Raw genomic sequence first — 41,018 nt, 5'->3', positions numbered from 1 at the left:
TTCCATACATAACCATCCAGCAATTCAGCCCTGATTGAACGGCTTGGACAGCTAGTTACATCAGGACCATATTTCTTTGGGTTTACGTTTGGACAACGATAAGATTTATATTTTTCGCGTATTCCCGTACTATTATTAGGTCTACCGGAGTAGGTGGTTGCTTCCCACTTCCTTCCACAATGACCGCATCTCATTAAAGACTTAAGTANCGATAAGATTTATATTTTTCGCGTATTCCCGTACTATTATTAGGTCTACCGGAGTATGTGGTTGCTTCCCACTTCCTTCCACAATGACCGCATCTCATTAAAGACTTAAGTAGATATTCGTGTTTCACATTACCGGACATTTTCTTGTTTTTAGTTCGCTGCTCTTGTGCCTGTGAAAATAAGGGATCCTCTATAATTGACGGTACCGTAACAAGTAACCAGTCTTTTTCATCACGGTATGTGTATGTTTTCTTAGGTGCTCCTTTCTTTGTACGTTCACCCTTTACTTTTTGTGTTTTTCTCCTGTTGTAATATAACTTCCCTATATAAACCTCTGACTTCAAAATATTTTGGATAGAACTCGCACTCCAGTTTTTACTTTCAGCCCGCTTAGGCTCTGCTCCTAGCTCAACTAATTTCGTACCAATCTCTCTTAAAGTTAAATGATCATATACATACCATTGATAAATTAACTTCACGAATACAGCTTCTTGATCATTAATTTCTAAGTGTCCTTCGATCCAATTATATCCATAGGGTGGTACCCTCATTGGCATAACTTTATTATCTTTTTCTACTGCAATCAGACGCCCTCGAACAGTTCTCTTTTTTATCAGTGACAATTCATATTGAGCGATTACGCTGATCAGATTGAAAAATAGTTGTCCTTCCGGAGTGTTCTTGTATTCCGTATCTACAAAAACCAAATTTACATTTCTTGATTCAAATTCTCGACAAACAAAAAGTTTATCTGTTAGATCGCGAGATAACCGGTCAGGATGTGTAATAATAATGCAATTAACCAAACCGGAAGCAACATCTTGCCTAAGTTGATTCATTGCAGGTCGTTCAATATCTTCACCACTAAACCCTTCCTCTTTATATATCTTAAGTTCATTTTCGATGACATGTATTTCCTTAGCTTTCTTAATGCAAAGTTCAACTTGGCCGTCCAAGCTAGTTCCTTCCATTGCTTGCATGCCCGTGGAAACGCGTGCATATACGGCCGTAAGCATAATTATTAGCTCCTTTCTTTTATGAAAAGTGTTTTAAATGTTTCTATTCCTATAGGCATGTTTTAGTCTTTCTATATGATCAAAATAGATCTGTAAATTCTCTTCGGGCACATCCAATTTTGTAATACATAGACACGATAAGTAACATCCCGTGCTTAATGGAAGAAAGACCTCAGTTGGGTTGTTCGAGTCAAGATACACCAAAACATCAATATTCCCCGTCTCAAGTACTTTGTGAAACCATTGCTCTCTTATTGCTTTAGAACAACTGTAAATTGAATCATTTACGATAATACCCTCCGTACAGATAATGCCTGAAACAGTTTTGATCGACAATTTAGACACACCACCCATACAGGAACATTTGTTCTCATTTATATATAGCGTGTCCTTATTTCAAAAAAATAAACCGGCTGATGATATCAGTCGGTTTTTAATATTATTTTCTTCAGTATATAGTCAATCACTCTCCACTTAGCTTCCAGAGTTTCGTCAGATATAACGGCAGATTTAGTATCAACACATTCAAGCTGGGTTAAAGGCACGTAAATGAATAAATCTGCATTTTCCATCAAACCACCTCAGTTATAGATATTCTGTATGGGGCTTGACCTAGTCCATGTTTAATCTTAGAAATAAACAAGCTAATACATGTCATCAATCGTTAGATTCATTAGACTCATTCCTACCGGATTCGTTCTCTTCATCAGTTACTGATCTTTTATCTTCTTCTGTTATCCATTGTTCGATAATTTCTAATGCTATGCGCCGTTGTTTTGATAAATCACAATCTGTTTTCTTTACCAATAAAAAAACCTCCCGATATCTTATATCAGAAGGTTTTCCTAACATTATTACTTATCCTTTCGTTCACTTAATAAAGTGATCGATCAAATTTCTCAAATTCAACAGGTGGACATATTGGTCGTAACGATTCACAATGTCTCCAAATGATAGTTTGATTTATTTGACTCGGAATGACTGTTCGCTTATATCCATGTAATATCTCTTTTCCGTAAAACAGTGCTCTAAATCGTCTACATGCAGTAGTCGTAGCATAGGTATTACTCAACTCAACAATTACTGTTCCAAATAATATCTCTACTCTTAAATAAAGCCTCTCCAGTTCATGTTCATTAATCACAACGGCCCTAATATCATGTACATCAGGCTTAAGACTATTTATAAAAGGAATCAAGTCCTTTCCACTAATTTCATCAGTTTCTAGTAATCCAAAATGCTCAACACTCCAAGATAGATCAGGCTTGTCTCTAGTTAACCATTGCAATGGTACACGTGCTAGTAAGGCGATAAATGCAAAAAACTCAATTGGAATATTAATATCAGGAAATATTTTTCGAACAAGTTCATTTCTTGATACGTATCCCTTTTGATTGTTCATCTTTTGCTCATTTTTACCAATAGAATCAACCCGTGTGAAATACCTCATTTTATCGTTATTGAAACCATATAAAGTTCTTAAACTGTTCTGACTAAATCCGATCATTTCTTCCCTCATTATTACTATTCGCCTGGTTTTTACATCTAATGCAAGTAGGAAAAGCGAAAGTTCTTCCACCTGAGACCTTAAAAAAAGCAATTCTGGCCATTCATATGTGAACTTACCATGAAGTCCTCTTTTATATCTCAGAAGATCTTCTGATGTTAATTTTTTTTCTCCATTTTCATATTGCTTTTGAAATTGCTCAATTCTCCTTAATCTAATAAGGATATCTTGATAAGTAATTCTGTTTGCTTTCTTTTTCTTAGGTTTACGGGAACTAGTCAAAAGGATCACCCGTATTTAACCTTAATATAGTTATAAGATAGAGACCCCTAATCACTTAATAAAGTGAAGATCCCTGATTTATTGAAATAAAAAGTAAATTTCACCTTGTTTCATCATGTCTTGTACACTTTATTAAGTGAACAAGAGTTTGAACTATATTCTTCGGTTATCATGATAGTGGCACAGTGAGCTGATGCTGCTGAAGTCAAAAAAGGTAAATATCGAGACTGAGAAGAAACAAAACTAAAATCCGATATCGAGACTCGAAATATCTCCATAGCATCTACACCTCCTTTTTCGCCGTTTTAACCATGATAATGATGAAACTATCTCTTTAGAAATTGGGATTTTTACATCTATATTACACCAAACGCTTTAGCGGATTAAAATTTTTGTCATCTTACAAAAATAATATGACAAAATTACTAAATTTTAACAGAATAAAAAAGACCAGAATTTAATTACATTCAAGGTCCAACTCAAATTTAATAAATATTAATTTGTGCAGAAAAACGCACAGTTCATCCCGTTAGGAAGAGTAATTTTAAATCATTAGAAAGCTCTCCTGAGCCGCCTGGCGGAGAGAATAGGAATACGAATATGGTATAACTCAACTCTACCAAAAATATCTAGTGTTTACAACAATACTATGAATATATTAATAGTTTTTGAGAATAATAATATTGAGGTGAACTTAAATTATGATTGAATTGGCCAAGGCTCTACCAGGATCTACCTATAGTAGAAGAAAATTATCATTTAGTTTAGTTATTGATCACATCAACCGATTAGAAACTAATCAAAAACATAAAGATGACTTAATCCTACAGCTTACTAATTCGCTCTTTATTCCAATCCCTCCCCAAAAAAAATTAAATTGCTTAAAAACCAGAACTGTTGAACGACTATCACCCGATAAGAAGTACTGTAAAGCCATACTTGAATTCAGTAATTTTTATCGAACTAAATACACGGAAAGTACTATAGATGTTAAGCAAAGATCTCTTAGAAAATTCATCAATTTTCTATCTACTCAAACAAATATTTACTTCACTTCTTTTGAACTATCGGAATTTTCGGATCTCTCTAATCAAAACCTACTAACATACGAAAGATTTCTTGTAAGAGAAATGGAGTCACATTCCATTCAGAAATGTACAGTTTATAAATATCTAAGAACTATGCAATTATTTATTGACCTCTTAAGAGCAAAAAATATTTCTAAACTTAGGTATATCATCCCCCCTGAGCTTCGAGATAACGGCAAATGTTCCAATATTAAAGCGTCTGTTGAGGAAATAGCAGCAATATTAGAAGCATTAGATAATTTAAGTGTATTTAAAGAAAGAGATCTTACAGTAGTTCTTCTTACAATGGAACTCGGATGTCGACCAATTGAACTTGTAAATATCACATTAAACGACTTAGAACTCGTTGAATCAAAGATTGTATTCTTCTGTCAGAAATCGGGCCAAAGAACCTTGAACATAAGTAAACATCTTACTAAATTACTAAAAAAGTACCTTCTAGTTCGTGCAACTTTTAATCTGAACCACGACTATTTGTTCACCAATCAATATGGAGAGCCCTTAAGTAGAAGTGGTGTTGCCTCCATTATGGGACGAGCTAATTTAAGAGCTTTCGGAGAAAGAAGAATCAACCCCAAAGCTCTCAGACACACGTATGCAACCAATGCTTTGGATAATTTAAATGATTTTGATGAAGTTTCCAAAGCGCTGGGACATCTCCATTGGTCCTCAACTGAATACTATGTTCATAAAAGTATAAGCAGGCTTCTTAACATGTCACTACCTTATAATCCAGCAAATCAAATTAAAAAGGAGGTGTAACCATGGATCAGTTTAGCTTTGATATAAAACCTGAATTGGACCCTGAGTATGTTTGTGAACAATTTGGAATAGACCCAAAAGATTTTTTTGCTTTTTTGCAAGGGAAAAAGAAACTAGAAAGCGACAAAACGATACTTTTTGTCATTGAGGAATTCAAAGATTATATTATAAATGATAAAAAGAAATCACCAAATACTAAAACTTATTACTTAGCGTTCTTAAATCAATTACAGCGGTTTTTTAGGGATGGATTCACAGAAAGAAAACTCATCAATTTAGATATCGAAATCTTTTACGAATTCCTTGAAACATGCACTCCTAAAAAAGGTGATACTATTGCAAGTGGTACGATAGATACGTACCAGGCAATCATAAAAAGTATGCTTGAATTTGCCTATGTTCGTAAGTATGTAAATGAAGATTTGCGAGGACGATTTAAAAATATCGGTGACGAGCTAAAGCCACGGTATATACCTGATGGATTAGTAACATCACTATTAACAGAATCCAAGAAAACTTCCTGGCCATTTTTAAATTACACGATCATATATTTCATGCTAATGACTGGTTGTAGGATTAGTGAGCTAATTAAACTGCGTGTTGGAGATTTCAATCTTAATGAAAATGTGATTTTTATAAGAAAAAGCAAAAATGGTCGCGAACGATACGTGCCTATGTATCCAGAATTAAAGGAAGCAGTGCTAGACTTTTTCTCTAGAACTGGTTTGCATAAATGGGATATTCTTAACAAAGAAGCTCTCTTTAGTAAGAGATGTTACGATGGTAGAACACCTTTAAGCAAGAGAAACGTTCAATATATGTTGGATAAAATATATACCACCCTAGGCATGAAAGGTTTATATACTGTACATGGTTTGAGACACACCTTCGCAGTTAATTGTATTAAGCAAGGAATGCCTGTCGATATCTTGCAACAAGTACTAGGGCATAAATCTATTGAAACCACAAGGATATATATTCAATTACTACCTAAAGATCTTAAAGATGAGGTTACCCGGAAATATCCTTTTCCATTTGAAAAGTTGTTGAAAGACATGATCGGAATTGGGAGAATACAGCAATGAATTTTATGGAATTAATTAAAGTTTACCTGAACACATCAACTTTGGCCCATCAAACTCTTAAAAACTATCATAAACGTCTAGAAGAATTTTGTATCTTTCTGTCACAACAACTTCAGTGCAAAGTAGATGATGTTGATTTAGACAAGATTTACAAAATATATAATTCAAAAGATGAAATAGTTTCGCACCGTCCCATTGATGCAAAATTAATAGACTTTTATCTTGTACAAATGGTCCCTCATGGTTACAACAAGTTATTAGTTACTTCAAACGCACTTAAAAGCTTCTTTAGATTCTTCTCAAAAAATTACAATTATTTCGATATAGTTTCAAAACAACAATTTAATATAAATGATTTTAAAAAAGTGAAAAAGCCAATTAGGATTCTTTCCCGTCATGAAGTATTACGATTTTTACAAAGCTTAATTAAGTATAGTAAGAATTTGGAACGTGATACTCTATTATTTACTCTTTTACTTTCGACCGGGTGCAGAATTTCCGAGATTTCAAATTTACGGTTAAAGAATATTTTTATAGAAGATGAATTGATTTTATTAGAAAAGACAAAATCAAAAAAACAAAGAGTTGTTGCGCTAAGAGACGGATACGGAGATATATTAAAAGCCTACTATGCCGAGAACAATTTAAATAATGATGATTTCTTATTTAATATCAACGGTAATGCGATTACACGATCCTATGTTACATCTCTTTTGGACGAATATTTACTGAAGGCAAATCTTCCACATGTCGGAATCCATAGCCTCCGCCACTCCTTTGCGACATTTATTTATGAAGCAGGAAGTGAAAGTACGACCATCCAACAATTACTGGGACATGAATCACTTCTAACCACCCTTATTTATATTCACCCCTATTACACCAGAAACCATAATATAAAAATTAAAGAGAATGATGATGTTTATAAAATAATTGCACCTATCTTGAAAAAGTATATTTGAATGTACCTACCATAAGCAACAAGTCCAGGATAACCGCCTGAATTTAGACCAATCGAGGAGTTTCTGAGACGACAGGTTGGTCACGAGAATGTTCGCAGCAGGGTAGAAACAAAGAAACGAACATTAACAAAACCAAAGACGTTCTGGAAGTGGAACGGTAAGCAAGCAAAAAAAGGCCGCTCATATAGAATGGCCCGTACTAGTATTACTATACTTGCTTCCGCTGTTCAATTTAGTTCAAACAAATGCCAGTCAATTCAGTTCCGAGAGAACGCGGAAGCAACAATACGGCATCAGGGAAATCGCTTTCTGTCTAGACACGAACATAGTGCTACCCACTAATATGGCATCCATTCCCCCAACTGGAAAAAAGGCTGCCTTTTCCTTTAAGGATATGCGATCCCTGGTAATGAAACATTTGTATAACTCCCGCGTTACAAGAACTTTATTGACAATTTGTAAATATTTCTCGCGATTAGGAAAAAGTCCGGCAAGCCTTAACTCCATCCCAATGTATTTGATACCTCCTCATACTCTTGCATGTATTTCGATTTTTGAAGTTGCTCTTTTAATTCATTTTCTAGGAAATCAGTTATTATTCCGTTTTCCATAACGAAAAAGTCAAGGTAATTGTTTTTCAAAAAACTAGCTATATGTCTTTGGAAGCCTAGATTTTGTAATTCTATTATTGTAAGATCTGTCGTTCCATATTCTAAATAATTATCCCAATTTGGAATATCAATAGTTTCTTCGTCCTTTTGATATTTAATGTTTAACAAATCAACATAATTTTTCACATAAATTTTTATTTTAAAGCGAAGCAAATTTTCAATATCCGATACTACGTTGTTTACTATATGATTTATATGGGCCCTATTCTCTTTTTCAAACAGTACAAAGTCTCTATTATTAATAGAGATTTGCTTACTGTTCTCGTCGAAATAATTGATTGTCTTCTTAATAATAACGTTCAGTGGTTGGGAGTTAATCCATGAACTCATCAAAACTGCATAGTACCCTAAGACAGCTTTACTTCTAACTAAAGGATTTCTCCCTCCAGATTCTTCTTTTTCCCAATTGTACAAATCACAAAGGGTATTAAGTAAATCTAAGCACTCTTGATATCCTGTTCTTTCAGGGATATTCATTAAGCTCATTGAAGATGAGAGAATTTTGTTTTGGTAAACTAACTTAATTGTAGAACTTTGAGAAAGAATTTTCTCTGGAACTTTATTGAATTTTTCTAAGTAATTAATTATTTCCTTCGCTTGATTATTACGATCAATGAACTTGCTTCTGAGAATTGAATCAGTTTTACTTAAAGCATGATAGGCTAGAATATTACCGTAAGAATCTAACATTCTTTTTTCATTTTCTGTTACATGTTTTCTAGTAAACGGCTCATTTCTAATTGAGTTTCCAATGTTAATATAAAACTTCCCTTGATTAGTCATAAGAACAGAAGATACATCGCCTACAGACTTGTCCTTAATAACTTGGAGATCCTTATCCGGATTCTCCCAACGATTTCTTTTATCAATAATACGTAAACAGATAATGTTACCACTTAAATCTTCTGTTAGTCTCCCTGCCCTACCAGCTAAATTCCAAAAATCAATCTTTGATAATTTAGTTAGTCCAATAGCATTGCTTAAAATAAAAATATTTTTTGCTGGAAGATTTACTCCTTCCAAAAGAGTAGAAGTGCAAAAGATGTTTTTTATTATCTTTTTTTGAAAAAGCAGTTCAATCTTTTCTCTAATCCGTTGAGGTAGCCCACCAAAATGATAAGCAACACCTTTCTTTAGACAGTCCACAAGGTAATATTCTTCATGCATAGTATCTTGTACAAGATTAATTAACTGTCCAAGTTCATTATCAGACCTGTATGATAAAGTTTTAGCATACTCTAAAGCATACTGAATAGTATCATCTTTAGTATTGCAATAGATAATATTCGGACTGTTTTCCCCCAATATATTGATAGCATTTTTTAAATTGGTATGGGAATCAGAAGCGTAACCACTGTACTCTAATACTTGTTCATCACCATACTCTGAAAAATAAACTGCACGCTTCTCAATACAATCAATAAAAAAACGATTCTGTGCAACCGAGTTTTCTTTTATACTTAAGGTTTCTTCCACACTATTTCCGACTAACTGTAGAAAGATTTCAGTATTCGGTACATTAGGAGATGAGAAATAAAGATTTATACTTTTCCGTTTAGCAATCATTAAAGCATGATAAAATAATGGCGCACGCGTGTCGGTTTCAGATAACAGTTTGTGAGCCTCATCTACTAACAAATAGTTTATTACTGGATTGGCTTCTGATAGATATGATATGAGTCTCTCCGGAGTCAATACGAAAATAAATCTGGTATCACTCTGCTTATATAATAATGGTACTACAGGTTTAGTTAATATTTTGTATTTTTTGTTGTTTATTACGTTTTTTAATTTCATAGAAACTTGATTTATCAATGCCCTTGTAGGAACCAGTAGAGCAATGTTATCAGACCCATTCTTTTTTTCGATCAAGTATTTAATAAATGATTCAAAAATAAAAGACTTTCCAAATGAGGTTGGACCAGAAAAACTAAAGTGGTTACTATCTTTCATCTTTTCAAATAATTTATATTGAGTATCCGTGAAAATATTAGAAGAACCCGGCGCGGCTTGATACGTTTCTTTTACTATTCGATCTATTACTATTTCATCCGAGTGAACCTTTGTTTCACCTAATACAATTTCAATTGATGGAAAATTGCCCAACTTTACCAATACGTTATAAGCCTGTAACTTAAACATTTGATCATCATTATAAAATGCATGAAGCAAACTGATTATCTTATATGCAGTGTTTCTTGCTTCGTATTTCTCAGAACGACAAAGAATATCAGCAAATCGAAGCAAGTCTAAATACTCTTTTCCAGTAAGATTAAGTACCTCTGTGTTTTTACCTATGAAATGATTAGCATATTGCTTTTCTAACTTCACTATTAAGGTCGACACATAAGGATCTTTAAGCGCTTTATCCACTAGTCTATTTAGAAATGTCATTTTATCAAACTCTCCAGTATTTTCATTCTCGATAGATCGATATCTAAGAAGGGCATTGTATACACATAAAAATTATATCCAAATAGCTCATGTTGATCTATATAGTTTTCAATATTAGTGATTTTTTTAGCTACAAGCTCATTAATATGTTCGTCTATCATAGTTCTAAATTTGTCATTTGGTAATCTACGTTGTTTGTCATCAAGATTAATTTCAAAACCGACAAAAATTCCGAAAGCATCATCAACTTCAAATGATCTATCATTAGTAGGATAAATAAGTTGTTCAATAAACAATTCTTCTTCAGTAGTCCAGGTTTCTCTGAAAACACTTGTAGATAGCAGGGATTTCTCATAGCTGATTCCGCTTTTCTCTTCCCCCTTTTGATTCTCTTCTTTCAAAAAATCATTAATTGACTGAAAAGCATCCCGAAGTCCAGTTGTTAAATCATCGTATAATTTAGACTCACCAAAGATTAATTGATAATCTCCACTTGGCAACTTTAAGAAGTGTATGCCATCTGATCCGTTCACATACATGTTTGTGGAGGTCTTAAGTTCTAATTTCGATAAAATCTTGGGAGCATTTAAGTGGCCTTCCAAAAAACAAAATAGTAGGAATTCTCCCAGCTCCCCCTTGTTTTCCTTATAGTTCCGAAATTTTTCTCGGGCTTTTTGAGATAATGTCATTGGAGAGCCTTGATACTTCTCCTTTGTTTTTCTGGAAATAGAAAAATCAGCGACAGATTCAATTAGACTTTCTACCATGCTAGAATAATCAAATTGATTTGCATTAATAGGGCAAGTAAAAAGTTCTAAATTATTCTGCTGCTTGTTAATTTTATAGGATTTACTGTGTTTCAAAACATCTAACATTTTTTTTGAAAACGGACTAGTATCAAGCACGGCAAAGTCTCCCCAATAAATTTTATATTGATTAAAAACACAAAAAATCTACGTTGATTTTTCATCATCCCATCAATTTGATTCAACAATTATTTGATTAATCCAAGAAAAGTTTAGTTGGTAGGATTGTGAGTACTATTCTGAATCAAGATATTCGACATTTCCCGTAAATATCCTTCCATGCTTCCACATAGAAATAGCTAATAGGAACCATCACATATCGGTCTTCAGAACTAAAAGAATAAATTGAATTCTTATGAAAGGAGAACCTTGAGTATGAGTAATGTTATGAGGGTAATCTTCATAATACAGCCAATATGATCTATATCGGTATGTCGTTGGCCATACACCTCAACCCGTCAGCTTATCCGGGATCTCTACGATTTTAAAGATCAAGGGATTCGTTTGAAAGATTTGGAACAAGCCTGCCAAACCAACACCTCTATGAAATATGGATTCTCAACCTATAAAACAATGAATGGAGGGGATATATGGGCCCACAATCTCCCGTTCAACAAAGAACAAATCCTAGCAGAAAATAAAGTAAATCTTATGGGATTTGACAAAACACATGGTTTTATTCTTGAAAATGGAGGCAGCCTCGCCAATCATGCCAAACAAAGCGGTGGTCTTTATTTTTTCAAAAATAACAACCGATATTACCACTTTTCGAGTGATACGCTATGGCCTTCTGTCGTATGACTTTTAAAGAGGCAGTAGCGTACATATTGGAAATAGAGTTACCGGAAAAAACGGCTGTTATTTCTCCCAAAGAACATAGTCAGCTAATCTTGCCTAACAAGGCCTCTCATTATGACGAGTTGCTTGGTATTTAATTCAAATACGTGGCATTGCTCCTGAAATCATGTCTACTCTCATACACAAAAAGAAACTATATCAGCAGGATAAAATTGGAAAGTGCGTCTTTGTTGGATACGGCCATGACGGTGTTGCTAAGTACTGTTCTATGTGCGGTACAACTCCAAGCAAACCTTTTAATCAATACCGAGAACATTATGATAAAAGCTATCCATTTCATCTGACCGGTTATTCGAGCAACAATCGAGTGTATGTATCTAAAAGTCCTATTGATGTGATGAGTCGAGCAACCCTTTCCTTATTACGCGGTCAAGAATGGAAATCCGACCATTATCTTTCGCTTGGTCTGTCCGGATCATGCACTTGAACGTTACCTCCAGCATCACCCGCTTGATGAACTTGTCAATGATGCTCATGATTCCTACAGCAACGGTAGCCCCGCTCCCAATTGGGGACAGGTGGCTGCCCTGAAATACGCGAAAAAATATGCTCAGTTAGAGTATACTGTAACCATTGAAATTCCCAAATTCAAAGATACCAACGAGGATCTGCTTGCATTTCGAAGTAACGGTGTTGCTTGCAGCTACGAAATAAGATCATGTACTGGAAAATTAACTGGAGTTGCTTGATCCCCAATCCAGCCGGCCAGTTACTGCGCCATCCTTTTTCCATATTGGGTAAACTCTGTTATGATCTTTGTCGTATTATGGTATTATAAGTGTAATGAATTTTTTATCTGAGTGGCTTGAAAGGCGGTGCAGCGATTTGAATAATAAGTATCTAGATCCTCCTGGGGACTTATATACCTGTAATGCAAGCGGATTGCATAAAGTGAATTTCAAGGCGGATCTTTTGCTCATTACACGAGCTGGCTTTGAGATCAAAAACGCTGAAATTATTCGAGACCTTTCCCCTTCACCCGATTTATTTCAAACCTATCTGCAAGAATGGAAAGATAAACTGGATTATGAAGAATGGTGGCCTCTTTATGAGAAAAGGTTCTTAAAAGAGCTAGAATGGGATACCAGAGTGAAGGCTCTACGGGAAGTATATAAGAGGTTAATTGTTGGCAGAAATGTAATTCTTATTTGCTTCTGTAAGGACCACCGGTATTGTCATCGTAAGCTGGTAGGAGACTTTTTCTCCAAATATGGTGTCGAGGCCAAAGAACTAAATCCTGTTGAGGTTGAACAAGTCAAACTATTTTAGGGGGCTTCATTATGACAGTGGAAATATGTACAATTGGCTTTGCAAAGAAACCACTGCGCAAATTTATTGATTTGCTCCAACTTGAAAATGTAAAACATTTGATTGATACAAGACTCAACAACACCTCTCAGTTAGCTGGCTTTGCAAAAAAGGAAGATTTGGACTACATTTCGCACTTGGTGGGAATAAAATACAGCCACTTCCTTACCCTTGCTCCAGAAGCACAGATGTTAGAAGATTTCAAAAAAAAGCGTATTTCATGGGAAGAATATGAAAAGAGGTACCTTGATTTATTGCATAAACGAAAAGTAGAAAAGGATCTAGATCAGATTATGCAGGATGGTAAACCATGTTTTCTTTGCAGCGAAGATAAACCACATCATTGTCACCGCCGATTGTTGGCTGAATATCTGCAACAGTTTAACGGAGAAATTCAGACAATCCATTTAGTATAAATGATACAGGAGGTTTCCAAATTATGCGGTTTACTCTTTTGGCTGTTACAAAGAGCTTTGGCGGATTTTGCATTGCTGGAATGAATGAGGACGGTGACTGGATTCGGCCTATTTCGCAGGCTTCCAATGGCCGTTTTTGGACAAGAGCGGAATTGTCAATTGGAGGAAGATTCGCCCAATCCGGTGACGTATGGGACATTCAAGGTAGCCCCCCGCATCGGTTCGAATATCCAAACCACACTGAGGATTTTCTCCTCACAGGTTGGAGATTTGTCGAATCTCTGGGTCACACTGCGTTTTTAAGGTTTCTAGCAGAACGTTGCGAAGGAGAAACAGACCTGGAAGACGTATTTCAAGCAAACGGGAGAAGTCTTTGTTTGATAAGTGTCGATAGTTTCGAAGACTATACAACAAATATTGACAATAAGCACCGTGCCCGGATGATCTTTTCATCCGATGAATTGGATGTCGAAAATCCACATACCAATAATGGAAACATCGTTGTGAAGGATTGCAAATGGGAGGGATACTTGCTTCGAGGCGAACGTGTTCCAACCGTATATAGACAAATCTATGTTTGTATTGGGCTGGCCACGGCAAATAACTTTAATGGCATTGAGTACCCACAGGTTGTTGGTCTTCACACGAATCCCCATCTCGAAATCTTGATTCATTATCCAGACTAATAACGTATAGTTACACGGTGTGAACGATCTATTTTTCTTCTCTTATAGAGTTATCGTAAGTTACCAGCAGTAATTTAACTTCTGATAATTTGGACTCATGATATAATGTGCTACGAGCAATGACTGATTAACTTCAATAAAGCGCCACAGTTTCTAATGAAACTGTGGCGCTTTTGCATTCCTGGGGGCAAAAACATGACTAACCTCTCTTTATTTCATGGGATTAGACTTCTGTTTTCCCATTCTCCAAGAGGCTCGCCTCTTGGCAGTGGTGTAAAGGAGTTAGCCTGACTAGCCAGCAAAGACCTGATCATGTCAGCCGCCTCCTATCATTCCACCATAGCTATCATTACGCATTTAACCGATATCAATCGTTACACTACTTTCCGGGAAATTGAAAAAGAAGGCTCGACAGCTTGCAGTGGAATAAATGAAGATTAAGCTCACTGATGTGGAGCGCCTGCGCGGAGGAGGTACCGATGTCGGATCTATAAGCAGCGTTTATTCCACCCCAATAAGCCCAAAACCGCTATCAGAAATTACTGTCATATTGGTTACATTGCCACACCTCCTGGTGCGGTTCGGCATGATGCGAAGAATCACGGTCTGTTCGAAAAACTGAGGCCCGGCGAACCGCAGATATTTGATTCCTAGCAAGAAGTGGCGCGAACCTCCCGAGCTATTTCGCAACAAAGAAAAAAATGTACCGTGGCATTATTTCCTTCCATAGAGAAACTGCAAAGGAGTTGGGGCTATCAAACTTCACGGCATGGCAGCAGTATATTGAGCAGTGGTTTCCATCACCAACTATCACTTTTTGTGTTATTACCTTCTATCTAGTGAGCTGCCATTAGCACCCCATAAAAAGTGAAGCTCCACGACAATCCAAAGTAATTACAGTTCTCTCCTTAGCTGTTTCAGAAACCAAGGTTTTTCGAAAAAAAACCTTATAAATCAAGTATGCCGAGGACGGGGGGGCAAACCCGTACGGTACTGACGTATCGCAGGATTTTAAGTCCCGTGCGACTAAAATGACATCACTTCGTGTTCACAACGTGTTGACGATATGCGCCACCAGCCGCAGATTATGTTCAATCAGCAAATTGCGAGAGATAGGATCACCTTCGGCCATTCGCCCCAGGTGCTTCGTTTCCTCCGCTTCTGTCAATGGCTGGGGAAAAGCATTGTTCTTCACGTACGACACGAGCAGAGTCAATTGTTTAATAAATAACGCAATGGCAGTAATTAATCCAGACAAAGATGACACCTCCTGCTGAATAACAATGCAACAACCTTTTACTTTTACCGTTCCGGGTCTTTTCATTGTATGTGGGCGGGTGCCTATCTGTGCATGTACGGAAAAAACATTCATGATCCTTCCGTTTAACTTGAGCTTTGCCCAAATGGAAAAGGCACTCCGGAAAAACCGGAGTGCCTTTTCTATAAACGTGAAATATACTTTTACATTAGCCTTCTAGAATAGTTGACTCACTGTTTGATTTGTTAGCTTTATCTCTCAAATTCAATCGATTTCCAATGACCTTGAGGACTTCCATGAGAATCACAGCTGTTAATGCAAGTCCTGCTGCAATTGCCCATTCACTCATTCCGAATGAAGCAGGAATTGAGAAGATTCCGCGTACAGCTGGTAGAACGGTAAATCCATATAGCACTAAGCAAAATGCTACAGCGTAAATAACGTACTTATTGCTGAAAAATCCAGCGCCTATTGCCGTTTTCACATTAGAACGAGCAGCAAAGGTTTGAAGCGTCCGAGCCAATATCAAGGTTGTAAAAGCCATAGCAACTCCCATTTCTGAAGAGATCTGCATACCCACATATTGTGATATAATGACGGCCGCCCCAATCAAGACGCCTCTAACAATGATTGACCTTAATGTGTCTCCCGAGAAAATACCTTCTTTAATATCACGCGGTTTATTTTTCATAACATCAGGCTCAGCTTTTTCCATACCGAGTGCGATCGCTGGAAGCGAGTCATTAATAAGATTAATTAATAATAGCTGCAATGCTGTGAAAGGATTAGGGAAATTGAAAAGAACAGCGAACAGGATGGCGATGATCGCCCCTAGATTACCTGCAAACAAATAACCAATCGCTTTCTTAATATTGTTGAATACAGTTCTACCGACACCAACTGCACTGACAATCGACACGAAATTATCATCGGCAAGAATCATAGCTGAGGCGTCTTTGGCAACGTCTGTTCCACTACCCATCGCAATACCAATGTCAGCCTGTTTCAATGCAGGAGCATCATTTACCCCATCACCAGTCATCGCTGTAATATGACCTTTTTTCTGCCAAGCACGGACGATTCTAATTTTATTCTCTGGGGATACTCGTGCATAGACTGAGATATTCTCCAGCTGTTGATCAAGCTCCTCATCGGTTAATTCATCAAGTTCTTGTCCTGTCAGAGCAATATCATTTGCTTCTACCAAGCCGATCTCCTTACCAATGGCTTGAGCGGTAGTTTTGTGATCACCCGTAATCATAACGGTACGAATTCCGGCACTCTTGGCACTTTTAATGGAATCATATACAGCTTCTCTTGGCGGATCTATCATAGCGGTCAGTCCAACTAATACAAGTCCATTCTCATCTTCCAAATCGATCGACTGCTGATCAGTCGAGAGACGTTTGTAACCATACGCTAGAACCCGAAGCGCATCATTAGAGAATTTTTCATTCGTTTCGCTAAAACGGCGCAAAATCTCGTCAGTGATTGGCTCCTCTTTTCCATCCAAGAACACATAATCACAGCGACTGAACATCACATCAGGACCGCCTTTGGTCAGCATCAACTTTGTATCCCCGATCATATGAACGGTAGACATCAATTTTCGATCAGAATCAAACGGTAATTCTGCTTCACGCGCATATGAATTTCGAATTTCACGGTAATCTTTATGATTTTTATTACTAAAAGCAAGTAAAGCAACTTCAGTTGGGTCACCGATTTCTTGTCCATCATCCGTAATATGCGAATCGTTACAGAGTACGGCGATATGCATCAACATTTGCTGCGCTTCGTTCCAATCAATCGGGTTGTCCGAAAATGGTGCATTTGAGCTGCCTGGCAGGAAGTGTTTCGTTACTGTCATTTTATTCTGAGTTAACGTACCCGTTTTATCCGTGCAAATGACACTAGTCGAGCCGAGTGTTTCCACAGCCGGCAATTTACGGATTATCGCATTCTGTTTCGCCATTTTTGTGGTACCTACCGCGAGAACAATCGTAACAATAGAAGACAAAGCTTCAGGAATAGCAGCGACGGCAACCGCTACAGCAAACATAAATGCATTCAGAATACCTTCACCTAGATTTGTACTCTCCGCACCAAACCAAATGCGAGCTGCTTCCACGGCAAAAATAACAATACAAAGGATGAGAATACCAATGCTGAGCTTTTTACTGAAATCATCCAATTTACGTTGCAATGGTGTCTGTTTTGCTTCAGCAGAAGCAAGCATATCTGCAATTTTTCCGATTTCTGTATGATTTGCCGTTCCAGTAACAACAAATGTACCGCGCCCATAAACCACGAGCGAACCGCTATACACCATGTTATGTCGATCTCCAAGAGGTGATTCTCCAGCTATAGCTGCTATATCTTTGTCGGCGGCTTCCGATTCACCCGTCAACATACCTTCATTTACCTTTAACGATCTTGTCTCTAGCAGCCTTCCATCAGCAGGAACGTAATCACCTGCATCTAGGAGAACAATATCACCAGGAACAAGTTCTCGCGCTGAAATCGTCATATTTTCATTATTTCGAATAACCTTTGCGGAAGGAGCAGACATTTTACGTAATGCATCTATGGAACTTTCCGCTTTACGTGTCTGTACAACACTGATCACCGAATTCATGAGAAGGACCGCAAAAATGATTAACGATTCAACAACTTCGCCCAAGATCAGTTGAACTAGAACTACAACCATTAGTATAATAACCATAGAATCTTTAAATGTTGCTAAGAAAAGCTGCCAAGTGGGCACTTTCTCTTTGCTTTCAAGCTCATTGTAACCATTTTTCACAAGTCGCTCTTGTGCTTCAGCAGTGGGCAATCCTTCCTCTGTAACCTTCAACTTCTGCAATACTTCTTCAGTGCTTGAACGGTAATACTCCACTAAAAAATCCCCTTTCCTTAACTCTGTTTATTCTGTGTTGATAGGTTTACGAAAGAAGCGTCAAGTATTTATGTGTGAGTTATTAAAAGCAATCTTTTTGCACAACCTTTAATTTCCACACAAAAAAGCGAGACCTTTGCCATAGTTAATGGCAAAGGTCTCGCTGAACAATTTCTTGTTAATAAAGCCGAAGTATTAATTCTAGTAATTAATAACATGTATTGACGACTTTATTTTGAAGTAATAGTCTACTTCAACGCTACTCCCCTTTGAAACAATAATTAATGATATCATTTTAAATTATTTGATGCAAATCAATAAACACTCAAATTAACTCGTTATTTATTTGAATCTTCCATATTGCTTAGCATAAGAAACGATTCGTTTGTATGTTGTTTTATCCTTCATGTTCTTTAAGGGATAGAATTGAGGTCTCGTATTCACTTCCAAAATCCACGGTTTTCCCTTAGAATCCAAGGCAACATCCAGTCCTAATTCCTTGAATCCTTTTTTATGTTGATCGAAGTTTTTCCCTACGGATACACCCATCCCCTTCAATCTTGTTTCCATTAGTTCGATTTCGGCTGTACTGTAACCTGCACCTGACATTGTTTGATGAAAATAACCGATTTTACCGCCTTGATTATAGTTTGTAGCTACTTTACCTGTCTTTCCTATTTTCATGAAAATAGCACTGCTAACCCATGTGCCTTTGTTCGTCTTCTGAACCATGACACGAATATCGAAGGGTTTCCCTTTCGTTCTAGCCAGATCAATTCCTTTCTGTAGCAAAAAAGATCTTTTGTTTGAAAAGCGATTCAACTTATCATACAAACTATCTATAGTAGAATAAGTAGATTTGACTGTATTGTATTGAATTTGGTAGTTCTTCTCCATTCTTTTGATTCGAATAATATTAAATCCGCCCGAGCCGCCCGTTGGCTTGAAATACACAGTAGAATAAGAAGAAAGCATCGTGATCAAATTATCTCTATTAAAAAGCATAGTTCTAGGAACATATTTTCTTAAATCCGAATGCTTTAACAGCCAGCTGTTTTTTTCCCATTTACTTTTGATTGATGTGCTCCTGTAATTCAATATAAAGACCTCCTATCCTTTGCTTAGCGTATGAATGAGGAGGATAGCTTGGCACCGCTCTTGCCTATAAACAAGAGCAAAAAAAGAAAGGCACCGATGTTCGGCTGCCTTTGTCTTTTCTACCAATAAAATGCAACGTCGCAAGAACATATAAAGATAAATAAGTCATTTTTCTATAAAATTACACTGTTACTGGGCGCCGTCTTCTTAACTGCTCCATCACCGTAATATAGATGATTACAAGCAGTATACCTACGATTAGCCAGAGCTTAGGAGCATTGCCGCTTCCCTCCGCGGTATCCAAACCGTGGCCATTCACCACGACTTCACCAACACCATTTACAATATTGATCATCTGGTCTCCGCCGTCCTTAACCCAATCCTCGGTGCTAACAATAAATCCGACCGTAGAGAATTGGCCTAGCAGCTTGATTTCCGCTGTCTTCACGCCATTCTCATCCACGCTAGTGAAAGGGTAGCGTGCTCCCTCCGCATCTCCCCCCCAAACCCACAAACTCCAATTCGTCGTATCCCCTTCTAGCGGATTATAGTGGATAATTACTTGGGTCGTCTCCGCTTCCTCGGCATGAACCTCCGCCATCGGCAAAATCAAGCAAATCACGGTCAACACCAATCCGATTAGCACTGATCTCATACTAAGCCCTCCTTTTGTAGTTCCAAATCGCTTTGCAAGCTAGCGAACACCTTTCTTTGCCTTGCTTCCAAACCTTCTAATTCGTCCAACACCAACTGGAGCCTCGTTTGCATCTCCGCATGTGGGAGTGTATTTATTCTGGCAACGGCACCTTCCAATTGATCAAATATGCCACCAAGAAGCTGTATCGACTCTTCATTATTCTCAATTAACTTTTTCAGAGAGGGGAGCTCCAAGAGAGAACTTACGTCCATCAAGAAATCCCTGAGAAAGATATAGGTGTACTTCCATTTTCTTATCCAAAAAATGCTGAACATGTACAGCTTCTCATAATCATTTTCTTCTAATAAAGCATCCTCAAGCAGTTTGCGGAATGGCCGAAAAGCCGCCACTCCGGTGTAGATTAAGCTTTCTTCGGTCACATGTTTGAACGGTTCAGAAGAAGTATAATAATGAATGTACTTCTCCAGCAGTTCTAGTGCCAGGAGATGTAGCGGAATCGGTCGGAATCGATCGAAACTTACGTCGATGACCATTCTTTGTGCATCCGCGTATTTGAGCGGATAACGCTTCAAGAATTCCAAGCTACCAATACCTGCGAACGAACGCAGCATCTCATCTTCAGAAATCGTTCCATAAAAATTATAAGTGCTATCGTATACTGTATAGCCGCGCCCCGTATGATCAACCAGCAAGAACATATGTGAGTGATGGATTCCCGCTTCATCATGAGGCAAAATCGCTTGTTCCCTCTCTAGCAACATACCCGAGAATTGACCCTCTTCCATCAAATAATCATGGGAATAGTTTAAGTAATATGTCGTGCCAACTCCGATCACCAAGTGACCTTCACGCATCCGTTCCTCACACCATGCCATCCCTTCCTCGACCGAATTGAAGCTTATCGGCTTACCTTTTACTCCAAGCCTTTCGAGCAGATCAAACCCAGGTATTTCGCGAATATCGTCAATCAGTAGTCGATCTTCCATTCGCCCGGACAATGGAACGCTGAATACGGTAAGACCCAATCCTCCGCCAACTGGCAGGAAGCCTCTTGGAATCGGATAACCCACCTCATAACGCAATTTTGTGTACATAGCGCCCATCACGCATGGGTAATAGTACGGCATCTCTTCAACGTTGTCATCAAATTGGAGATTATACTTCCTGGAAGCCACAGCCGAAGCCTCTATCGCACATTCGGATTCTGTTTGATCAGCTTTAGTGATCCCATCCGCCGCTTCGTCCTTGACTCGCAATCCTCCGGATTGAATAATTTCGCGGATCGTTCTGTAGTACAGCATGTCACTCAAACTGATTGCGAACTGATAATCGTTAGCCTTCGCTACAACCTGTACCGCTTTTAGCGAATCTCCACCCACATTATAGAAGTCATCCGTAACACCAACTCGCTCTAGCCCAAGCACTTCTTCCCAAATTCGAGCTAGACTCTCCTCTTGCGAATTAGCCGGTGCTTCATATGAACTGTTCGAGATAATATGTTCCTGCGGACTAGGTAGCGCGCTGCGATTGATCTTCCCGTTTGGCGTAATTGGCATCACCAGCAATGGAACGAAATATGACGGAATCATATAGTCTGGAAGCAGGCTGGTCAGATATTCCTTCAATTCTCCATGGAGCAATTCCACGCTCGAAGTATAATAAACACATAAAGATTTGCTTCCGTGCGAATCCATCCAATCGGTAACCAAAACTTCAACCACATGTGGATGCTTCAACAACTGCGCTTGAATATCCCCAAGCTCGATTCGGTATCCTCGAATTTTGACTTGATGATCACTACGTCCAAGAAATTCAATTACTCCGTCAGGCAACCACCTGGCTAAATCACCAGTTCTGTACATCCTTGCATCAGCAACCTCCAGCTCACGATATGGATCACGAATGAATCGTTCCTCCGTAAGTTGTGGATTGGTATACCCCGATGCAAGACATTCACCCCCAATATACAGATCTCCGGGAACAAACGGCGGACATGGCTCAAGCTCTTCGTCCAAAATATAGTATCTTGCGTTCTGGATCGGTGTCCCGTACGGAATGCTGACCCATTGCTCCTCCACCTTCTGTATCGGATAGTAATTCGACCAGATTGTCGCTTCCGTTGCTCCTCCGAGAGCCACAACTTGCACGTTTGGAAAATGCTTCTTTAGAACATCAGGCAATGTCAGCGGAATCCAGTCACCGCTTAGGAATACAAGACGCAGGCTTGGATTCGGTATAGTATGGGTACTATCGATTTCCATCAACGTCGCTAGCTGTTGCAAGGCTGCCGGCGCGGAATCCCAGAACGTAATCGGCTCCTCCCGAAGAATCTTTAGCAGAAGCTCGCGATCGGACAACTCCTCCTCTGATGCAATCCGAATGGATCCCCCAGAAGCGAGTGTGCCAAAAATATCATAGACGGATAGATCGAAGCAAAGTGAGGTGACAAATAGCAATCGATCCTTGATCCCGACAGCAAATGTCCGATTCACCCATTCGATGAGATTGATAACCGGACGATGGCGGACGACCACGCCCTTAGGCGTTCCAGTTGTACCAGACGTAAAGATTACATAGGCCACATGCTCCGAGGTTAATCCCGTATGTGGATTCAACTCCGAATATCGATCCAAATGAGACAGCGTCCAACTTCTTTTCCTACTACGTCTGATTACATCTTCTTCGGAAAAGCTCTCGTCATCCTTCCCCTGGCTATCATCCATCCCCTTTCGGACGACAACATCGTAACGGAATGCTAGCTCATTCTCAAAGCCTTCCTGCCTGTACAAGACCTCTGTATGCTCAATGTCTGGAATGCGATATTGCAAATCAGTGAAGAAAGCCTCGTCGCAGTACAATTCTTGGTCGGAGAGCGCTCTTACATTGGGCGCCATCCCGTGTTGCATCCTGTATTGTACGAGACTATCTCGAAATATCTCTTTCTGCCGCAAATCCATGACGTCAGCGATAATTAGTGCCCCGCCCGGCTTGAGACAACGTATAGCTTCCCGGACAACCTGCTCGAAATAAAGGTATCCGGGGAAAAACTGTACTGTACTCGCCATGAGGATTAAATCAAAGCTGTTTGCACCCATCCCTTCTAATTGAAGCGCATAACCTTCCAACCATTCCGTATGCGCAAGTCGCAGTTCGGTCGATTTAGTGCGATTCATCTCCAACATCCGTTTGGATGGATCGAGTCCAACAAACCGGTTCACCAGAGGAGCGATACTGAAGGAGATCAAGCCAGACCCACAACCGATCTCGAGCACGCTTGACTGAGCAGAGATATAAGGTCTGGCAAGATCTACGACCCGGTCACGATATTCGTCCACCTCCGCTTCTGAGAAGGGTAAACCGCTGTAACTGCTAATAAATCCGCCCGCCGTAACACGATCGACCGCCTTATCGGCAACCTGATCCCACAAAGCCCCGGCCATTCGGACATCCCCCTCTTCCGTAGGCGGTTGAGCAGTCGTTTCGTTCAGGTAGATGATGTCCTGCAGGGTCTCTATTTTCCATATCAGCTCTTGAAAAGGCGACATGACCGCAGTCTTTGTGACGATGCACCGAATGGGAAGACTCCGTAGAATCGTTTCGACCCTCGATTTCGGAAATCCCGGTTCGATGGGTACATAAGCGGCTCCTGCTTTTAAAATACCTAAAACACCAATGATCATCTGTACGGACCGATCCAGTATGACCGCAACATACGAGCCTGGACCAATGTCTTGATTTATGAGCAGCCCAGCAAGCCGGTTGGCCCTTTCGTTCAGATCGCCATATGTCATCTCCATGCCTTCTGAGCAAACCGCCACATGGCTTGGAGTAAGTAACACTTGCCTTTCGAATAATTCAGGAATCGTCAACTCGCTAGAATAGGTTGTATCCGTATCATTGAAAACCTTAATCAAATGCTGACCTTCCTCTTTCCCAAGGAGCAAGGCATCGCATATCGACATGTCAGGAGATTTAAGGTATTGCTCTAATGAGAAAATATAGCTCCGTGCATAGATCTCCATAGCTTCAGGGGCGAACAATCGGCCATTATAGTGAAAATATAAATTTATTCCGTCAGGTAAGCTATTTGCTACAACAACGGTCTCATGCCTTCCTTCGCATAGCAAACGAATGTCAGCGTCATGATGCAGGCCGGACATTGCAAAAGCAAGCGGTGTCGATAACTCCTCTTCTTGCTGTAATCCCAACTGCTCAATGAACTCGCGTTGTTCGACATATTGATGTTTGTACCCTTCGGTTATTGTCAACTTTACTCGTTCCAATATTTCCTTGAAGGTGGCATCATTTGGCACATGATTCCGAACGACGATGCCGGTGTGACTTATGGAGTCGCCTTCGGAAGGGAGCGGAAGCACGGGAATCGTCAGCGCGATATCCGACTGACCTCCATTCACCTTTCCAAGCCACGACAGAAATCCAGCTAACAGCGCCACATAAAGCGCAAGCTTTTTTCCTTTAGTGATCTCTGACAGTTGAATCGTCAGATGACGCGGAAGCTCAAGTGTATAGGTAGCCAGTTCAAAAGCAGTCGATTGTGGATACTGAACCGGTAAAACCGATCGGGGAATTTCTCCTGACAAGTGATTCAGCCAGTAACGCCTCCCTTTGTCTATTTGCTCCTCAGTCAACCTCATGAGTAGATCATGCCCCTTCCTCTTATTGGGATGCGATGCTTATAGAGGTTGTTCAAAAAGTCCGCTTTTGATCACGAAGTGTCTCAAGAAGCTGATTCGGCATCGAATCTTGAATTCAGCCGGGCCTTCCGGTGCTCACGTACCCACTACAGGCAAATGCTTACGAAGTCGTTTTCTACGAAAACGTGTAGCTCCGCTCCTCAGTCCCTACCTTCATCCAAGCTTCTTGGTGCTGAAAACCGATCTTTTTGAACACGCACTTATAGATACTCTAAAGTTCAAAGTCCAATTCCAGCGCTGCTTCTAGCTCCATTAGCAGTCGTTCCTGCTCTTCCTTCTCTTCGCTCGTTCGCAAATCTATCCCACCAAGCAACTTATGCGGATCTTCGATCATATAATCGATCACGCTGTTCAAGTCATAGAGCATCTTCTCTGCGGTATTTCTTTTGAAAAGATCATTTCGGTATTCGAGCAACAGGTGGATTTCATCTCCCACTTCCTCCGCCCATAGCGTAAGGTCGAACTTCGCTTGGTAGAAGGCGAGATCCACTGGTTCGATCCGTAAACCATCGATTATGGGCATATCCGTATTCATATTCTGTAGGGCAAACGATGCTTCGAATAGCGGATTACGCCCCGCATCTCTGGCGACATTAAGCTTTCGAACCAGCTTGTCGAATGGGAAATCCTGATTCTCGAACGCTGAAAGTGCCGTTTCCTTTATCTCAGTTAAGTAGTCCATATATGTCTTCTGATTCTCTGGTCGGCTGCGAATCGGTAGGATATTGACGAACATACCAATCAGAGGTTGGAGCTCCGCACGGCTTCTACCAGCAACCGGCGTGCCCACGATAATATCCTTTTGTCCGGAATAGATAGACAAGAGAATAGAGTACGCCGATAGCAACACCATATATAATGTAGCTCTATTACTAGACGCCAACCTATGGAGGTTAAGGGTAACCTCAGCCGAAAGTACAGCTTTAACGGCTTCGTCTCCCCCCTCATTCTTTGCTTGCCGCGGATAGTCGGTCTGAATTTGCAGCTGCGGGGCAGGGGCTGCGAATTGACTCAGCCAGAAAGCTTCCTGCTCCGAAAGCCGCCCCGTCTCCAGAATGTCATTTTGCCAGCACGCAAAATCCTTATACTGTAGCCGTAATGGCTCCAACGTCTCATCCTGATACAAACGCATCAGATCGTTGATCAAGACAGTCATCGAAACGCCGTCCGAGATGATGTGATGCATATCCAAGCAGATAACATGACTATTGTCGGCGATGCGAAACAGTTTTGCCCTAAAGAGCGACGCCTTCGTCAAATCGAAAGGTTGGATGAACTGCATTAGCTCCGCTCTTAGCTCATGCTCTTCAATGTTTCTGTATCCGAGCCAAAGGGGTAGCTCTGCGTGAATATGCTGCACAGGATTTCCTTCGTGTAGCACGAATGAAGTACGGAGCGTTTCGTGCCTCCGAACCAATTCGGTTATCGCCTTCTGCAGCTTCTCCCTCTGCACAGGACCTTCAATCCGCAGAGCTACCGGGATGTTGTAAGTTAATTGCTTCGGATCGTATTGGTTTAAGATAAAGATTCGCTTCTGCGCCAGAGAAAGCGGGTAGAAATCATTGTGTTGGGCAGGCTCAATCGCCACCAATAATCCGCACCCAAGACTTTGGTCGATCACTTCTGCCATACCACGCAGCGTTGGAACCTCCATTAGCTTTCGTAACGATAGTTGGATCTGAAAATTATTATGAATTTCCATAATCAACGTAGCCGCGTTCAGCGAATGTCCACCACGGTTGAAATAATGGTCATCAAGGCTGACGCGATTTGTGCCGAGTGTCGCTTTCCAGAGCTTCGCTAGCTTACGCTGAGTCGTTGTCGCACTCAAATCATCAGTGGCATCCGTTCCTCCGGGATCATCTGCCGCGGGCTCAGGCAACGCTTTCGTATCAATCTTCCCACTGGCTGTCAGCGGTAATTTGTCCATCGGCTTGTAATATTGCGGAAGCATATAGGCAGGCAATCGCTCAGCTAGCCACTCCTTCAGTTCCTCCGCCCCACTCCCCTTCCATGGTGCAATATACGCGCACAACCATGTTTCGCCGTCTATAACACGTTTGGCCGTTACGAAGGCTTCACCGATATTCGGATGCTGCAGAAGTTGTGCTTCGATTTCTCCGGTTTCAATCCGGAAGCCTCGGATTTTCACTTGATGGTCTATCCTGCCCAAGAAATCAATATTGCCGTCTGGCAGCCACTTCGCATAATCTCCGGTCTTATACATTTTTTCGCCGGGTATAAACGGATTCTCGATAAACCTTTCGGCTGTAAGTTGCTCCTGGCCAAGATACCCCAACGCTAGCGAGAAACCTCCTATACACATTTCACCCATGAAACCGATAGGTAATAGCTGATGATCGCGATTTACGATGTAAATCTCGGTATTCAAGATTGGTTTCCCGATCGGTACCGATGTTATGAAATCCGGGTTGATGTCTTCCCTCGAAGAAGTTGGATTCCCCGTCTGCCAGAGCGTCGCGCAAATCGTCGATTCGGTCGGACCATACGCATTGATATAGTTCAGATGTCGCCCCCAGCGTCGTGCGAGATCCGGGCCGGACACCGATCCAGCCGTGACCAGCATCCGAAGCGTTGGCATCTTCGAAGGATCCAGATGCGAAGCATAGGTTGGTGGAAGTGTCACAACAGTAATTCCCGAATGACGAACATATTCGGTAAACAACTCATAGCTTTCAATGGTTTCTCTTGTAATTAAATGAAGCTCCGCACCAGTGAATAAAGCCATGAACATCTCCCATACAGAAGCGTCGAAGGATGTGCTTGCGAACTGCACGATTCTGTCCGTATTCCTTATGCCGAGCTCGCTCCCGAAGAAGGCATGTAGGTTGGCCATGCCTTGTTGGCCCACCATAACACCTTTAGGCATACCCGTTGAACCGGAGGTATAGATGACATAAGCGATGCCTGCCTTCTCCATACATTGTCTCGACTCTACTTGGTCTATGGGAGTCACGCTACCGTTCATCTCAAAGTGATCATAATGAACGAGCAGGGTGCATCCGTTAAACGGTATACGTTCGACATATTTGGACGGAGTAATCAGGATAGCCGCACCGCTATCCTCAAGCATATAAAGGATGCGCGACTGCGGATAATCGGGATCAATCGGTAAATAGGCCGCCCCCGCCTTCAGCACCGCAAGCATAGCAGTAACCGTATCCGGTGTCCGATCGCACACAACACCAATGACGTGTCCTGGTCTTATACCATTTTCGTTAAGCTGCACGGCTAGCCGGTCAGCTCTTGCGTTCAGTTCTCTGTAGCTCAAGATTGTTTCTCCGCAGACTAATGCCGTTCGATCTGGCGTTAGAGTAACTTGTTCCTCAAACAAATGGGCCACAGACTTATTGACTGGGAACTCGCCCTTATTGTGTTGGAATTCTGTTAATAGTTGCCTGCGTACATCTTCGTTCACGAGTGAAAGCATCTGTACCTGTATATCTGGGTTTTCAATCATCTGCTGGAGAACATGCATAAAGCTGTCAGCCAAAGCTTGCATCATACTTGATGTATATAATTCGGCGTTGTAGATCAACTCGCCCCATACCTCGTCATCCGTTTTCATGAAAGAGAATGTAGCCCCATTGATTGCAGGCTGCCTTAAAGCTTGAAGAATTGAAGGATCATGCATGGGAGCAAGCTCGCACGCCACATTACACAAACGGGTCGCCTCCACAAGTTGCTCACGCTGCACATGATCAATCGGATAATGCTGGTAGCCATAAGCTGCTGTGACGATCCTATTCAATTCCTTCCATAATTCCTTTACCGTTTGGCTGGCGTCCAAGTTCAAACGAATCGGCAGAAAACGATTCGCTACCGTTTCGCTTTCACTAAAGTTTGCTATAGTCGGGCATCCGACGATAACAGTTGGATTAGATCTAAGTTTAGCTAACGCAGACATGATTCCCGACAGCAAAATGACATACAGGAGCGAATCCTTCCGGCTGGACCATTTCAGGATCCCCTCCGCAAGAGATGTAGTGATCGGAAGCGATATACGATGCTCGCGGAACAAATCCGCGTGCTGTAGACCCATAATCCGGTCAGGTGCAAGCACCTCAAACTCCACTTCGCTTGACAGCATTTCCGTCCAGAACTCTTTGGCCTTCCGGTATTCCTCCAGTTCCCCACTCAGCAGATCCAAGTTCATTGCAATTCACTCCTCATATGTTCTAGAAGTCAAATTCGGCAAATTCCGGACTTCGATTGGCGCGCATACGCTCAGCTATGACTGCGCGTTCCTCATCTCCGAGTACGCGGATGTCCTGCAACAACGTCTCCGGATTATTTGCAGCCTGCTCAAGAATTCGGATGTAATGCGTTGATAATCGTTCCATCGCTTCCTGACTGAATAATGTGGTCTTGTATTCGATAGTGAAGTCCAGCTCTTCGTCCAGTTCGCGTGCTTGCAATGTAAAATCAAACCGCGATTTACCGAAGTCGAACGGATAAACAGATAGTACTGCATCTGCGAATTCATAAAGAAAGGGATCCATATTCTGCATGGCAAACATCGTGTTAAATAGAGGATTCTGGCCGGGTTGCAATTGAATATCCAGCTCTTGAACAAGCATTTCGAATGGATATTCCTGATGCCGCAGCGCGTTTAACGTCAGCTCCTTGATCTCCGTCACATACTCGTCAAATGACTTATCCTTAGCCGGTAAGCTTCGAAGCGCCAATGTGTTGACGAACATACCGATCAACGGTTCAAGCTCAGGGCGGATTCTACCGGCGACTGGTGTACCGATCACAATATCCTCCTGCCCCGAGTATCTAGACAAAAGCACATAATAAGCGGATAAAAGCACCATGAAGAGGGTTGCGCCTTTCTCTGATGCGTACTCAGTGAGCCTCCGCCGCAGTTCCCGATCACCTCGGAAAGCTAGTACAGCCCCCTCATTCAGCGCAGCTGAACGGTTCTCCTGCACTGGCATATTCAACTTCGGCACCGGTGAAGAGAACGAATCTAGCCAGAATTGCCTATGCTCCTCCATCGCATCCGATTGGAGTCGTTCCTGCTGCCATACTACATAGTCCTTAAATTGCACTCGCAGCGGTGGCATGATTTCGCCCCGGTAAGCCCTCGCGAAATCATGAATCAGATTACCCAGCGATACGCCATCGGAGATGATATGATGCATATCTATTAGCACGATTTGCTTGCCGGAGACGGTTCGAATGAAGCCAGCCCTCAGCAGCGGAGGCTCAGATAAGCGAAATGGGCGGACAAAATCCCGAATCAATCGGTCGATTTGATTGTCCAAGGCATGATCGAATACTTCCAGCCTTAGCTTCGAGTCAGGATGAATCTTCTGAACAATTTCCCCATCCACCCAAGCGAATGAAGTCCTTAAAGACTCATGTCGGTTGACAATGACTTGTAGTGCTGCTTCCACTTGCTCGATATCGGCATGGCCTTCAACCAACATGACACCCGGCATGTTGTACTCATCCAGTTCACCTCGAAGCTCATGGAGCAAGAATAATCGCTTCTGCGCCGATAAGACGGGATAATATTTGCGAGCCTCACTCAATGAAATCGCTTCGAATCCGGATGTATCGGACGCATCAATATGCTTCGCCATAGCTGACAAGGACGATTGCGCGAACAAATCGCTGATCGACAACTCTACGCCAAACGCTTGATGAATCTTCGATACGAGCGAAGCAGCTTTAAGCGAATTTCCTCCGATTTCGAAGAAGTGATCGTTCACACTAGGAGATTCACTCCCCAACAACTCCGTCCATAGCTCCGACAAGCGTTGTTCCGTCTTGGTTGCAGGAGCTTCGAATGGCTGCCGGCTGCTCAGCGCTTGCGAAGCTGAAGTATCGTATACCGTGAGCTCCAGCAGGCGATCGACATGGCTGAAGGAAATTGCCGTTAAGTAAGCAAGGTGACGATCATGTTCTCGCACCTCATTAGCTGGTATCCAATGGATCTCCGGGTCCCAGCATTCTGTGTTCCCTAGCAAGTCCTCTTTCGCTATCGTCTGGGCTGAATCTGACACCGTCAGTAGAACCACCTTAGTCTGCTTTCCAGCTCGATCCACACCCGAGAATGGTTGAGAAGAATCACTACTCCGCTGCTTCTCATAAGGTAGCTCGAAATACACTTCGACATAACTCGGGCAGTCGGCGATCCGCTCTAATGGAATCATGACGGTCTCTTCGTTGTTGTCTCCAACTGTGCGTTCCGTCTTCCAGCCGATCCGCTCCAAGAAAGCAAAGAACGGATTATTTTTATTCGTCTGACGATAATCCAGTTGCACCCCGCGTAGCCCTTCCGAGGCGGCAACCTGCTTCAGCTGTGACATCACCGCATCCTCTATGCCCCGACCCAGTACCCGGCAGCTTAACAGGAATCTGTCTACCCGAAGCCGTAACTGTTCGGACGCAGCAATCACAACACCTACAATTCCGTAATCGCCGAATCGGTCGGATGCTTCCACTACCCAACACCACGTATTATCTTTCCGCCGTGAATCATTCAGCTCTTCTGCCGTCATGCGGATTCCGTTCAAGTTGAATTGATTCGTTCGCTGCATCAATTGGGATGCTCGCTCAATCTCTGTAGCATCGACTGTACGCATACTCATCCTTAGCTCTAAACCATGCAGGAAATCATCCAATGATACTGACGATGATTCCCTTTCGACTCTACGATCGCGCTCCTCTGCGTATAATTGAGTTCTCATCCGATCCTCATCGGTAACTTTCATGCGGTCCCATGCCCATATGTGCGAGAGAAATTCAGACATGTATCGGTTATTAATCGGTAGTCGAATCGTCAGTACATCCGGCGCGTTCTGCATAACCTCCGAGCATTCAAGAGGATTGTCATCGATAAAAACAACGCTATCGATCCCAATATTCAAATCCTTCAACATCTGTTTCAAATTATCCGATTTGGGAAACCAGTTGATTGCCCAATGAGCAAAATGCTCTTTCTTCAACAGCATTTGCGGATTTTGATCGAATACGGCCCATACATCGTCCTCATTATTTTTACTGCACAATGTTAACAGTTGCCCATCCTGTGCCCTCTCCAGCATCCAGCTTTGCAGCAGCAAATGCGGAGCTTCGATCTTGACGCCAAGTGGCCCATCCTCGCCGCAAACGCCTTGCCACAACGTGTTGTCGCAATCCAGCGCAATCACTTTGAACGGCGCTGAATACATCGATATGACCTTGCGTGCAAGCAACGTGCCCATGACCGCGTAAAATTCCTCGCTGAATGGCATATGACCGGCCCGATCCGCTATCGGATCGAACACTTCGCGAACTGAATAGTTCCTCACAGCTTCGCGAAAATCGACGGTATATACTTGGTCGATGCTCTCGAGCACCTGCTTCCATCGCTCATATAATTGATCGATATAACCGATCAACGAATCCTCATATCCCAGATGGGTCGCTGTCGGAAATATGCCGAACAGGTAAGGGACAGGCTTATCGGCCACCTGAATAATCCGCAGCAGATCCTCAAATTGACGTTCAAGCTCTTCGAACACTACCGTACTTTCCTTTTCGAACTGTCTGATTAAATCTTCGAAGCGGATAAGCATCACTCGGCAACCGTTTCCGCCTTCTATCTGGTCCGATGGACTGAGTAATTGTTGAAATACTTGATTGTAACCGCCGAATTGTACCTCAACCGGTAGCTTAAATTCACGCGTCCACCAGCGTAGATGCCCTTCAATCGGCTCTGAAGTAAAAGTGGCGTTAACGACGACTCGCTTGTCCATGACTAAGGCCACTGGGCCATCGTTCAGCTTCCTTCTCTCGGCCATCTCATAGGCTTCCTGTTCGTTAAACAACCTTAAATCCTCAACAAGTTGATGCGGTTCGTTTAGAACATCGGCGATCAACCTCTGGAAGTCTGCGATAAACCGCAGCATTGTCCGCTCTTCGAACAGTTCCACGTTAAAATTCAGCTTGCAGTCCAGATGCCCTTCTCGTGTGAGAAACACATCCAGCTTGACATCAAGAGTTGCCGTGTTTACCTCAATCTCAATAGGCTCAAAGATCAGCCCTTCGACACTCATCCTGTCAGAGCCTGTCATTCTGTACTCATTATGAAATACCAGCATCGTGTCATAGATCGGATTGCGGGAGCGATCAACAGACTGCTGGAGGAAATCCACCATTCGTTCGAATGGAACATCTTGATGTTCGTAATAGACTGAAGTAACGCACTTCACTGCCTCGATATATTGCTGAATCGACCAATCGGGCTCTGCCCTGAGAATCAATGGGATAAAGTTGATGAACATACCGACGCAGTTTTCCTGCCCAGGTCTTTGCCGGCCGGAAACTATCGACCCGATGGTGACTTCCTGCTGGTCCGTATATTTAAGAATCGCTAGACCATACAATGCAAGAAGCAGTACATTCGGAGTCGTATGGTTCGATGCTGCTGCTGTTCTTAATCGCTCACTCGTTAATTCGTCAATGCGAAAGCCGACTTGGCCTCCGTCGAAGGTCTTGATCGACGGTCGTGGACGATCGAGTGGCAAACGAAGCGGGCTGCCCAAGTTGACTAGTTCGTTCTGCCAGAACTTCTCCTGCTTGACCATCGCTTCGGAGCCAGCGAACTGAGTGTGCCATTCTACGTAATTCCTGTATTGATAGACCGGAGTTGCTAGGTTCTTGCCCTGGTAAAGCTCGAAGAACTCTTTGACCAGGATCGCTGTAGAGAAACCGTCCGATACAAGATGATGTGAATCAATCAGCAACACATGCTCTTCCGCACCGCAATAGATCAACCCTGCTCTGAACAGTGGAGCGCTCTTAAGATCGAAAGGCCGGACAAACCGGGTTATGATGTCGCCAATCGCTCCGGCATCCCCTTCAAATCGCTCTAACTCCAGCTCCGCGGTTTCCTGAATGATTTGCTCCGGGACTCCTTTATCCATGTTAAAGATTGTGCGAAGTGCTTCATGCCGATCAATAAGCTTACTCAGCGCTCGTCTCAGCTCAATGTGGTTTAACTCGCCTCTGACTCGAAAGGCAAGCGGCATATTATAACTCGTACCGATTCCACCTACTTGCTCTTGGACAAAGATCCGAAGCTGAGACGAGGTGAGCTCATATTTCTTTTTACTAATACCAATCGATTCGTTAGATAACTCTTCTTCTTCGAGCTCTGCAAGTTGCAAATCAGAGCTTCCTCCTTGCTGCTCCAGTTGAGCAGCTAACTGTAACACGGTCTCGCATCTTAGCACGTCAACGACCTCTATTGGCTTTCCAATTTGCTCAGTCAACTTAACAGCAATTTGATAAGCTAGAATCGAATCCCCGCCCAAACTATAGAAATGGTCGTTTATGTTTAGTTCCGTAAATCCGAGAACATTCACCCACACGTTCCCGACCAGCTGTTCTAATTGGGAATATTGTCCGTCAGATCGCCCCGTCAGCTTCGCCCTTCGAAGATCCTGTACCTTCTCTCGTACCGGTGCTATAGCTTGCAGCGTATAGGTGTTCTCCACCCATGAACGATATTTATCGAACTGATACGACGGCAAATGAACTCTACGGTACTTACCGTTCCGATAAAGCATACGCCACGGAATATCCGCTCCCCCGATGTATAGCTCGCACCATTCATGAAGCGAGCGTTCTTTCAAATTCTCGTTGCTCGATAATGTGGATGCTGAGGGGCTTGCTGTAATCAATTTCAAGGAATCTCCTTGGAGTTCTCTAAGTTTATCCCTGAGTACACCTACACTGTTAACGACGAATGCCAACCGATAGCTGTAATGGCCTCTGCCTACGTTAGACGTATAGCAAATATCCCTAATGCTCCAGGTTTCGTCCACCCGAGCCAGCATCTCAACATATGAGACTACCAATCGAGACAACGAGGATAAGCTTTGCGCCGAAAGCGTAAAAAGATGCTCTTCCTGCGAATAAGGAATATGACCCAGAGCGTCCGTATAATGTCCATCTTGGGCTTCCTCCAAGACAACATGACAGTTCGTTCCACTTAGGCCAAATGAACTGACCCCGCATCGTCTCGGATGTCCCTCGTCCTCCCAATCCGCTAGCTTGCGATTGACATAAACTGCGGATTCGATGAAGTCGATGGATACGTTTGGCCGATTAAAGTGTAGGCTTGGCGGAAGCTGTTTATTATTCAGCGACAGACAAGCTTTCACGAAACCGACGATACCTGCAGCATTGTCGAGATGACCAAGATTCGATTTGACCGCCCCTATCGCGCAGAACTGACGGCGTGATGTATATCTTCTGAAAGCCCGATTGATTCCTTCAATTTCGATTGGATCTCCGAGTTTTGTCCCTGTCCCGTGTGCCTCGATATAGGAGATGGTCTCCGGGTCGATCCCCGCATTCATCCACGCCTCGACTATCACTTCTTCCTGAGCCGTCACATTCGGTGCGGAAATACCGATAGAACTTCCATCCTGATTGACAGCCGAGCCTTTAATCACCGCGTAGATAGAATCTCCATCCGCTATTGCACGGGCAAGCGGCTTAAGAAGGACCGCGGCAGTTCCTTCGCCCATCCCCGTCCCGTCCGACCCATGATCGAACGGTTTTGCTCTGCCGTCAGACGACTCGATACCTATCCGCATTCCCGTATCCGCAGGGAAGATAAGCGTCTTAACACTTCCAGCCAATGCCGTATCACAGTCCCCACTCCGTAATGCCTGGCAAGCGAGATGTATCGCAACGAGCGACGAAGAGCAAGCCGTATCCACTGTGATGGCAGGTCCTTTCAAATCCAGTAAATAAGAGATACGGCTCGCGATGATAGAAGACAGGTTTCCAGGCACAGCTATCGAAATACCTGAAGGATCGGCGCTTTCTATCAATCTTTTATAATCGTGGAACGCATCTGCACAGTATCCTAGGTATACGCCAGTCTTGGTCCCTTTCAGCTGACCTCCCCCATATCCGGCATCTTCAATGGTTTTCCATGCCGTCTCCAGGAAGATGCGCTGGTTCGGGTTCATTAAGCTTGCCTCTCGGGGAGACAAGCAGAAAAATTTATAATCGAACTTATCTATTTCCTGCAGGTATGCACCTTTGAAGAAGACCGTATGATCAGGATCGAGCCCGACCTGCTTCGCATACTCATTCATATCCAATTTTCTCTCATTGGGAAAAGGGATGACGAAATCCTTGCCTTCGGCCAGATCGCGCCAGAATTGATCGATATTATCGGCCCCTGGAAGACATACGGACATCCCGATCACGGCGATATCCTGAAGAGAGCTTTCTTTGACCTCCATCTTTTCAGTAACATCTTCTTCCGTGTCAAACGAGAAACCGCCTAAATCGATCATCTATTTCCCTCCTGCCTCTAGTTGGATTTTACCTGTACGTATAATACTCGACTCGCCATACGGTCTTTGTTTCCACAAGCGGTACATTAGCGGAGGTACAACCAGTGAGCATACGACGATGAGTACAACGAAATAACCATTAAACGCAACATCAAAATGGCTGTACAAGTTTCGAGCAATATAATACGTAGCGAATAACCCGATTTCCGCAATAATTGGTGCCCAGAGTGATCGATACCAAAAATATAGCAAGGCGAAGATGATTGTACCCATACCTCCATAGAGCGTTAGCGCCGGATCAAGCTTGAAGAAGAGAATGCCGTAAATAAAGGCATTACCAACCAGAACGATGCCAAGTGGCAACACAGCATTCAGCTCATTGAAGACCAGCCCTCTGAATAGAACCTCCTTATAAATCGAATGAACGATCAAGAACACAATAAAAGTAAAAGGAGCTCCGCCAACCAATGAACTGAATAATTGTTCAAATTGAGGGAACGTATCCGCCACAGCCGGAATCTTCACCATGCTAGTCACCCATAACCCCATGCAAATTGAGAGCAAAGCGATCTTCCAGACGCTATTGAATGAGATTTTGTCAAATTTACATTCGCGGATCAGATCTCTCTTCTGATATCTTCGTAGAATGAAATAATAGATTGGAATCGCAACGATATCGTTCAGTACGAGACCCCAACTGCTGTTTCGAGCGGCCGTTAACCATGGGCGGATCGCATCGATCTCTGTCAGCACGTTGTACCATAGATGTACGAGGGGTTGTAAAACCGCAAAGTAGATTGCGATATACAAACCTAACCGCCCACCCATAACCAGATAGGGCTTCAGCTTTGCTACGAGTTCCGAACTTGCTGTCTCCGTCTGAGGTGTACGCTTAGCAACTTGCAGCAATCCTAGAATTATGCACCCGAATCCAGTAAGCAAAATCACATAAGCAAGCAAGCTACCTTGTGCAATGCGGTCAATCAAACCGACTTCCTTCGTGCTAACGATTAGTACATTCATAACGACTGCAATGGTAATGGTCGACCAGACCGAACCTGTTTTGGTATAAATAAATCCATAAATAAGTGCTAGAAAGAAGGCGATAACGGATATCGTTAAATTCGGTTGGAAAATGGCATAAATACCGGCTTGAAGCAAGTATGCGGCGCCGAATGGTAGCGCACCTCGCAGTTGGTTAAATACGAGTCCCCTGAAGAAAATCTCCTCCATGAATGCTCCAACCAGCCCAACCCCGATCAATACAAAAATAAACCGTTCCGCTTGCCCAAAAATATCCACGTATGCTTTCATTTGATCCAGAGCTTGTTGTGGAAGGAAAGGGAACTTCATCAGTCCAAAAAATACGAACGTGCAGCCAACCGCAATCGTTAACGACAACAGCAAATCCTTTCCCCTCAACTGCCGGAAACCAGCCGCTTCAAAGAGTGTAGTTTTCTTCTTTTTCCCCATCCGATTTCGAATGCCATAGACAATCAGGAGCAATAGATAGATTGAACAGAAATTGATCATAAGCCATACGGGCACGTTGCTTTCTAGCAGTTTTTTGTAGGATTCATTTTGCGCCATGATTAACTCCTGTACCTCAAATACGATTAAATACAGTCCTAGCAAAATAGCCACTTTTAAAATCATGAATCCGAATTTCCTCATCATCGTGATAACATCCTTTCCATCTCAATTCGTGGATATGGGTATTCTTCTTCCGCTGCCCCTTTTGCTAGGACGATATTCTTCAGCACGGTTAAGGCTTTATGAAGCTGATCTATGGAAGGCTCCGCATTGTCCCGTTCAAGACTCAGTAGTAGGTTTTCGATTTGTCGGTACGGGGCAACCACATACTCCTTGTAAGCTTGATCATCCATGCAGCGATTTCTGATGGACACCGCTGTCGCTAGGTATTGCGCCAACATATCCCGGTGTGAATACCCGTATTCTGCCTTGAAGGACGAGGAGAAGACAATTTCACGGTCAGCCTGATCTTCCAGAGAATATGCAGGAAAAGAAGGATAGTCTGCCTTGAACAGCCTGGTCAGCGTTTTTCGAGGAGCAAGCTCCACAGCTGCATCGATGCTACGATTCAACAAGCAGGCCATTGTTTGTCGCCAATGAACGGGCTCAGTCATCTGACGTTTCAAGTTTTGAATGATATCCTCCGTTTCCATACCGTACGGCTTTGCCTCAATATTCGAAATGACAGGAAAGTCGAATTTGCCAAATAGGCAACGACTAAGCAAATCTTCAAATTTATCCGCCGCCGTTGCCATGTGCGGGCTATGAAAAGCACCGCTCACTTTAAGCGAAGACATCTTAACTCCTTCAGCACTCAGCAGTTCTTCGACTGTTGTCATCGCTTCTATCGTTCCAGAAAGTACTATCTGCTGAGACGAGTTGAAGCAGGCAATTGTCGGCCGTTTCGATCCGTTCTCGATCCGTTCCACAATCCGAATGATTTTATCCGCATGAATTCCGCTTACCGCGGCCATTCTACCCAGTCCAGAAGTCGAAGCTTCCAGCATGAGCCGGCCTCTTTCTCTAACCAGTTGAAGCGCGTCTGCGAATCTCAGTACACCTGCGCAAGTCAGCGCGGTATATTCTCCCAAGCTGTGCCCTGCTGCAGCAGTCGGCTGTATTTGGGTCTCTTGGACGAATAGACGGAATGAGGCTAACCCGACCGTCAGAAGAGCAGGTTGTGTCACTTCCGACTGAGCAAGCCGCTCTTCTTCGCCATCGAAGCAAAGGGTCGCCATATCGTAACCCAAAGTATCTGAAGCCTCCTCGAAAGTTTGCCTGACAATCGGGTATAGATCATAATTTTCTCTCATCATTCCGTTGTACTGTGAACCTTGACCTGGAAACAAAACGGCCAATCGCTTCATTTTCCATCCCTCCTTTATTTCCTCACATTGTGCCTTCCTTCTGCATACTTTGTTCGGATAGGTAGACTAGGAATTTCATGAGATCTGAAAGTATTACCTTCATCTTCTCCCTTCTCATTCTCCTACCGTTGTAATCAAGACTGAGTTCAATGCGATGCTGCTCTGACTGGATAGAGAGAACCATGTCGAACAGTTGTAAATCCCGACTTCCGATCTGCCAGTCGTTCTTCATTCGAACAAGAGGATACGCCTCATGCTCTTCTTTCGATAAACCTCGTTGCCGGATCTCGTCCAAGGTATAGATGAAGGCCTTACCGCTCATTGTCAAGCTCTTACTGACACCGTCAATCAGATCAACGAAGTTAGTAATTCCTTGGAGCTGTTGCTCTACACTAACCAAATTCTGCCCCGACAACACTGCTTGGAGTGATATCCCTTTCGCTTGTGTATGTTTGCCTAGAACGAATAAGTAGGAAGTCACAATTACCGTATAAAGATCACTCTGAATTGATGCAGCAAATGTATGCAAACGATTGCTCTTTGCCGAATCGAGTTGCCCTTCAAGGACAGAATTCAGCGAGATTTGCCCAGGTACTGTGAAGAATGATGGGGGCAATGTTGTTGCTTGCACAGTCCATGGACGATTCGTCCCGCTTTGCTGCTCCTTGATGAAAGCAGCCAACTTGGTTACAGTTGGATGGGCGAACAGATCCGTGATCTTCACGCTGCCGGGTACAAACCGCTCCAACTCATGCTGCACGCGGAGAAGTAATAGCGAGTTGCCCCCAACATCAAAAAAGTTATCATTCACGCTGACTTTCTGCACCCCAAGCACTTCCTGCCAGATCGCCGCCAACTTCTCCTCGGTTTCTCCAGTCGGAGCCGCGTATGCCTCTACTTCTATCTGCGGCTCTGGCAGCGCCTTGCGATCAATCTTGCCGCTTGTCGTCAACGGCAACTTTGCCATCGGCACCGCGAACGCCGGCACCATATAAACCGGTAGGCGGTTCTTCAATTCGTTCCGCAGCTCGGACGGCTCGATTAGGCGATCCGGATCAGATACGTAATACGCGCATAAGTATGCGTTGCCGTGGTGATCCTTCCGCGCGACAACCACCGCATCCTTCACCGCTTCATAAGCCAGCATCGTCTCCTCGATTTCACCTGGCTCGATCCGATAACCCCGAATTTTCACCTGGTGGTCAATCCGCCCCAAGTATTCGATATTTCCGTCCGGTAGCCAACGCGCGAGGTCCCCCGTACGGTACATCCGCCCCTCTTCTTCGAATGGACAATCTATGAATTTCTCCGTCGTCAAGTCGCTCTGGTTCAAGTAACCTCTTGCCAGACCCTCACCGGCAATACACAGCTCTCCGGTTACACCTAGCGGTTGTACACGATTCCCTGTGTCAACGATGTACAGCCGGGTATTATCGATTGGCTTGCCGATCGGAACTGAGGAGGCCAGCTCTTCCAGACCTGAACAGTCATAATAACTAACGTCCACCGTCGCCTCTGTTGGGCCATACAAGTTGATGAGACGTGGGCCTGCTCCTTCGTCATTTCGCAGAAGCGCTCGGAATCGATTTACCTGACGCGTCGTCAGTGCCTCGCCGCTCGCGAATACGTATCGCAAACTTCCTAGTTTATAGACTTCTTGCGGACGAGCTTCCAATTCATCCAGAAACGCACTCAGCATCGACGGGACAAAGTGTAGCGTCGTTACGCTGTGCTGCGAGATCGTTCCGATGATTTCCGCCGGGTCCTTCTCTCCTCCCGGTGTCAGAAAGCATACCTGTGCTCCGACTTGCCCCCACCAGAACAACTCCCATACCGAGACGTCGAAGGTGAACGGCGTCTTCTGCAGAATCACATCCCCCTGCGTCAGCGGATACGCCCCCTGCATCCAGTTCAGCCGATTCACCACGGACCGATGCTCCACCATCACCCCTTTTGGGCGACCAGTTGATCCGGATGTATAAATCACATAAGCTAGCTGACGCGAATCGCCGAGCGGCTCCAGATTGTCCACTTGCTCCGCTCCGTACCCGCTCTTCTCCGATACATTCATCCACTCGCCATGCCATGAACCAAGTTTCTC

23 protein-coding genes and 1 pseudogene are annotated in these 41,018 nt (G+C 42.8%); 8 read left to right on the top strand and 16 right to left on the bottom strand.

From position 1 onward, the window contains the following. The 4 genes from EJP82_RS25090 to EJP82_RS25080 all read right to left on the bottom strand — a co-directional run. A partial coding sequence (locus EJP82_RS25090; protein WP_211350295.1) for a recombinase zinc ribbon domain-containing protein occupies positions 1–194 on the bottom strand: 194 nt, incomplete at its 3' end. Beyond that, positions 194–1,180: a recombinase family protein gene (locus EJP82_RS25085; protein WP_425464370.1), complete on the bottom strand. Its 987-nt coding sequence runs from the start codon at positions 1,178–1,180 to the stop codon at positions 194–196. The genes EJP82_RS25090 and EJP82_RS25085, both read right to left, overlap by 1 nt. Positions 1,181–1,882: 702 nt before the next feature. Next, positions 1,883–2,032: a hypothetical protein gene (locus EJP82_RS28045; protein ID WP_170220297.1), complete on the bottom strand. Its 150-nt coding sequence runs from the start codon at positions 2,030–2,032 to the stop codon at positions 1,883–1,885. A 67-nt stretch (positions 2,033–2,099) separates the two neighbouring features. Next, positions 2,100–3,014 carry a hypothetical protein gene (locus tag EJP82_RS25080; protein WP_127194809.1) on the bottom strand — a complete coding sequence of 305 codons (915 nt, stop codon included), beginning with the start codon at positions 3,012–3,014 and terminating at the stop codon, positions 2,100–2,102. A 701-nt stretch (positions 3,015–3,715) separates the two neighbouring features. Here EJP82_RS25080 and EJP82_RS25075 point away from each other — a divergent pair. The 3 genes from EJP82_RS25075 to EJP82_RS25065 are packed head-to-tail and all read left to right on the top strand — an operon-like array spanning position 3,716 to position 6,911. Beyond that, complete coding sequence (locus tag EJP82_RS25075; protein WP_127194808.1) at positions 3,716–4,864, top strand: tyrosine-type recombinase/integrase; 1,149 nt, start codon at positions 3,716–3,718, stop codon at positions 4,862–4,864. A 2-nt stretch (positions 4,865–4,866) separates the two neighbouring features. Continuing rightward, positions 4,867–5,949: a tyrosine-type recombinase/integrase gene (locus tag EJP82_RS25070; protein WP_127194807.1), complete on the top strand. Its 1,083-nt coding sequence runs from the start codon at positions 4,867–4,869 to the stop codon at positions 5,947–5,949. Further along, on the top strand, positions 5,946–6,911 hold the full coding sequence (locus EJP82_RS25065) for a tyrosine-type recombinase/integrase (protein ID WP_127194806.1): 966 nt from the start codon (positions 5,946–5,948) through the stop codon (positions 6,909–6,911). The genes EJP82_RS25070 and EJP82_RS25065 overlap by 4 nt, the downstream gene beginning before the upstream one ends. A 497-nt stretch (positions 6,912–7,408) precedes the next feature. On the opposite strand, the gene EJP82_RS25060 is transcribed toward EJP82_RS25065, so the two are convergent. Both EJP82_RS25060 and EJP82_RS25055 read right to left on the bottom strand, forming a co-directional pair. Next, positions 7,409–9,976 carry a DEAD/DEAH box helicase gene (locus EJP82_RS25060; protein ID WP_127194805.1) on the bottom strand — a complete coding sequence of 856 codons (2,568 nt, stop codon included), beginning with the start codon at positions 9,974–9,976 and terminating at the stop codon, positions 7,409–7,411. Continuing rightward, complete coding sequence (locus EJP82_RS25055) at positions 9,973–10,881, bottom strand: HamA C-terminal domain-containing protein (protein ID WP_127194804.1); 909 nt, start codon at positions 10,879–10,881, stop codon at positions 9,973–9,975. Before EJP82_RS25055 ends, EJP82_RS25060 begins: the two co-directional genes overlap by 4 nt. A 405-nt stretch (positions 10,882–11,286) precedes the next feature. Here EJP82_RS25055 and EJP82_RS25050 point away from each other — a divergent pair, with 405 nt between their 5' ends. The 5 genes from EJP82_RS25050 to EJP82_RS25030 all read left to right on the top strand — a co-directional run bounded on the left by EJP82_RS25050 (position 11,287) and on the right by EJP82_RS25030 (position 14,050). Beyond that, positions 11,287–11,583, top strand: a complete 297-nt coding sequence (locus tag EJP82_RS25050) for a hypothetical protein (protein WP_127194803.1) — start codon at positions 11,287–11,289, stop codon at positions 11,581–11,583. Positions 11,584–11,716: 133 nt separating this feature from the next. Continuing rightward, positions 11,717–12,067 (top strand): DUF3991 domain-containing protein, encoded by a 351-nt coding sequence (locus tag EJP82_RS28955; RefSeq protein ID WP_425464369.1) that lies wholly within the window; start codon positions 11,717–11,719, stop codon positions 12,065–12,067. A 398-nt stretch (positions 12,068–12,465) separates the two neighbouring features. Next, positions 12,466–12,909, top strand: coding sequence for a DUF488 family protein, N3 subclade (locus EJP82_RS25040; RefSeq protein ID WP_246054428.1), 444 nt, complete (start codon positions 12,466–12,468; stop codon positions 12,907–12,909). Positions 12,910–12,920: 11 nt separating this feature from the next. Beyond that, positions 12,921–13,364: a DUF488 domain-containing protein gene (locus EJP82_RS25035; RefSeq protein WP_127194800.1), complete on the top strand. Its 444-nt coding sequence runs from the start codon at positions 12,921–12,923 to the stop codon at positions 13,362–13,364. Between the two features lie 23 nt (positions 13,365–13,387). Next, positions 13,388–14,050 carry a dual OB domain-containing protein gene (locus tag EJP82_RS25030; protein ID WP_127194799.1) on the top strand — a complete coding sequence of 221 codons (663 nt, stop codon included), beginning with the start codon at positions 13,388–13,390 and terminating at the stop codon, positions 14,048–14,050. Between the two features lie 1,060 nt (positions 14,051–15,110). Here the strand turns inward: EJP82_RS25030 and EJP82_RS25025 are convergent. The 10 genes and pseudogenes from EJP82_RS25025 to EJP82_RS24980 form a co-directional block, all read right to left on the bottom strand. Continuing rightward, positions 15,111–15,308 (bottom strand): annotated as a pseudogene (locus EJP82_RS25025) (RNA polymerase subunit sigma-70); the annotation flags it as partial. A 208-nt stretch (positions 15,309–15,516) separates the two neighbouring features. Beyond that, positions 15,517–18,207: a cation-translocating P-type ATPase gene (locus EJP82_RS25020; RefSeq protein ID WP_127194798.1), complete on the bottom strand. Its 2,691-nt coding sequence runs from the start codon at positions 18,205–18,207 to the stop codon at positions 15,517–15,519. Positions 18,208–18,549: 342 nt separating this feature from the next. After that, on the bottom strand, positions 18,550–19,305 hold the full coding sequence (locus EJP82_RS25015; RefSeq protein ID WP_127194797.1) for a YheC/YheD family protein: 756 nt from the start codon (positions 19,303–19,305) through the stop codon (positions 18,550–18,552). 181 nt (positions 19,306–19,486) lie between these two features. Next, positions 19,487–19,960 carry a pullulanase-associated domain-containing protein gene (locus tag EJP82_RS25010; RefSeq protein WP_127194796.1) on the bottom strand — a complete coding sequence of 158 codons (474 nt, stop codon included), beginning with the start codon at positions 19,958–19,960 and terminating at the stop codon, positions 19,487–19,489. Then, entirely contained in the window at positions 19,957–24,618 is a 4,662-nt protein-coding gene (locus EJP82_RS25005; RefSeq protein WP_127194795.1) for a non-ribosomal peptide synthetase, read from the bottom strand. The genes EJP82_RS25010 and EJP82_RS25005 overlap by 4 nt, the downstream gene beginning before the upstream one ends. A 271-nt stretch (positions 24,619–24,889) precedes the next feature. Continuing rightward, positions 24,890–28,855 carry a non-ribosomal peptide synthetase gene (locus tag EJP82_RS25000; protein ID WP_127194794.1) on the bottom strand — a complete coding sequence of 1,322 codons (3,966 nt, stop codon included), beginning with the start codon at positions 28,853–28,855 and terminating at the stop codon, positions 24,890–24,892. 22 nt (positions 28,856–28,877) lie between these two features. Beyond that, entirely contained in the window at positions 28,878–36,017 is a 7,140-nt protein-coding gene (locus tag EJP82_RS24995) for an HAD-IIIC family phosphatase (RefSeq protein WP_127194793.1), read from the bottom strand. After that, complete coding sequence (locus tag EJP82_RS24990; protein ID WP_127194792.1) at positions 36,018–37,694, bottom strand: type II CAAX endopeptidase family protein; 1,677 nt, start codon at positions 37,692–37,694, stop codon at positions 36,018–36,020. Continuing rightward, entirely contained in the window at positions 37,691–38,917 is a 1,227-nt protein-coding gene (fabD, locus tag EJP82_RS24985; RefSeq protein WP_127194791.1) for an ACP S-malonyltransferase, read from the bottom strand. Before fabD ends, EJP82_RS24990 begins: the two co-directional genes overlap by 4 nt. A gap of 22 nt (positions 38,918–38,939) precedes the next feature. Continuing rightward, the coding region (locus EJP82_RS24980; RefSeq protein WP_127194790.1) for a non-ribosomal peptide synthetase at positions 38,940–41,018 on the bottom strand (2,079 nt) is incomplete at its 5' end.

The organism is Paenibacillus anaericanus, from assembly GCF_003994475.1.
Lineage (GTDB): Bacteria > Bacillota > Bacilli > Paenibacillales > Paenibacillaceae > Fontibacillus > Fontibacillus anaericanus.
This window is presented reverse-complemented; position numbering and strand designations above follow the sequence as displayed.

What these genes read in the sequence shown, in the direction of transcription:
- EJP82_RS25075 (WP_127194808.1), top strand. Translation starts at nt 3,716, where the DNA reads ATGATTGAATTGGCCAAGGCTCTACCAGGATCTACCTATAGTAGAAGA.
- EJP82_RS25070 (WP_127194807.1), top strand. Translation starts at nt 4,867, where the DNA reads ATGGATCAGTTTAGCTTTGATATAAAACCTGAATTGGACCCTGAGTAT.
- EJP82_RS25065 (WP_127194806.1), top strand. Translation starts at nt 5,946, where the DNA reads ATGAATTTTATGGAATTAATTAAAGTTTACCTGAACACATCAACTTTG.
- EJP82_RS25060 (WP_127194805.1), bottom strand. Translation starts at nt 9,976, where the DNA reads ATGACATTTCTAAATAGACTAGTGGATAAAGCGCTTAAAGATCCTTAT.
- EJP82_RS25035 (WP_127194800.1), top strand. Translation starts at nt 12,921, where the DNA reads ATGACAGTGGAAATATGTACAATTGGCTTTGCAAAGAAACCACTGCGC.
- EJP82_RS25030 (WP_127194799.1), top strand. Translation starts at nt 13,388, where the DNA reads ATGCGGTTTACTCTTTTGGCTGTTACAAAGAGCTTTGGCGGATTTTGC.
- EJP82_RS25010 (WP_127194796.1), bottom strand. Translation starts at nt 19,960, where the DNA reads ATGAGATCAGTGCTAATCGGATTGGTGTTGACCGTGATTTGCTTGATT.
- EJP82_RS25005 (WP_127194795.1), bottom strand. Translation starts at nt 24,618, where the DNA reads ATGAGGTTGACTGAGGAGCAAATAGACAAAGGGAGGCGTTACTGGCTG.
- EJP82_RS25000 (WP_127194794.1), bottom strand. Translation starts at nt 28,855, where the DNA reads ATGAACTTGGATCTGCTGAGTGGGGAACTGGAGGAATACCGGAAGGCC.
- EJP82_RS24995 (WP_127194793.1), bottom strand. Translation starts at nt 36,017, where the DNA reads ATGATCGATTTAGGCGGTTTCTCGTTTGACACGGAAGAAGATGTTACT.
- EJP82_RS24990 (WP_127194792.1), bottom strand. Translation starts at nt 37,694, where the DNA reads ATGATGAGGAAATTCGGATTCATGATTTTAAAAGTGGCTATTTTGCTA.
- fabD (WP_127194791.1), bottom strand. Translation starts at nt 38,917, where the DNA reads ATGAAGCGATTGGCCGTTTTGTTTCCAGGTCAAGGTTCACAGTACAAC.